The organism is Pseudomonas orientalis (assembly GCF_001439815.1).
Taxonomy (GTDB): Bacteria; Pseudomonadota; Gammaproteobacteria; order Pseudomonadales; family Pseudomonadaceae; genus Aquipseudomonas; species Aquipseudomonas orientalis.
Genome location: NZ_JYLM01000003.1, coordinates 622648 through 669640, shown reverse-complemented (window position 1 = coordinate 669640; position 46993 = coordinate 622648). Strand labels below are relative to the sequence as shown.

The 46993-nt window shown below is 61.1% G+C and carries 49 protein-coding genes (1 of these 49 cut by a window edge); 33 read left to right on the top strand and 16 right to left on the bottom strand.

All coding sequences use genetic code 11. The features are described from left to right. Window positions 1-189: 189 nt before the first annotated feature. Both TU82_RS11245 and TU82_RS11240 read right to left on the bottom strand, forming a co-directional pair. Window positions 190-1302 (bottom strand): LOG family protein, encoded by a 1113-nt coding sequence (locus TU82_RS11245; protein ID WP_057723266.1) that lies wholly within the window; start codon window positions 1300-1302, stop codon window positions 190-192. Window positions 1303-1596: 294 nt separating this feature from the next. Beyond that, window positions 1597-2031 carry a PA3611 family quorum-sensing-regulated virulence factor gene (locus tag TU82_RS11240; protein ID WP_057723265.1) on the bottom strand — a complete coding sequence of 145 codons (435 nt, stop codon included), beginning with the start codon at window positions 2029-2031 and terminating at the stop codon, window positions 1597-1599. A gap of 178 nt (window positions 2032-2209) precedes the next feature. On the opposite strand from TU82_RS11240, the gene TU82_RS11235 reads away from it, so the two are divergent. The 3 genes from TU82_RS11235 to TU82_RS11225 all read left to right on the top strand — a co-directional run bounded on the left by TU82_RS11235 (window position 2210) and on the right by TU82_RS11225 (window position 4269). Next, window positions 2210-2929 (top strand): tRNA-uridine aminocarboxypropyltransferase, encoded by a 720-nt coding sequence (locus tag TU82_RS11235; RefSeq protein WP_057723264.1) that lies wholly within the window; start codon window positions 2210-2212, stop codon window positions 2927-2929. Between the two features lie 251 nt (window positions 2930-3180). After that, the gene (gene erdR, locus TU82_RS11230) at window positions 3181-3831 is read left to right on the top strand and encodes a response regulator transcription factor ErdR (protein WP_057723263.1); all 651 of its coding nucleotides are present in this window, start codon (window positions 3181-3183) and stop codon (window positions 3829-3831) included. A 75-nt stretch (window positions 3832-3906) separates the two neighbouring features. Beyond that, the gene (locus tag TU82_RS11225; protein ID WP_003189051.1) at window positions 3907-4269 is read left to right on the top strand and encodes a diacylglycerol kinase; all 363 of its coding nucleotides are present in this window, start codon (window positions 3907-3909) and stop codon (window positions 4267-4269) included. 3 nt (window positions 4270-4272) lie between these two features. Here the strand turns inward: TU82_RS11225 and TU82_RS11220 are convergent, their stop codons facing one another. Next, entirely contained in the window at window positions 4273-5199 is a 927-nt protein-coding gene (locus tag TU82_RS11220; protein ID WP_010212678.1) for a LysR family transcriptional regulator, read from the bottom strand. A 124-nt stretch (window positions 5200-5323) separates the two neighbouring features. On the opposite strand from TU82_RS11220, the gene fpr reads away from it, so the two are divergent. Further along, a complete protein-coding gene (gene fpr / locus TU82_RS11215; RefSeq protein ID WP_003172178.1) occupies window positions 5324-6103 on the top strand; it encodes a ferredoxin-NADP reductase in 780 nt (259 codons plus the stop codon). A 118-nt stretch (window positions 6104-6221) separates the two neighbouring features. On the opposite strand, the gene tsaA is transcribed toward fpr, so the two are convergent. From tsaA to TU82_RS11180, 7 genes are all read right to left on the bottom strand, one after another. Next, the gene (gene tsaA / locus TU82_RS11210) at window positions 6222-6917 is read right to left on the bottom strand and encodes a tRNA (N6-threonylcarbamoyladenosine(37)-N6)-methyltransferase TrmO (RefSeq protein ID WP_057723262.1); all 696 of its coding nucleotides are present in this window, start codon (window positions 6915-6917) and stop codon (window positions 6222-6224) included. A 3-nt stretch (window positions 6918-6920) separates the two neighbouring features. Beyond that, complete coding sequence (locus TU82_RS11205) at window positions 6921-7382, bottom strand: YehS family protein (RefSeq protein ID WP_057723261.1); 462 nt, start codon at window positions 7380-7382, stop codon at window positions 6921-6923. A gap of 71 nt (window positions 7383-7453) precedes the next feature. Continuing rightward, window positions 7454-8164 (bottom strand): rRNA pseudouridine synthase, encoded by a 711-nt coding sequence (locus TU82_RS11200; RefSeq protein WP_057723260.1) that lies wholly within the window; start codon window positions 8162-8164, stop codon window positions 7454-7456. A gap of 71 nt (window positions 8165-8235) precedes the next feature. Further along, window positions 8236-8709, bottom strand: a complete 474-nt coding sequence (locus TU82_RS11195) for a GNAT family N-acetyltransferase (RefSeq protein WP_057723259.1) — start codon at window positions 8707-8709, stop codon at window positions 8236-8238. 103 nt (window positions 8710-8812) lie between these two features. Further along, window positions 8813-10153, bottom strand: coding sequence for a 30S ribosomal protein S12 methylthiotransferase RimO (gene rimO, locus TU82_RS11190; protein WP_057723258.1), 1341 nt, complete (start codon window positions 10151-10153; stop codon window positions 8813-8815). Window positions 10154-10320: 167 nt separating this feature from the next. Beyond that, window positions 10321-10635, bottom strand: coding sequence for a type II toxin-antitoxin system YafQ family toxin (locus TU82_RS11185; RefSeq protein ID WP_057723257.1), 315 nt, complete (start codon window positions 10633-10635; stop codon window positions 10321-10323). Further along, the gene (locus TU82_RS11180; protein ID WP_057723256.1) at window positions 10601-10891 is read right to left on the bottom strand and encodes a type II toxin-antitoxin system RelB/DinJ family antitoxin; all 291 of its coding nucleotides are present in this window, start codon (window positions 10889-10891) and stop codon (window positions 10601-10603) included. Before TU82_RS11180 ends, TU82_RS11185 begins: the two co-directional genes overlap by 35 nt. A 365-nt stretch (window positions 10892-11256) precedes the next feature. Between TU82_RS11180 and TU82_RS11175 the strand changes: the two genes are divergently transcribed. The 3 genes from TU82_RS11175 (at window position 11257) to TU82_RS11165 (ending at window position 14907) form a co-directional block, all read left to right on the top strand. Then, on the top strand, window positions 11257-13158 hold the full coding sequence (locus tag TU82_RS11175) for a potassium transporter Kup (protein WP_057723255.1): 1902 nt from the start codon (window positions 11257-11259) through the stop codon (window positions 13156-13158). A gap of 151 nt (window positions 13159-13309) precedes the next feature. Beyond that, the gene (locus TU82_RS11170; RefSeq protein WP_057723254.1) at window positions 13310-14416 is read left to right on the top strand and encodes an NADH:flavin oxidoreductase/NADH oxidase; all 1107 of its coding nucleotides are present in this window, start codon (window positions 13310-13312) and stop codon (window positions 14414-14416) included. Window positions 14417-14721: 305 nt separating this feature from the next. Beyond that, complete coding sequence (locus TU82_RS11165) at window positions 14722-14907, top strand: hypothetical protein (protein WP_057723253.1); 186 nt, start codon at window positions 14722-14724, stop codon at window positions 14905-14907. Between the two features lie 56 nt (window positions 14908-14963). Here the strand turns inward: TU82_RS11165 and TU82_RS11160 are convergent, their stop codons facing one another. After that, entirely contained in the window at window positions 14964-16589 is a 1626-nt protein-coding gene (locus TU82_RS11160) for a glucan biosynthesis protein D (protein WP_057723252.1), read from the bottom strand. Window positions 16590-16891: 302 nt separating this feature from the next. Here TU82_RS11160 and TU82_RS11155 point away from each other — a divergent pair, with 302 nt between their 5' ends. The 16 genes from TU82_RS11155 to TU82_RS11075 all read left to right on the top strand — a co-directional run bounded on the left by TU82_RS11155 (window position 16892) and on the right by TU82_RS11075 (window position 33461). Beyond that, the gene (locus TU82_RS11155; RefSeq protein ID WP_057723251.1) at window positions 16892-17602 is read left to right on the top strand and encodes a tellurite resistance TerB family protein; all 711 of its coding nucleotides are present in this window, start codon (window positions 16892-16894) and stop codon (window positions 17600-17602) included. Window positions 17603-17787: 185 nt separating this feature from the next. After that, the gene (locus tag TU82_RS11150; RefSeq protein WP_057723250.1) at window positions 17788-19410 is read left to right on the top strand and encodes a methyl-accepting chemotaxis protein; all 1623 of its coding nucleotides are present in this window, start codon (window positions 17788-17790) and stop codon (window positions 19408-19410) included. Beyond that, a complete protein-coding gene (locus TU82_RS11145; RefSeq protein ID WP_057723249.1) occupies window positions 19410-19922 on the top strand; it encodes a chemotaxis protein CheW in 513 nt (170 codons plus the stop codon). Before TU82_RS11150 ends, TU82_RS11145 begins: the two co-directional genes overlap by 1 nt. Continuing rightward, the gene (locus TU82_RS11140; protein ID WP_057723248.1) at window positions 19919-21178 is read left to right on the top strand and encodes a CheR family methyltransferase; all 1260 of its coding nucleotides are present in this window, start codon (window positions 19919-19921) and stop codon (window positions 21176-21178) included. Before TU82_RS11145 ends, TU82_RS11140 begins: the two co-directional genes overlap by 4 nt. After that, window positions 21175-21876, top strand: coding sequence for a chemotaxis protein CheW (locus TU82_RS11135; RefSeq protein ID WP_057723247.1), 702 nt, complete (start codon window positions 21175-21177; stop codon window positions 21874-21876). The genes TU82_RS11140 and TU82_RS11135 overlap by 4 nt, the downstream gene beginning before the upstream one ends. Next, on the top strand, window positions 21873-24146 hold the full coding sequence (locus tag TU82_RS11130; RefSeq protein ID WP_057723246.1) for a hybrid sensor histidine kinase/response regulator: 2274 nt from the start codon (window positions 21873-21875) through the stop codon (window positions 24144-24146). Before TU82_RS11135 ends, TU82_RS11130 begins: the two co-directional genes overlap by 4 nt. Continuing rightward, window positions 24143-25150, top strand: coding sequence for a chemotaxis response regulator protein-glutamate methylesterase (cheB, locus tag TU82_RS11125; RefSeq protein WP_057723245.1), 1008 nt, complete (start codon window positions 24143-24145; stop codon window positions 25148-25150). The genes TU82_RS11130 and cheB overlap by 4 nt, the downstream gene beginning before the upstream one ends. A 52-nt stretch (window positions 25151-25202) precedes the next feature. After that, the gene (locus tag TU82_RS11120) at window positions 25203-26204 is read left to right on the top strand and encodes a response regulator (RefSeq protein ID WP_057723244.1); all 1002 of its coding nucleotides are present in this window, start codon (window positions 25203-25205) and stop codon (window positions 26202-26204) included. 227 nt (window positions 26205-26431) lie between these two features. Continuing rightward, window positions 26432-27527 (top strand): peptide chain release factor 2 gene (gene prfB / locus TU82_RS11110; RefSeq protein ID WP_124422622.1). Its coding sequence is split into 2 segments (ribosomal slippage): window positions 26432-26503 and window positions 26505-27527, totalling 1095 coding nucleotides; the frame shifts between segments, so codons are not numbered across the junction. Window positions 27528-27588: 61 nt separating this feature from the next. Continuing rightward, complete coding sequence (lysS, locus tag TU82_RS11105) at window positions 27589-29091, top strand: lysine--tRNA ligase (RefSeq protein WP_057723243.1); 1503 nt, start codon at window positions 27589-27591, stop codon at window positions 29089-29091. Between the two features lie 165 nt (window positions 29092-29256). Continuing rightward, window positions 29257-29973 carry a TetR/AcrR family transcriptional regulator gene (locus TU82_RS11100; RefSeq protein WP_082632002.1) on the top strand — a complete coding sequence of 239 codons (717 nt, stop codon included), beginning with the start codon at window positions 29257-29259 and terminating at the stop codon, window positions 29971-29973. Between the two features lie 35 nt (window positions 29974-30008). After that, window positions 30009-31286 (top strand): flavohemoglobin expression-modulating QEGLA motif protein, encoded by a 1278-nt coding sequence (locus TU82_RS11095; protein WP_057723241.1) that lies wholly within the window; start codon window positions 30009-30011, stop codon window positions 31284-31286. A 67-nt stretch (window positions 31287-31353) separates the two neighbouring features. Further along, window positions 31354-32259, top strand: coding sequence for an alpha/beta hydrolase (locus TU82_RS11090; protein WP_057723240.1), 906 nt, complete (start codon window positions 31354-31356; stop codon window positions 32257-32259). After that, window positions 32256-32582, top strand: a complete 327-nt coding sequence (locus TU82_RS11085) for a PA3694 family proteiin (RefSeq protein ID WP_057723239.1) — start codon at window positions 32256-32258, stop codon at window positions 32580-32582. Before TU82_RS11090 ends, TU82_RS11085 begins: the two co-directional genes overlap by 4 nt. Window positions 32583-32748: 166 nt before the next feature. Continuing rightward, a complete protein-coding gene (locus tag TU82_RS11080) occupies window positions 32749-33129 on the top strand; it encodes a hypothetical protein (RefSeq protein WP_057723238.1) in 381 nt (126 codons plus the stop codon). A gap of 137 nt (window positions 33130-33266) precedes the next feature. Next, window positions 33267-33461 (top strand): hypothetical protein, encoded by a 195-nt coding sequence (locus TU82_RS11075; RefSeq protein ID WP_057723237.1) that lies wholly within the window; start codon window positions 33267-33269, stop codon window positions 33459-33461. Window positions 33462-33490: 29 nt separating this feature from the next. Here TU82_RS11075 and lptF read toward each other — a convergent pair whose 3' ends face one another. From lptF to TU82_RS11060, 3 genes are all read right to left on the bottom strand, one after another. Then, window positions 33491-34276 (bottom strand): lipotoxin F family OmpA-related lipoprotein LptF, encoded by a 786-nt coding sequence (gene lptF / locus TU82_RS11070; protein WP_057723236.1) that lies wholly within the window; start codon window positions 34274-34276, stop codon window positions 33491-33493. 56 nt (window positions 34277-34332) lie between these two features. Beyond that, the gene (locus TU82_RS11065) at window positions 34333-34758 is read right to left on the bottom strand and encodes a DUF4398 domain-containing protein (RefSeq protein WP_057723235.1); all 426 of its coding nucleotides are present in this window, start codon (window positions 34756-34758) and stop codon (window positions 34333-34335) included. A gap of 308 nt (window positions 34759-35066) precedes the next feature. Further along, window positions 35067-35384: a hypothetical protein gene (locus TU82_RS11060; RefSeq protein ID WP_057723234.1), complete on the bottom strand. Its 318-nt coding sequence runs from the start codon at window positions 35382-35384 to the stop codon at window positions 35067-35069. Between the two features lie 163 nt (window positions 35385-35547). Between TU82_RS11060 and ppc the strand changes: the two genes are divergently transcribed. The 7 genes from ppc (at window position 35548) to TU82_RS11025 (ending at window position 42743) form a co-directional block, all read left to right on the top strand. Beyond that, window positions 35548-38175, top strand: coding sequence for a phosphoenolpyruvate carboxylase (gene ppc, locus TU82_RS11055; protein WP_057723233.1), 2628 nt, complete (start codon window positions 35548-35550; stop codon window positions 38173-38175). 280 nt (window positions 38176-38455) lie between these two features. Then, on the top strand, window positions 38456-39103 hold the full coding sequence (gene adk, locus TU82_RS11050) for an adenylate kinase (RefSeq protein ID WP_057723232.1): 648 nt from the start codon (window positions 38456-38458) through the stop codon (window positions 39101-39103). 90 nt (window positions 39104-39193) lie between these two features. Then, window positions 39194-39880 carry a tRNA (adenosine(37)-N6)-threonylcarbamoyltransferase complex dimerization subunit type 1 TsaB gene (gene tsaB / locus TU82_RS11045; RefSeq protein ID WP_057723231.1) on the top strand — a complete coding sequence of 229 codons (687 nt, stop codon included), beginning with the start codon at window positions 39194-39196 and terminating at the stop codon, window positions 39878-39880. Window positions 39881-40040: 160 nt separating this feature from the next. Further along, complete coding sequence (locus TU82_RS11040) at window positions 40041-40331, top strand: hypothetical protein (protein WP_057723230.1); 291 nt, start codon at window positions 40041-40043, stop codon at window positions 40329-40331. After that, window positions 40331-41191 (top strand): DUF72 domain-containing protein, encoded by an 861-nt coding sequence (locus TU82_RS11035; RefSeq protein ID WP_057723229.1) that lies wholly within the window; start codon window positions 40331-40333, stop codon window positions 41189-41191. Before TU82_RS11040 ends, TU82_RS11035 begins: the two co-directional genes overlap by 1 nt. 28 nt (window positions 41192-41219) lie before the next feature. Beyond that, complete coding sequence (locus TU82_RS11030) at window positions 41220-42047, top strand: isocitrate lyase/PEP mutase family protein (RefSeq protein ID WP_057723228.1); 828 nt, start codon at window positions 41220-41222, stop codon at window positions 42045-42047. A 3-nt stretch (window positions 42048-42050) separates the two neighbouring features. Then, window positions 42051-42743, top strand: a complete 693-nt coding sequence (locus TU82_RS11025) for an extensin-like domain-containing protein (protein WP_057723227.1) — start codon at window positions 42051-42053, stop codon at window positions 42741-42743. 3 nt (window positions 42744-42746) lie between these two features. On the opposite strand, the gene TU82_RS11020 is transcribed toward TU82_RS11025, so the two are convergent. Next, window positions 42747-43367: a hypothetical protein gene (locus tag TU82_RS11020; protein ID WP_057723226.1), complete on the bottom strand. Its 621-nt coding sequence runs from the start codon at window positions 43365-43367 to the stop codon at window positions 42747-42749. 96 nt (window positions 43368-43463) lie between these two features. On the opposite strand from TU82_RS11020, the gene TU82_RS11015 reads away from it, so the two are divergent. Beyond that, window positions 43464-44246 (top strand): class I SAM-dependent methyltransferase, encoded by a 783-nt coding sequence (locus TU82_RS11015; protein WP_057723225.1) that lies wholly within the window; start codon window positions 43464-43466, stop codon window positions 44244-44246. 562 nt (window positions 44247-44808) lie between these two features. On the opposite strand, the gene TU82_RS11010 is transcribed toward TU82_RS11015, so the two are convergent. Next, window positions 44809-45444, bottom strand: a complete 636-nt coding sequence (locus tag TU82_RS11010; protein WP_057723224.1) for a TetR/AcrR family transcriptional regulator — start codon at window positions 45442-45444, stop codon at window positions 44809-44811. Window positions 45445-45537: 93 nt separating this feature from the next. On the opposite strand from TU82_RS11010, the gene TU82_RS11005 reads away from it, so the two are divergent. Together TU82_RS11005 and TU82_RS11000 are read left to right on the top strand one after the other, a co-directional pair. Continuing rightward, window positions 45538-46638, top strand: coding sequence for an efflux RND transporter periplasmic adaptor subunit (locus TU82_RS11005; protein WP_057723223.1), 1101 nt, complete (start codon window positions 45538-45540; stop codon window positions 46636-46638). A gap of 6 nt (window positions 46639-46644) precedes the next feature. Next, on the top strand, window positions 46645-46993 hold the beginning of the coding sequence (locus tag TU82_RS11000; RefSeq protein WP_057723222.1) for an efflux RND transporter permease subunit. The gene runs 2711 nt beyond the window's last position; only the first 349 of its 3060 coding nucleotides appear in the window; it begins with the start codon at window positions 46645-46647; its stop codon lies beyond the right edge, outside the window.

Sequence of the window (46993 nt, the reverse complement as noted above, 5' to 3'; positions counted from 1 at the left end):
ACGGTGTGCAACATCCCTCAAGCCAGCACTGCCTGCGCAATAGTCCTGCACCGCCGCGAGTTTTGCCTGTTCTGTATACTTAACCATGACACCCCCAAGTTGTGTCCAACCTTTGGGGGTCAGTTCAGAGCGTGGGAACGATCAAGGCCCACTATGAAAATAGTGGGCCTTTTTTTCGCCTGTAAAAAATTACGCGGGCTGTGGCACCCCTCGCTGTTGCACCTCGCCCTGGGGCTGCGCCCAATTTTCCGGCAAGTTGATATAGTCCACCAACTCGCGCAATCGCCCCTGGTCTCGGCCATTGAAGTTGAAGACCAACCGCGTCAAATGGCTGAACCTTGGTTCGTCATGCTCTTCGCCTGTGTAGGCAAGCTGCTGGAATTCTCCGCTTAATCGCAGGCTGGCAAACTCATCCTGCAAATGGGTCAGAGCCTGGTCACTGAGCGCATGGTTCATACGCACTACAAATTCACGCTTCAGCCAGCGCGTTGAATGGAAGTTGGCATAAAACCGGTTGATCTCATCCACGGCTTCTTCTGCGCTGTAAACCAGGCGGATGAGCTTGAGGTCCGTCGGCAGGATGTAGCGGTTAGCTTCCAACTGGCTGCGGATAAAGTCCAGGGCCCCCTGCCAGAACCCGCCGCCTGGGGCGTCCAGCAGCACCACGGGTACCAGCGGGCTTTTGCCGGTCTGGATCAGGGTCAGCACTTCCAGGGCTTCGTCCAGGGTGCCAAAACCACCCGGGCACAGAATCAGTGCATCGGCTTCCTTGACGAAGAACAGTTTGCGGGTAAAGAAAAAGTGGAACGACAGCAGGTTATCGGTGCCATCAATGGTCGGATTGGCATGCTGTTCAAACGGCAGGGTGATGTTGAACCCCAGGCTGTGCTCCAGGCCCGCGCCTTCATGCGCCGCCGCCATGATGCCGCCGCCACCGCCGGTGATGACCATCAAGTCGGAACGCGCCAATGCCGCGCCAACCTCTCGAGCCAATGCATACAGGGGGCTTTCGATTGGCGTGCGCGCAGAGCCGAACACCGTAACCTTGCGCCGCCCCTTGAATTGTTCGAGCACACGGAAGGCATGGTCCAGTTCACGGATCGCGCGCAGGGTGATCTTGGCATTCCAGCGGTCGCGGTCGTCCCGAGCCATGCGCAGGACCGTAAGGATCATGTCGCGATAAAGGGGGATGTTCGGGCTGTTTGGAGCGACCAACTGGAGTTGCGCGTCAACCTGCTGCGTGAGGTCGGTACCGTTTTGTTCAAAAAGATCGAGCAGGGAGTTGTTCGATTCATCAGGCATTCAACTTTCTCCTTCTTCACAGGGCCTGGCTAGCCGACGAGCGTCGTCAGGGGCCACGACACTGCATGTGTCGTTGCTTGCCGCAGGAGGGCAGGCTTTTTTTTGCCCTGAAAGCATTACAGAACAGCTGGGAAGACTGCTCTGGCGGGCGCATGGAATGACTTGATCATGGGCTGAAAAACCCTTGGCTGGCAACCGCTTATTGGCAATTGATAAAGGCGTTCAGTTGCTGGCGGGCGTTGAAGCGGGGGAGTGCGCGTCGCCGGGCGGCAACGCGCGAGGTGCAGGCCGGGGTTACTTTTTCTTCTTGGCTGGAGCCGGGCAGTCGGCTTCGGCGAATTTTACCGATGCGACAGGACGGTTGGTCTTGTTCTCGGTGATTTCGTAACGCATGATCGCGCCCTTCGCCATCAGCTCGCGGTAGCCTGGGTTGGTGCAGACACTGCGGCCCAGCTGGAAATACACCGCCTTTGGGTTGGCACGCATCTGTTCGGCGCGGTCAGGCAGCACGCTGAGATGATCGATCAGTTGCATGCCTTCGACGGTGTAGGCCACTTCTAGGGTCTTTTCATCGATTTCCCGGGGCAGGTCCTTGTTGCTTTCGGTCGCGACGCTTTGCAGCTTGCGGTTCATTTGAGCCTCCAGCAGCGAGGCCGCGTGGGCGCCCATGGGCAAGGCCAGCGCAATAGCGACGGATGGGGCAACGAGGCGCAGCATGGAACGCAGCATCAAACTCTCCTGATTCGGTTACTGGTGCATAGACCAGCCACTGCGCTGTGCGTTCAGTGGCGCGCAATTATAGGTGAGCGCTGGCCACTACAGCCAGGCGTATCGCTGGTAAACTGCGCCCACTTCAATTGCTTTCGAGTTACCCCGTGTCGATTTACCCGTCTCTGCGGCGCATCCCATGAGCCACGCTGTCTCCCGCTTGCGCACCCAGCGCCTGGCCCGGGCCGTCAGGCCTTTCCTTAATCGGGGATCGCGCGCCGAGCGGTGTGCCGGTTGCCGAGTGATTCCCGAGTACTGCCTGTGCGCGTGGCGACCAACGGTTGAAGCCAAATCGGCGATGTGCCTGTTGATGCACGACGTCGAACCGATGAAGCCCAGCAACACCGGCTGGCTGATCGCCGACGTTATTGACGACACCAGCGCGTTCGCCTGGTCGCGGACCGAGGTCGACCCGGATCTGCTCACCTTGCTCGCCGATCCGCAGTGGCAGCCGTACATCGTTTTTCCCGGCGAATTCGTGGCGCCTGAGCGTGTGGTCAGCGCGGTAGTTGCGGGGGAGGGCAAGCGCCCGCTGTTCATCCTGCTGGACGGCACGTGGAGCGAAGCGCGCAAGATGTTTCGCAAGAGCCCGTACCTGGAGCATTTGCCGGTGCTGAGCCTGGCGCCGGAGCAGTTGTCACGTTACAAGTTGCGCCGTTCCAAGCGCGATGATCATTTCTGCACCGCCGAGGTCGCCGCGCTATGCCTGGAGTTGGCCGAGGATCAGGTCGCCAGCGAAGTCCTGGACGCCTACCTCGATGTATTCAGCACGCATTATCTGGCCGCCAAGTTTCAGTTGCCCCTGGATGAGGCAGACGGTGTCCACACGCGCTTGGCGCCTTATATCGCAGCGGTATGACCAGACGACGTTTGCATGATGGCACCTTAACCGCGCACCCCGCTAAAATCCCCATGGGCGTAGTGCTTGACCCCCCAGGCTGCGCTGGGCATGCTGGGCGCCGATTGGGGTGCTACCTTGTTTTTCGACGTTGTTTCACGTGTTTTTGACGTTGAGCGCGCCCCGTGGCGATGGCCGCCTGGCCGTTGCCTTGTGTACTGGCGAACCCTGAACCCATCAGGGCTTCCCTAAAAAACAGGATCATTTAATCAATGGCCACATACGAAATCCTGATAGCCGATGACCACCCGCTGTTTCGCAGTGCGCTGCATCAGGCCGTGACCCTGGGCCTTGGCCCGGATGTGCGACTGGTCGAAGTTGCCAGCATTGCCGAGCTGGAAGCGCGCCTGACCGAAAAATCCGACTGGGACCTGGTGCTGCTCGACCTGAACATGCCGGGGGCCTACGGTTTTTCGGGGCTGGTGCTGCTGCGCGGGCAATATCCGCAGATCCCCGTGGTAATGGTCTCGGCTCAGGAAGAGGCCGACGTGGTGGTGCGTTCCAAGGAGTTCGGCGCCAGCGGCTTCATCCCCAAGTCCAGCGCGATGGAAGACATCCAGAAGGCGGTGCGTAGGGTATTGGACGGCGATGTGTCCTGGCCACCGCAAGCGTTCGAAGAAATCAACGTTTCCGATGAAGCCAAGGCGGCCCGTGATGGCCTGGCCAGCTTGACGCCTCAGCAGTTCCGGGTGTTGACCATGGTCTGCGAAGGCTTGTTGAACAAGCAGATTGCCTACGAGCTGAGCGTGTCGGAAGCGACGATCAAGGCGCATGTCACCGCGATTTTCCGCAAGTTGGGGGTCCGTACACGCACCCAGGCGGCGTTACTCCTGCAACAACTTGAGTCAATTTCGCAGCATTAAGCCGTCACCGATTCACGCTTTTTTGACTTTGCGTGCTCTAGTTTCCCCACTCCTTTGGTTCAGTTGCCTACATCTATGTCGCCTTTCAAGGGTCAAACCGGTATCAAACGTATCTTCAACGCAGGGGGCTATTCCCTGGATGGCCTGCGCGCGGCTTTCACCGGCGAGGCGGCGTTCCGTCAGTTGGTGCTGCTGAACGTCATCCTGATTCCGTTGAGTTTTTTCCTGCAGGTCAGCCGCGTCGAACGCGCATTGCTGATTGCCGTGTGCCTGCTGGCGCTGATCGTCGAATTGCTCAATTCCGCGGTGGAGGCGGCCATCGACCGCATTTCCCTGGACCGCCACCCGTTGTCGAAAAACGCCAAGGACATGGGGAGTGCCGCGCAATTCGTGGCCTTGACCATGATCACGCTGGTGTGGGCGGTGATCCTGATCTAAGGATCAGGCGATGCTCGGCAGCACGATTTCGTCGCTGCGTTGAACCCCGGCGGTAAACGCGCGGCACAGTTCCAGAAACTCGCGCATCGCCGAGGTCTGGTACTTCTGCTTATGCCAGATAAAGTAGAACTGCCGGGCCAGGTCCAGGTCCGGGGTCTCTACCGGCACCAGACTGCCACGACGGAACGCGTCGCGCAGTGCCAGCCGCGAAATGCAACCAATCCCCAAACCTGATTCCACTGCGCGTTTGATCGCCTCGGTGTGTTCCAGCTCCAGGCGGATATTCAATGCGCTGCGATGATGGCGCATGGCTTGGTCAAACGTCAGGCGCGTGCCCGAGCCTTGTTCGCGCAGGATCCACGCTTCATGGGTCAACTCATCCATGCTGGCCACGCCACGCTTGGCCAAGTGATGCTGGGGTGCGCAAAACACCACCAGCTCATCCTCCACCCAGGTTTGCACCTCGATGTCCGGGTGGCTGCAGTCACCTTCGATTAGACCCAGATCAATTTCGTAATGCGCCACCTGATGCACGATATGCGCAGTGTTTTGCACATGCAGTTTCACCTGGCTCTCGGGGTGCTGCTGCATGAAGCTGCCGATCAGCAGGGTCGCCAGGTAATTGCCGATGGTCAGGGTGGCGCCCACCGCCAATGAGCCGAAGCCGGACTTGCCATTGAGCAGGTCCTCGATCTCCTTGGCCTGATCCAGCAGCGCCACCGCCTGGGGCAGCAATTGATGACCGAGGGCGTTGAGGCTCAGGCGTTTGCCGGCGCGGTCGAATAATTGGCAGCTGGATTGACGCTCCAGCTCGGTAATCGACGTGCTGGCGGCGGATTGAGACAGGGCCAGGAGCCCGGCAGCGCGGGAGACGCTTTCCTGCTGGGCGACGGCGACGAAGACTTGCAGTTGACGGAGAGTAAATCGCATATCGATATAACCGATAACCCTTATCTTAATAATCCAGTTAACAGATATTGTCGCCGCCATTAGAATACTGTGCAATTGCGCACTTCACATTTGGCGCAGACCCATTTCCAGGAGTTCCCCGTACATGAGCAACATGAACCACGAGCGTGTCCTCAGTGTTCATCACTGGAACGACACTCTGTTCAGCTTCAAGTGCACCCGCGATCCGGGTCTGCGCTTCGAGAACGGTCAGTTCGTGATGATCGGCCTGCAACAGCCCAACGGCCGCCCGCTCATGCGCGCCTACTCCATTGCCAGCCCGAACTGGGAAGAGCATCTGGAGTTCTTCAGCATCAAGGTGCCGGATGGCCCGCTGACTTCCCAGTTGCAGCACTTGAAGGAAGGCGACGAGATCATCATCAGCAAAAAACCGACAGGCACCCTGGTGCTTGACGATTTGAAGCCGGGCAAGCATTTGTATCTGCTCAGCACCGGTACGGGCCTCGCGCCATTCATGAGCGTGATCCAGGACCCGGAGACCTACGAGCGCTTCGAAAAAGTGATCCTGTGCCACGGCGTGCGTTACGTCAATGAAGTCGCCTACCGCGAGTTCATCACCGAGCACCTGCCGCAGAACGAGTTTTTCGGTGAAGCCTTGCGTGAAAAGTTGATCTACTACCCGACCGTGACCCGCGAGCCGTTCGAAAACGAAGGCCGCCTGACCGACCTGATGCGCAGCGGCAAGCTGTTCAGCGACATCGGCCTGCCACCGATCAACCCCGAGGACGACCGTGCCATGCTGTGCGGCAGCCCGAGCATGTTGGACGAGACCAGCGAAGTGTTGAACAGCTTCGGCCTGAAAGTTTCGCCACGCATGCGTGAGCCGGGGGATTACCTGATCGAGCGCGCATTCGTCGAGAAATAAACGCAGATCAAAAAAATGTGGCAGGGGGCTTGCCCCCGATTGCGGTGGATCAGTCACAGATGAGTTGACTGACACACTGCTATCGGGGGCAAGCCCCTTCCCACATTTGGGTTCCGGTTTATCCAGCAGGCACCACTTCCAATACGCAAATCATCCCAGCCTCGGGATAGTGCCAACGTACATCCACATCCCAGAACTGCACACCGTATTCGCGCTCCGGCCCAGGTGTCTGGTAGGCCGGCCGTGGATCTTGCGCCAGGCACTGATCAATCAACTCCACCAAGGGTTCATCCAGGCGCCGGGCATGGCCCTGCGCCTGTTGCAGCGCGGTCTTGAGCCACTGCACGCCAATCAGGGGCGGCGCACCGCTGGCGATGCTGTTGGTCGCCGTATCGACGATATCGGCATAGGGCACATATGGCTTGATATCCAGCACAGGCGTGCCATCGAGCAGGTCAATCCCGGAAATCCACAACCGGCCCGCTTCCACCTTATCCAGCTTGACCACTGACTGGCCAATCCCGTTAGGCCGATGGGTCGCGCGGGTAGCAAACACGCCCATGGACGTATTGCCGCCCAGGCGTGGCGGGCGCACTTTCAGGCGTGGCGTGTCTTCCAGCGCCTGGTGAAACAGAAACAGCAGCCACACGTGGCTGACCTGTTCCAGGCCCTGCACCGCCTCGCCGCCATCGAACGGCGCCACCAGCTCCAGCACGCCGCGGGCGGCCGGCGCCAGTTGCGGCTGGCGCGGGATGGCGAACTTCTCCTTGAAGCAGGAGCGTACGAAGCCGATGGGCGAGACCTGATAACTCATGGCTTACGCACGAACCCGCAACGTCAGACCCTTGAGGAAGTTGCGCAACAACTGATCGCCACAGGTGCGGTAGTTGGTGTGACCGAACTTGCGGAACAGCGCGCTCAGCTCGGGCTTGGACACCGGGAACTCGGCGGCCTTGAGGATGGCGTGCATGTCGTCTTCCTTCAATTCGAAGGCTACGCGCAGTTTTTTCAGGATAATGTTGTTGGTCACCGGGGTTTCGATCGGCTGCGGCGGACGGCTTTCATCCTTGCCGCGCTTGAAAATCACCAGACCGTCGAGGAAATGCGCCATCACCTCATCCGGGCAGAACACATAGCCTTCTTCCTCATCCTTCTTGAGGTAGGTGAGCAGGTCTTCCTTGGTCACGTCCATGCCGCCGAGCTTGATGATCTCGACCATCTTGTTGTCGCTGATGTCGAGCATGTAGCGCACGCTGCGCAGTACGTCGTTGTGAATCATGGTGGGCAAATCCTGGTTTTCAACGGGGTAGACACCGCCCAATCAGGCAATGTCGGGAAAAGGGCAACGGCTTAGAACTTTTCTTTGCCGGACAGGTAACGCCATTGGCCCACCGGCACTTTGCCAATGGATACGCCGCCAATGCGGATGCGGCGGATGGCGACGACTTTCAAGCCAACGGCTTCGCAGAACAGCGCGATCACCCCCGGCTGCGGGTTCTTCAGCGCGAAACGCAGGCGGTTTTCGTTCTGCCAGCTGGCTTTCACGGCCGGCAGCTCCTTGCCTTTGTAGGTCAGGCCGTGGTTCAGGCGGTTGAGGCCGTGGGCCACCATATCGCCTTCGACTTCCACCACGTATTCCTGCTCGATCTTGGCGGCATCGGCGGTCAACTTGCGCAGGATTTTCCAGTCCTGGGTGAACACCAGCAGGCCGCTGGCCTTGGCTTGCAGGTCGGCACTGGCGGTCAGGCGCAGGAAGTGGCCTTTCAGCGGGCGTTTGCTGAAGCGGTGTTCTTCCGACAGGGTTTCGGCGCTGAGGGTGGCCATGGCGGTTTCAGCATCCATGCCTGCCGGCGCGTGCAGCAGAATGGTCACCGGCTCGGGCGCGGTGGCTTTGGCCTCTGGGTCCAGTTCGACTTTTTCGGTCGTGACCTTGAACTGCGGCTCGTCGATCACTTCACCGTCCACCGAGACCCAGCCGCCTTCGATAAACAGCTCAGCCTCCCGACGGGAGCAACCGACCAGTTCGATAAGGCGTTTGGAGAGGCGTATGGGGTCAGTCATGACAAGGGCCGTAACAAAAGGGGGCGGCTATTGTACCTGCCTGGCGCCGGTTAATCCCGGTCCCATTTCATTTAGCCCTTGCGCGCGTGTTGTTGCGCTTGGCGCAAGCGCATATGCAGCAACGGGTAAGGTTGCCCAAGGCCATCATGCTCCGTGCGTCCGATCACTTCGAACCCCTGCTTGAGATAAAAACCCAAGGCCTGGGGGTTCTGCTCGTTGACGTCCAGTTCATCGGCATTCATGTGCTCGATTGCATAGCGCAGCAATTGCCGGCCCAGGCCCTGGCCACGGTGCAGCGGGTCGATAAACAGCATCTCCACCTTGCCCGCCGCCACTCCGGCAAACCCGGTAATGTGCTGGCGTGCGTCCTTGGTGCAGATCAGCATCACTGAATCCAGATAACGCGTCAGCACCAGCTTTTTGAGCAACACAATGTAACTGTCCGGCAAAAAGTCATGAGTGGCCCGCACCGAGGCCTCCCAGATCTTCGCCAGCTCGAGGTAATCGCTATTGTTGGGGGTATGGATAACCGAATGCTCACGCATGCCCGCAGTCTCTTGTCGAAATAGGTGTAGATGGACAAAACGATAGACCTAAAAAAGCCCCGCATCTTGTCCAGAAGCAGGGCTTTTTTAATTTCTAACAGCTTTAGTCGCGCTTTTGCGCCCACAGGTCGTATTCGTCTGCGTCGGTCACGGTGCACCAGACCTTGTCGCCCGGCTTCAGACCGCTGGCATCGTCGATAAATACGTTACCGTCGATTTCAGGCGCATCGAAGAAGCAACGACCGACCGCGCCTTGCTCGTCGACTTCGTCGATCAGCACTTCGATTTCCTTGCCGATGCGCAGTTGCAGGCGCGCCGAGCTGATCGCCTGCTGATGCGCCATGAAGCGCTCCCAACGATCCTGCTTGACGTCGTCGGGCACCACGGCCAGGTCCAGCAGGTTGGCCGGAGCGCCTTCGACCGGCGAGTACTGGAAGCAGCCGACGCGGTCCAGCTGGGCTTCGGTCAGCCAGTCCAGCAGGTACTGGAAGTCTTCTTCGGTTTCGCCAGGGAAGCCCACAATGAAAGTGGAGCGAATGATCAGGTCGGGGCAGATCTCGCGCCAATTCTTGATGCGCGCCAGGGTCTTGTCTTCGAAGGCCGGGCGTTTCATCGCCTTGAGCACTTTGGGGCTGGCGTGCTGGAACGGGATATCCAGGTAGGGCAGGATCTTGCCGGCGGCCATCAACGGAATCAGCTCGTCCACGTGCGGGTACGGGTAAACGTAGTGCAGGCGCACCCACACGCCCAGGCTGCTGAGGGCTTCGCAGAGTTCGGTCATGCGGGTTTTCACCGGCGCGCCATTCCAGAAACCGGTGCGGTATTTCACGTCGACGCCGTAGGCACTGGTGTCCTGGGAAATCACCAGCAGCTCTTTTACGCCGGATTTGACCAGGCGCTGGGCCTCGTCCAGCACATCACCGACCGGGCGGCTGACCAGCTTGCCGCGCATCGACGGGATGATACAGAAGCTGCAGCTGTGGTTGCAGCCTTCGGAAATTTTCAGATAGGCATAGTGGCGCGGGGTCAGCTTGATGCCTTGCGGCGGCACCAGGTCGATCAGCGGGTTGTGGTCCTGGCGTGGCGGCACCACCTGGTGCACGGCGTTGACCACCTGCTCGTACTGTTGCGGGCCGGTCACGGCGAGCACGCTGGGGTGTACGTTGCGGATATTACCTTCTTCCACGCCCATGCAGCCGGTCACGATGACCTTGCCGTTTTCCTTGATCGCTTCGCCGATCACTTCCAGGGACTCTGCCTTGGCCGAGTCGATGAAACCACAGGTGTTGACCACCACCACGTCCGCGTCCTGGTAAGTGGACACGACGTCATACCCTTCCATGCGCAGTTGCGTGAGAATGCGCTCGGAGTCGACCAGAGCCTTCGGGCAACCCAGGGAAACAAAGCCAACCTTGGGGTTGGCTTTTGCGATGGTGGTGGACATGTCTAACCTCGGTATTGAATGACGCCGCCACCGTGAAGGGCAGGCAGCGGACGGGCGCTTGGTGCGCCTCTGATCAAAAAGTGCGCAATTCTAGCGGCGGGCAGCGCACTTGACCAGCTTTATGCGGGGAAATGCGACGAGCGCTGCGCTATTCAATACCCCAACGCTTACGCAAACAATTCAGCATGGCTCCCCAAGTCCACGAAGGTGATCAGGTCAGCCCGCGAGTGCTCGTAAATCAGCAGGCAATCACCACCAATATGGCATTCTCTGAACCCGTCCCAGTTCCCGGTAAGCGCATGGTCTCGATACTCGGCGGGTAGTTGTTCGCCTAAAAAAAGCATCACCATCACTGCCCGGACTTCATTCATGTCTCGACGCCCGGCGCGTTTATAACGCTCCCAGGACTTTTTAAACTCAGGCGTCTGTGCGCATTGCTTGGGTATGTCAGCGCGTTTTTGCTTCTTCTCCTGCTTCGCCATCGGCGTCCCTTAGCATGTCATCGATCGAGTCGAACTGGCGACGGATAGCATGCGCTTGCTTCATGGCGCGAGCGGTTTTCTCCGAAGGGATGCGTACCTCGAAAGGCAGCCCTTGCGTCGTCACGACCTGGCGGAGGAAAAGACGCATGGCGTCACTGAGGCTAAGCCCACAGGCATTGAGCACAGCAGTGGCACGCTCCTTCAAATCCTCGTCTATGCGACAACGCACATCAGTGGTTTTCAGTAATGCGGACATATCGTGACTCCCGATCAAAAATGTAGCTACGTTGTGGCTACGTCTGGAGTATGGATCAACCCATCAAAACCGAGCAAACGCTTTTTGCTTCAGGCATGACGTCAGGCAACCCATACGTCGGAATCACGCTGCTGTAACACGCGAAAACGTAGCGTTGGTACTCAGTGACGTCAATGCAGGCAAAAAGACGCCTGTTTTAATGCAGGGAAATGCGACGACCGCTGCGCTATGCTTCGCGCCGTTGCGTGTAGGTGAAATCCTAAGGTCAACAAAACGTCTGTTACGAGAAGTAAAACAGCGCATGCTAGGGTCAGTTTGAGCACGTTGTTCATAAAAGACTTCAGGTCAAAGGGCAGGAGTGGTTGATGGGTCAGGCAAGTAGTCAGGCAGCGGGTGCCGAGCATTCGAACGCCAAGCCGATTGGCATGCTGGTAGCAGCGGTCGGGGTGGTTTACGGGGATATCGGGACCAGCCCGCTCTACACCCTTAAAGAGGTGTTCAACGGCGGTTACGGGGTACAGGTCAACCATGACGGGGTACTGGGGATCCTGGCGCTGATCTTCTGGTCGCTGATCTGGGTCGTGTCGATCAAATACATGCTGTTCGTGCTGCGCGCCGATAACCAAGGGGAGGGCGGCATCATGGCGCTGACCGCCCTGGCACGGCGTGCGGCGGGGGAGCGCAGGAAATTGCGCAGTTTCCTGGTGGTGTGCGGCTTGTGCGGCGCGGCGCTGTTCTACGGCGACAGCATGATCACCCCGGCGATTTCGGTGTTGTCGGCGGTGGAAGGCCTGGAGCTGGCGTTCGACGGCCTGGATAGATGGGTAGTGCCTATCGCACTGGTGGTGCTGGTGGCGCTGTTCCTGATCCAGAAACACGGCACCGACCGCATCGGCAAGCTGTTCGGGCCAGTGATGGTGACTTGGTTCCTTGTGCTGGGCGGCCTCGGTGTGTACGGCATCACCTTGCACCCTGAGGTGCTCAGCGCCATGAATCCGATGTGGGCCGTGCGCTTCTTCGAGGCTCACCCCGGCATCGGCGTGGCCATCCTCGGTGCGGTGGTGCTGGCGCTGACCGGCGCCGAAGCGTTGTACGCCGACATGGGCCACTTCGGCCGCAAACCCATCGCCCGTGCCTGGTTCATCCTGGTGTTGCCGGCGTTGGTGCTCAACTATTTCGGCCAGGGCGCCATGCTGCTGGGCGATCCGGAAGCGGCCCGCAACCCCTTCTACCTGCTGGCGCCGAGCTGGGCGCTGATTCCGCTGGTGGTGCTGTCGACCCTGGCCACCGTGATTGCCTCCCAGGCGGTGATTTCCGGTGCGTTCTCGTTGACGCGCCAGGCCATCCAGTTGGGTTATATCCCGCGCATGCACATTCAACATACCTCCAGCGCCGAACAGGGCCAGATCTATATTGGCGCGGTGAACTGGTCGCTGATGGTGGGCGTGATCCTGCTGGTGCTGGGCTTCGAATCCTCCGGTGCGCTGGCGTCCGCCTATGGCGTGGCGGTGACCGGCACCATGCTGATGACCACGATCCTGGTCTCTGCGGTGATGCTGCTGCTGTGGAAATGGCCACCGATACTGGCGGTGCCGGTGTTGCTCTGCTGCCTGTTGGTGGACGGGCTGTACTTTGCCGCCAACGTGCCGAAGATCATCCAGGGCGGCGCCTTCCCGGTATTGGCCGGGATCGTGCTGTTCGTACTGATGACCACCTGGAAGCGCGGCAAGCAATTGCTCGTCGAGCGCCTCGACGAGGGTGGCCTGCCGTTGCCCATCTTCATCAGCAGCATCCGCGTGCAGCCGCCCCATCGCGTGCAGGGCACGGCGGTGTTCCTCACGGCGCGGCCCGATGCCGTACCCCATGCGCTGTTGCACAACCTGCTGCATAACCAGGTGCTGCACGAGCAGGTGGTGCTGCTGACCGTGGTCTACGAAGACATCCCGCGTGTGCCGGCGGCGCGACGTTTCGAAGTGGATGCCTATGGCGAAGGGTTCTTCCGGGTGATCCTGCACTTCGGTTTTACCGATGAGCCGGACGTGCCCGAGGCGCTGAAACTGTGCCATCTGGACGAGCTGGACTTCAGCCCCATGCGCACCACCTACTTCCTCAGCCGTGAAACCGTGATCGCTTCGCGCATCAAAGGCATGGCGCGCTGGCGCGAAGCGTTGTTCGCGTTCATGTTGAAGAATGCCAACGGCAACCTGCGTTTCTTCAAACTTCCGGTCAACCGGGTGATCGAGCTGGGCACCCAGGTCGAAATGTAAGGCGCTGCAACACGGGGGCCGGCAATCGGCTCCCGGTTTACGTCTGAACCGTCTACCTATGAACCCTGTGCGATCGGTCGTTGTCGACTAGGCTCCAAGCACCATGAAAGAGAGCCTTGGAGCTTGCCCACAGAACCCGAAGAGGTGCGCCATGAGTCAGCTGCTCGAACCTTATACCCTGCGTCAACTCACCTTGCTGAACCGCATCGCGGTATCCCCGATGTGCCAATACTCCAGCGATGATGGCCTGGCCAACGACTGGCACCTGGTGCATCTGGGCAGCCGTGCCGTCGGTGGCGCCGGGCTGATCTTTACCGAAGCCACCGCCGTGACCGCCGATGGCCGCATTACCGCCCAGGACCTGGGCTTGTGGAAGGACGAACAGATCGAACCGTTGCAACGCATTACACGCTTTATTGCGGCGCAAGGTGCGGTGGCCGGTATCCAGTTGGCGCACGCCGGGCGCAAGGCCAGCACCTATCGGCCCTGGATCGGCAAGCATGGCAGCGTCAAGCCGGAAGAGGGGGGCTGGGTGCCGGTAGGTCCATCGCCCATCGCGTTCGACCCTCAGCACACACAACCCAAACCGCTGGATGAAGAGCAGATCCGCCAGGTCATCGCTGATTTTGTCACCGCCGCCAAGCGTGCCTTGGCCGCCGGCTTCGAAGTGGTGGAAATCCATGCCGCCCACGGTTACCTGCTGCATCAGTTCCTGTCGCCCATCAGTAACCAGCGCCAGGACCAGTACGGCGGCTCCTTCGAAAACCGTATCCGCCTGGTTCTGGAAGTGACCCGCGCGGTGCGCGAAGTGTGGCCGCAGAACCTGCCGCTGTTTGTGCGTGTGTCCGCCACCGACTGGGTGGAAGACGGCTGGAATCCCGATGAAACCGTGGAACTGGCGCGCCGCCTGAAAGACCTGGGCGTGGACCTGATCGACGTATCCTCCGGCGGCACCGCCGCCAACGCCGAGATCCCCACCGGTCCCGGTTACCAGACGCGCTTTGCCGAGCGGGTGCGCAAAGAGTCGGGCATCGCCACCGGTACGGTCGGCATGATCACCGAACCGGCCCAGGCCGAACACATCCTGCGCACCTGCCAGGCCGACATCATCTTCCTGGCCCGTGAACTGTTGCGCGATCCGTACTGGCCGCTGCATGCCGACGATGACCTGGGTGGACGCAAGGCAACCTGGCCGGCGCAATACCAACGGGCGACGCACCGCGACCAGCCGATTCATGAATCGGACCTCAGGGATTGATCCTTGGCGCATGCCCACAGAACCCACCTTCACACGGTGGGTTTTTTTTGCTCGTGGTCATGACAGAGGCTGATCTGATTGATCGGTGAAGGCGTAAGAATCGGTTGTAGGTATTTATTACCGAAGCAATTATTTAAGTGAATACTCTAAAAAAATCCCACACGTAATCAGATTGTTTCTACGCTTAAGGTAAGCCTGATTTTCGGCCCAGGAAGTCAGTCGGTTCGCCCATGAAGGCAAGATGCTTCACGGCACGCAATGAATGGGCGGCAGGAGTGTTGGATCGATATCAGGAGAAGCAGTCCATGGCCAAGTCGTATGGTGTAGCGGGTGTGGTGGCGTCTTTTCTGACCCGCAGGATGTTCTTGCGTGGCCACAGGTTGAGTTCGGATGAAGCCGAACTGCTGGCGCATTATCGCGCGCTGACCGAGAGCGACCAGGTTGCGATGCGGTATCTGATCGGAGCGATGAAAACCGTCTCGCGGTTCTGAAGGGCCGCTGAATAACAGCGTGGGAGCACGCGGCTCCCACACTGTCGGTCATGGTGTCAGGTGTACTTGCGTTTGCCCGGCTCGGGCGGGAAGTACTGATACAGCCAGGTTTCACTCAAGGTGCGGTCCTGGGTACGGATAAACAAGCGCAGCTCCACCGGCTCCACGCTGTCACTGGTGGGGTACCAGTCGAACAGAATGCGATAGCCCTTGATGTTGTCGAGCACCAGTACGCTGAAGTCTTTCACCTCGCCGTGGGAACAGGTGACCACCGGCTCGATGCCCGTGCCGGCTGGCAAACGATCCAGGCCGCCGCCCTTGAAGTCCACCGCAAAACGGCGTGCCCATACCTCAGGGTAATGCTCGCCAGGGGCCCATCCTTCGGTAAATCCGCCCATGCCCGAACGGGTCGCGTCGACCTGAGCCAGCGGTGTGCTCACCGGCGGCAGGGCGCTCCAGTAGAGCTTGTAGCCGTAGTTGAGCGAATCACCGGCCATCACCGGTTTTTTCGGGGTCCAGAAGGCCACGATATTATCCAGGGTCTCGCCGGTGGTCGGGATTTCCAGCAGGTCGATCGAGCCTTCACCCCAGGCGGTGGTGGGCTCTACCCACAGGCTCGGGCGCTTGCTGTACCAGTCCACCGTGTCCTGATAGCTGGCGAACTCGTGGTCGGTCTGCACCAGGCCGAAGCCTTTGGGGTTGGTGTCGGCAAAGGCGTTGAACTGCAGCTTGGCCGGGTTGTTCAGCGGGCGGCAAATCCACTCGCCGTTGCCGCGCCACATGGCCAGGCGGTCCGAGTCGTGGATTTGCGGGTGGAGGGTGTCGCACATCCGGCGTTCGTGGGTACCGCAACTGAACATGCTGGTCATAGGCGCAATGCCCAGTTGTTCGATGGCGGTGCGCGCGTTGATATGGGCATCGATGGCCATCACCACCTGATTGGCCTGGCAGTCGATATCGAAGCGATAGGCACCGGTCGCGCTGGGCGAATCGAGCAGGGCGTAGACCACGAAGCGGGTGGCGTCCTTGTCCGGGGTCTCGAACCAGAACTGGGTGAAGTCGGGGAACTCCTCGCGTTTTTTCGCGTAGGTGTCGATCGCCAGGCCGCGCGCCGACAGGCCGTACTGGCCGGTGGAGTCCACGGCGCGGAAGTAACTGGCACCGAGAAACGACAGCACGTCATGGCGGTCAAGCTCCGGCGCCTTGAACAGTTTGAACCCGGAGAAGCCCAGATCGCCGGTCAACTGTTTAGTGTCGACCGTGGTTTTTTCATAGTTGAACAGCGAAGGGCGGAAATGCACTTCGCGGGCCTCGCGGGTCTTGGGGTCGACACTGTGCATGCGCACCGGCGTCTTGAAGCCCATGCCGACGTGGAAAAACTGCACGTCCAGTTGCCCCTTCAGTTCCTTCCACAACGAATGGTTGCCGTCGTAGCCAATGGCATTGAAATTCTGTGGGGTCATGGTTGCCAGCGTGGGCGGCAGCACCTGCCGGGTGTCTTTGTAGGCGCCGCCGGCGAGCTGTTTGGCCTGGGCCTTGAGCGTTTCGAAATCAAATGCCACGGCCTTGCCATCGGCGGCACGGTTTCCGGCCCAGGCCTGCGCGGCCAGCAGGCCACTGGCCGACAAACCGGTGTAGGCCGCAATGGCCATGGACGCTTTGAGCAAATTCCTGCGGTGCATAGAGACAACCTGTCGTGAGCAAATCCCGCGCCGTTCCTGGCACGTAACGGATCAGAAATAACGGTTCGGACATGCCTTCGGCCAAACGCAACGGACATTAAACAGACGCCGGATAGCTTAAGCGGTTCGATGCTGAAGGAAAAATCATGATGGCAGCTTGATGGCGCCGCTGTGCAACAAGACATTTCCGACAGCAGGGCAGGGCGTTACATCTGGAAGCACTCTAGATAAAGCCTTTTTGGCACTTAGTTTTACGCTGGGGGCCTATTGGTCCTACGAACCCAAGTGTCAGGAGGCTACGAATGAATACCCGTGGATTGCTCGATCAGTTGCTCAAGTCTGGCCAGGACATGTTGCAGAACAAGGCTGGCGGCCAGCGTCAATCAACCGACAAAGGCGCCCTCGGCGGGCTGTTGGGCAGCGGCGGGCTCGGCAGTTTGCTCGGTGGCGCAGGCGGCGGCGCATTGGCGGCCGGCGCCATGGGCTTGCTGCTGGGCAATAAAAAGGCGCGCAAATTCGGCGGCAAGGCCCTGACCTACGGAGGCCTGGCCGCCCTGGGGGTCATCGCCTACAAAGCCTTCGGCAACTGGCAGGCGCAGCAGGCCGGCGCACCCCAGGGCGAGCCGCAAACCATTGATCGCCTGCCGCCGGCCCAGGTCGAACAACACAGTCAGGGCATTCTCAAGGCGCTGGTCGCTGCCGCCAAGGCCGACGGGCATGTGGATGAGCGTGAGCGCGCGTTGATAGAAGGCGAGTTCACCAAACTCGACAATGACCGTGAACTGCAAACCTGGTTGCACGCCGAGCTGAACAAACCTCTCGACCCGGCCGACGTCGCCCGCGCCGCCGGCACCCCGGAAATGGCCGCCGAGATGTATATCGCCAGTGTGATGCTGGTGGACGAGGAAAACTTCATGGAAAAGGCCTACCTGGATGAACTGGCGCGCCAACTGAAGCTGGAGCCTGGCCTGAAGGCGGAGCTGGAGAAACAGGTGCGCCTTAACGTCGAATAAAACCGCTTACCTATCCATATGTGGGAGTGGGCCTGCTCCCACATTAAACCTGGCTCGCTCAAGCGCCAGGGCGCCTGCCGCAATGGCGGCGCCGACTCCGGCAGTGTCCCCGCAAACCATTGGTTAATACACGCCATCGCTCAGCTATACTCCCCTCCATTTGAATGGCCCTGCGAGGAATTACTGTGAAGAACTGGACCCTGCGCCAACGGATTTTGGCGAGCTTCGCGGTCATTATCGCGATCATGCTGCTGATGGTCGTGCTCGCGTATTCGCGCCTGTTGAAAATCGAAACCAGCGAGAGCTCCGTCCGGGATGACGCGGTGCCTGGCGTGTTTTTGAGCTCGATGATTCGCAGCGCCTGGGTCGACAGCTACCTGCACACCCAGGAGTTGGTGGGCATCCGCAAGAACCAGGGCATTTCCGAGGACGACAAGCAGGACTACAAGTCCTTCGAGGCACGCCTTGAGAAATACATGGCCGATTACGCCAAAACCATCAATTTCACCCAGGACCGCAGCGAGTTCGATGCCTTCGAAAAAATGCACCAGGGTTACAACCAGGCGCTCGCCCAAGTGCTCGAGGCGCAGCGGAGCAACAATGCCGCCGAGGCACTCAGGCTGTTCAACGAGCAACTGACGCCCGTCTGGGTCGCAGGCCGCGCGAAGCTCAATGACATCATCCAACAGAACAAACAGGTCGCCGACGACGCCACCGCCGCCATCGATGATGCGGTCGAGGCCGCGAAGATCAGCATGGGCGTCTCGCTGCTGCTGGCGGTGCTGGCCGCCGCGCTGTGTGGACTGCTGTTGATGCGCGCAATCATGGCGCCGATGAAACGCATCGTCGATATCCTCGAAACCATGCGCACCGGCGACTTGAGTAAGCGCCTGAACCTGGAGCGCAAGGACGAATTCAATATGGTCGAAACCGGCTTCAACGACATGATGACCGAGCTGACCGCGCTGGTTTCCCAGGCGCAGCGCTCCTCGGTGCAGGTCACCACGTCGGTGACCGAGATTGCCGCCACCTCCAAGCAGCAACAGGCCACGGCCACCGAAACCGCAGCCACCACCACTGAAATCGGCGCCACGTCCCGTGAAATCGCCGCGACCTCCAAGGACCTGGTGCGCACCATGACCGAAGTGTCCACCGCCGCCGACCAGGCTTCGGTCGCCGCCGGTTCCGGCCAACAGGGCCTGGCGCGCATGGAAGAAACCATGCACTCGGTGATGGGCGCTGCCGACCTGGTCAACGCCAAGCTGGCGATCCTCAATGAAAAGGCCGGCAACATCAATCAGGTGGTGGTGACCATCGTCAAAGTGGCTGACCAGACCAACCTGCTGTCCCTCAACGCCGCCATCGAGGCCGAGAAAGCCGGTGAGTACGGGCGCGGTTTTGCCGTGGTCGCCACCGAGGTGCGCCGCCTGGCCGACCAGACCGCTGTGGCGACGTACGACATCGAACAGATGGTGCGCGAGATCCAGTCGGCAGTGTCGGCGGGCGTGATGGGCATGGACAAGTTCTCCGAGGAAGTGCGCCGGGGCATGTTCGAAGTGCAGCAAGTGGGCGAGCAACTGTCGCAAATCATCCATCAGGTGCAGGCCCTCGCGCCGCGGGTGTTGATGGTCAACGAAGGCATGCAGGCCCAGGCCACCGGTGCCGAGCAGATCAACCATGCGCTGGTGCAACTGGGGGATGCCAGCAGCCAGACCGTCGAGTCCCTGCGCCAGGCCAGTTTTGCCATCGATGAACTGAGCCAGGTTGCGGTGGGTCTGCGCAGCGGCGTGTCGCGTTTCAAAGTCTGATGAGCGACTTCGCGGCGAAACGCGGCGCCATCCCGGCCGCGAAAAAGGCATTGTTTCTGGTGTTCCACATCGCCAGTGAGCGCTTTGCCCTCAAGGCCACGGAAGTGGTCGAGGTGCTGCCGCGCCTGCCGCTTAAACCCATCGCACAGGCACCTGTGTGGGTGGCGGGCATCTTTGCCCATCGCGGCGCGCTGGTGCCGGTGATCGACCTGAGCGCACTGACCTTTGGTACCGCAGCCCAGGCCCGCACCAGCACGCGGCTGGTGCTGGTCAATTATCAGCCACAACCCTGGAGCCAGGCGCGGTGGCTGGGGCTGATTCTGGAACAGGCCACCGACACCCTGCGTTGCGACCCCGCCGAGTTCCAGCCCTATGGCCTGGATAACCGCCAGGCGCCCTACCTGGGGCCGGTGCGCGAAGATGCGCTGGGCTTGATGCAATGGATCGGCGTGGCCGAGCTGTTGACCGATGACGTGCGCGCGCTGCTGTTTTCCAGTGAGTTGAGCCTATGAGCAGTGATCCGCGCTTCTCGGCCTTTCTGAAGGAACGCATCGGCCTGGACGTCGCTTCTGTGGGCGAGGCGATCATCGAGCGCGCGGTGCGCCAGCGCTGCCAGCTGTCCCAGGCGCAGAGCGCGGACGCGTACTGGCAGCTCCTGCACAGCTCCCATGATGAGCAGCAGGCACTGATCGAAGCGGTGATCGTTCCCGAAACCTGGTTTTTCCGCTATCCCGAGTCCTTTGCGACCCTGGCCCGCCTGGCCCATGCACGCCTGGCCGAGATCAAGCAGATGCGCGCTTTACGCATTCTCAGCCTGCCCTGTTCCACCGGCGAAGAACCCTATTCGATTGCCATGTCGTTGCTTGACGCGGGCCTGGCGCCGCACCAGTTCAAAGTGCAGGGGATGGACGTCAGCCCGCTGTCCGTGGAGCGTGCCCGCCGCGGGGTGTACGGCAAGAACTCCTTTCGCGGCGCCGATCTTGAATTTCGTGACCGGCATTTCACTGAAGACGGCGGTGCCTACCGCATCGCCGACCGGGTGCGCGAGCAGGTGCGCCTGCAAGTGGGCAACTTGCTCGACCCGGCGCTGCTGGCCAACGAGCCCAGCTACGATTTTGTGTTCTGTCGCAACCTGCTGATCTACTTCGATCAATCCACCCAGCAGCAAGTCTTCGATGTGCTCAAGGAACTGACCCACGTCGACGGCGTGCTGTTTATCGGCCCGGCCGAAGGCAGCCTGCTGGGACGCCATGGCATGCGTTCGATTGGCGTGCCGCAATCCTTTGCGTTCAGTCGGCATGTGGAATCGGCCGCACCAGCCCCGGTGTTTGTCCCGATGTCGGCGCCCACGCCCCAGCGCAGTGCGGCACCTGTTGCGCTCAGGCCGCGCCCGTTCAGTACGGTCAGCGCCCAGGCGGCGCCGGTCAAGGCGCCGCACACGGAGGCTGGCGCGCTGCTCAACCAGATCGCCACCTTGGCCAATGAGGGCAAAAGTGCCGAGGCCCGCGCTGCCTGCGAGCGCTATTTGGGCAGCCACCCGCCGGTTGCCCAGGTGTTCTACTGGCTGGGCTTGCTCAGCGATGTGGCCGGCAGTGCCCTGCAGGCCCAAGGGTATTACCGTAAAGCCTTATACCTGGAGCCGCAGCATCCGCAGGCCTTGATGCACCTGGCCGCGTTGCTCGAGTCCCAGGGCGACAGTGCAGGGGCGCGTCGTTTGCAGGCGCGCGCCGCGCGTAGCGAGCGAGCAGACAGAGAGTCCGAACGATGAGTAGCCCTGACGCGCTGGATACCGCAGGCCTGGACCTGACCCTGGCCGATACCCAAGCCATCGACGACTGCTGGAACCGCATCGGCATTCATGGTGACAAATCCTGCCCCTTGCTGGCGGACCATATCCATTGCCGTAACTGCTCGGTGTATTCCGCTGCGGCCACGCGCCTGCTCGACCGCTATGCGCTGGCGCAGGATGAGCGTCCCGCGCAAGCCGCCCGCGAGCTCGATAACCAGGTGGCCACCCGCTCCTTGCTGATGTTCCGCCTCGGCGAAGAATGGCTTGGCATCGCCACCCGTTGCCTGGTGGAAGTCGCGCCCTTGCAACCGATCCACTCCTTGCCGCACCAGCGCTCCCGGGCATTGCTGGGCGTGGCCAACGTACGCGGCGCGTTGGTGGCCTGCCTGTCGCTGGTTGAACTGCTCGGCCTGGACAGCACCCCTGCCGGCGCTACCGGCGGGCGCATCATGCCGCGCATGCTGATCATTGCCGCGCAGGATGGCCCGGTAGTCGTGCCGGTGGACGAAGTGGATGGCATCCATGCCATCGATGAGCGCACCTTGAGCGCCGCGTCGGCCTCCGGTACCCAGGCCAGCGCGCGCTTCACCCAAGGTGTGTTGCAGTGGAAAGGCCGCAGCCTGCGCTGGCTGGATGAGGCTCAATTGCTGTCCGCCGTGACCCGGAGCCTCGCATGACCCCCGACCAGATGCGCGATGCCTCGCTGTTGGAATTGTTCAGCCTGGAAGCCGATGCGCAGACCCAGGTGCTCAGTGCAGGCCTGCTGGCCCTGGAGCGCAACCCGACCCAGGCCGACCAGCTCGAGGCCTGCATGCGTGCCGCGCACTCGCTCAAGGGCGCGGCGCGGATTGTCGGCGTGGACGCTGGCGTCAGCGTGGCCCATGTCATGGAAGACTGCCTGGTCAGCGCCCAGGAAGCACGCTTGTACCTGCAGCCCGAACATATCGACGCGTTGCTGCAGGGTACGGATTTGCTGATGCGCATCGCCACCCCGGGCAATGACGTGGGGACGGCGGATATCCAGGCCTATGTGGCGCTGATGGAGCGCCTGCTGGACCCGTCGCAACCCACCGCCATGGTTGCGCCGAAACCCGAACCGGTGCCCATGCCGGTGATCGAAGCGCTGCCGTCCGAACCTGAGCCTGCGCCCGCCGTCACCAGCGAGCCGCCGCGCCAGGGCAAGCGCATGACCGAAGGCGGTGAGCGCGTGCTGCGGGTCACGGCCGAGCGCTTGAACAGTCTGTTGGACCTGTCCAGCAAGTCGCTGGTGGAAACCCAGCGACTCAAGCCTTACCTGGCCAGCCTGCAGCGCCTCAAGCGCCTGCAAAGCAACAGCCTGCGTGCCTTGGACACCCTGGAGGGCCACCTCAAGGTTGTCGACCTGAACCTCGAGGCCCAGGAAGCCCTGGCTGATACCCGGCGGTTGTTGAGCGAGGCCCAGGCACTGCTGGCGGAAAAGAATGCCGAGCTGGATGAGTACGGCTGGCAGGCCGGCCAACGCGCCCAGGTGCTGTACGACACCGCGTTGGCCTGCCGCATGCGTCCGTTCGCCGATGTGCTGGCCGGGCAGGTGCGCATGGTGCGAGACCTCGGCCGCAGCCTGGGCAAGCAAGTGCGCCTGGAAATCGAGGGCGAAAAGACCCAGGTCGACCGCGATGTACTGGAAAAGCTCGAGGCGCCCCTCACGCATTTATTACGCAATGCCGTCGACCACGGCATCGAAATGCCCGAGCAGCGGCTGCTGGCGGGCAAGCCGGCGGAAGGCTTGATTCGTCTGCGCGCCTCGCATCAAGCCGGGCTGCTGGTGCTGGAGTTGAGCGATGACGGTAACGGTGTCGACCTTGAGCGCCTGCGCGGCACCATTGTCGATCGGCACCTGTCCCCCGTGGAAACCGCGTTGCGCCTGAGCGAGGAAGAACTGCTGACGTTCCTGTTCCTGCCGGGGTTCAGCCTGCGCGACAAAGTGACCGAAGTGTCCGGTCGCGGGGTGGGCCTGGATGCGGTGCAACATATGGTGCGTCAATTGCGCGGCGCGGTGGTGCTGGAGCAGACGGCGGGGCAGGGCAGTCGCTTTCATCTGGAAGTGCCATTGACCTTGTCGGTGGTGCGCAGCCTGGTGGTGGAGGTCGGTGAAGAGGCCTACGCCTTCCCGCTGGCGCACATCGAACGCATGTGCGACCTGGCGCCCGAGGACATTGTGCAACTGGAAGGTCGCCAGCATTTCTGGCATGAGGGCCGGCATGTCGGCCTGGTCGCCGCCAGTCAGCTGTTGCAGCGTCCACCCGGGCTAACCCCTTCGGACACGTTGAAAGTGGTGGTGATCCGCGAGCGCGATGCCGTGTACGGGATCGCCGTGGAGCGCTTTATCGGCGAGCGCACCCTGGTGGTGTTGCCGCTGGATGATCGCCTGGGCAAGGTCCAGGATATTTCCGCCGGCGCCTTGCTCGACGATGGCTCGGTCGCCCTGATCGTCGACGTGGAAGACATGCTGCGGTCGGTGGACAAGTTGCTCAACACCGGCCGCCTGGAACGTATCGCCCGGCGCACCCAGCAAGCCACCGAAGCACCGCGTAAGCGGGTGCTGGTGGTGGACGACTCGCTGACTGTACGTGAGCTGCAACGCAAGTTATTACTCAATCGCGGTTATGAAGTGGCCGTCGCGGTCGATGGCATGGATGGCTGGAACGCCTTGCGTTCCGAGGATTTCGACCTGCTTATCACTGACATTGATATGCCCCGCATGGACGGTATTGAATTGGTCACACTCTTGCGCCGCGACAGTCGCCTGCAATCGTTGCCGGTGATGGTGGTTTCCTACAAGGATCGTGAAGAAGACCGACGCCGAGGCCTCGACGCCGGCGCCGACTATTATCTGGCCAAAGCCAGCTTCCACGACGACGCCTTGCTCGACGCCGTGGTTGAACTGATTGGAGGCGCTCGGACATGAGGATTGCGATCGTCAATGACATGCCCCTGGCCGTCGAGGCGTTGCGGCGCGCGTTGAGCTTCGAGCCGGCCCATGAACTGGTGTGGGTGGCCAATAACGGTCTGGAAGCGGTGCAGCGCTGTGCCGAGCGAGTCCCGGACCTGATCCTGATGGACCTGATCATGCCGGTAATGGACGGCGTGGAGGCTACGCGGCAGATCATGGCCGAGACGCCCTGCGCGATTCTGCTGGTGACCGTCGACCGCCAGGCCAATATGAGCCGGGTGTTCGAAGCCATGGGCCACGGCGCCCTGGATGTGGTGGACACCCCGGCGCTCGGTGTGGGCAACCCCAGGGATGCGGCTGCGCCGTTGTTGCGCAAGATCCTCAACATCGGCTGGCTGATCGGCCAGCGCGGTAGCCGTGTGCGCGCCGAAACCGCGCCTGAGCGCAGCACCGGCAAACGCCAGAGCCTGGTGGCTATCGGTTCTTCGGCGGGCGGCCCGGCGGCCCTGGAAGTGCTGCTCAAGGCTTTGCCGCGTAGCTTTCCCGCCGCCATCGTGCTGGTCCAGCATGTGGACCAGGTGTTCGCCGCCGGCATGGCCGAGTGGTTGAGCAGTGCGTCCGGCCTGCCGGTGCGCCTGGCCCGAGAGGGTGAGCCGCCGCAAAGCGGCGTGGTCTTGCTGGCCGGTACCAACCACCATATTCGCTTGTTGAAAAATGGCACGCTAGCCTATACCGCAGAGCCGGTGAACGAGATTTACCGGCCCTCCATCGACGTATTTTTCGAAAGTGTCGCCAGTCATTGGAACGGTGACGCCGTTGGCGTATTGCTGACCGGCATGGGGCGCGATGGCGCCCAGGGCCTCAAGCTGATGCGCGAACAAGGATATTTGACCATCGCCCAGGATCAGCAGAGTTCGGCGGTGTATGGAATGCCAAAAGCGGCGGCGGCGATTGACGCCGCTGTTGAAATTCGCCCACTGGACAGAATTGCGCCGCGATTGCTGGAGGTCTTTGCATGATCGAAAATCTCCCGCCGTGCTGGTTTGCAGGCAGTAATTCAGGTGACCGCACATGAATGATTTACAGCTCGACGACTTCAAGACCGACGAAAACGCCGCCATGGTGCTGCTGGTCGATGACCAGGCCATGATCGGCGAAGCCGTGCGGCGCGGCCTGGCCCATGAAGAAAATATCGACTTCCACTTTTGCGCCGATCCACACCAGGCGATCGCCCAGGCGATTCGCATCAAGCCGACGGTGATCCTGCAAGACCTGGTCATGCCCGGCCTCGACGGCCTGACCCTGGTGCGCGAATACCGCAATCACCCGGCCACGGCGAATATCCCGATCATTGTGCTTTCCACCAAGGAAGACCCGCTGATCAAGAGCGCAGCCTTTGCCGCCGGGGCCAACGATTACCTGGTCAAGCTGCCGGACAATATCGAGCTGGTGGCGCGGATTCGCTACCACTCGCGCTCCTACATGACGCTGTTGCAGCGCGACGCGGCCTACCGTGCGCTGCGGGTCAGCCAGCAACAGTTGCTGGACACCAATCTGGTGTTGCAACGGCTGATGAACTCCGATGGCCTGACCGGGCTGTCCAATCGCCGTCACTTCGACGAATATCTGGAACTGGAATGGCGCCGTGCCATGCGCGACCAGACCCAGCTCTCGTTGCTGATGATCGATGTGGACTTCTTCAAGACCTACAACGACAGCTTTGGCCACGTCGAGGGTGACGAAGCCTTGCGCAAAGTCGCCAACACCATCCGCGAAGCCAGCAGCCGTCCTTCCGACCTGCCGGCACGCTATGGCGGCGAAGAGTTCGCGCTGGTGCTGCCCAACACCTCGCCGGGCGGTGCGCGGCTGGTGGCTGAAAAACTGCGCATGGCGGTGGCCGCCTTGAAAATCCCGCATATCGCGCCGACTGAAGGTTCAAGCCTGACCATCAGCATTGGCTTGTCGACCTTGACGCCGGTGCAAGGTACCGATTGCCGGCAGTTGATCATGGCGGCGGACAAAGGCCTGTATATGGCCAAGCACAATGGGCGTAATCAGGTGGGCATCGAATAACTCAAGGCCTGCGCAAAGCCAACTGTGGGAGGGGGCTTGCCCTAATGCCAGTCAGTTAAGCGAACGAAATGCTTAAAGCAGCGAAGATCCCCTGTGGGAGGGGGCTCTTCATCGGTCTTGGGATTGTGTACAAACCTCTGCCTTTTCGACCGGGTGGACTGCCGTTTCCAGGCGTTTGCCGTTATACTCGCCGGCTTTCAAAAGTTCGCCAACGAGTGCTGCCCGCCATGGAAATCAACCCGATCCTTAACACCATCAAGGACCTGTCCGAGCGCTCCGAAACTATTCGGGGGTATCTTTGACTACGATCAAAAGCATGAGCGTCTGACCGAAGTCAATCGCGAGCTTGAAGATCCTGCTGTCTGGAACAAACCTGAATACGCCCAGGAACTGGGGCGCGAGCGCGCTGCGCTGGCGCAGATCGTCGACACGCTTGACGAACTGAACACCGGCCTGGCCGACTGCCGCGACCTGCTGGACATGGCCGTCGAAGAAGATGACGAAGGCGCAGTGGGCGATGTCGTCGCCGAGCTGGCCCGTCTCGAGGAAAACCTCGCCAAGCTTGAATTTCGCCGCATGTTCAGCCACGAAATGGACCCGAACAACGCCTACCTGGACATCCAGGCCGGTTCCGGCGGCACCGAGGCCCAGGACTGGGCCAACATCCTGCTGCGCATGTATCTGCGCTGGGCCGACAAGCGCGGTTTCGAGGCGACCATCATGGAACTGTCCGCCGGTGAAGTCGCCGGTATCAAGGGCGCGACCGTGCACATCAAGGGTGAATACGCCTTTGGCTGGCTGCGCACCGAGATCGGCGTGCACCGCCTGGTGCGCAAAAGTCCGTTCGACTCCGGCAACCGTCGCCACACGTCCTTCTCGGCGGTATTCGTCTCGCCAGAGATCGACGACAAGGTGGAAATCGAGATCAACCCGGCCGACCTGCGCATCGACACCTACCGCTCCTCCGGCGCCGGTGGCCAGCACGTAAACACCACCGACTCGGCGGTACGTATCACCCACGTACCGACCAACACCGTGGTCAGCTGCCAGAACGAACGTTCCCAGCACGCGAACAAGGACACCGCCATGAAAATGCTGCGGGCCAAGTTGTACGAGCAGGAGATGCAGAAGCGCAACGCCGCTTCCCAGGCGCTGGAAGACACCAAGTCGGACATCGGCTGGGGACACCAGATCCGTTCTTATGTACTCGATGCGTCGCGGATCAAGGATTTGCGCACTAACATCGAACGCAGCGACTGCGACAAGGTGCTCGACGGTGATATCGACGAATACCTGGAAGCCAGCCTGAAATCGGGGCTGTAAAGATTGTAGGCGATCCCAGACCACAGGCCTGGGACAACGAACCTGATGGAAAATTTAAGACATGAGCGACCAACAACTCGACCCGCAAGCCCAGCAACAGGAAGAAAACTCCCTGATCGCCCTGCGCAAGGAAAAGCTGGCTGCCGAGCGCGCCAAGGGTAACGCCTTCCCCAACGACTTCCGCCGCGACAACTACTGCGATGCCCTGCAGAAGCAGTACGCGGACAAGACCAAGGAAGAGCTGGCAGAAGCGGCGATCCCGGTCAAGGTGGCGGGTCGCATCATGCTCAACCGTGGCTCGTTCATGGTGATCCAGGACATGACCGGGCGCATCCAGGTCTACGTCAACCGCAAGACCCTCTCCGAAGAAACCCTGGCCTCGGTGAAAACCTGGGACATGGGCGACATCATCGCAGCCGAAGGCACCCTGGCCCGTTCCGGCAAGGGCGACCTGTATGTCGAGATGACCAGCGTGCGCCTGCTGACCAAATCCCTGCGCCCACTGCCGGACAAGCACCACGGCCTGACCGACACCGAGCAGCGCTACCGCCAGCGCTACGTTGACCTGATCGTCAACGAAGACGTGCGCCAGACCTTCCGCGTGCGTTCGCAGGTCATCGCCCACATCCGCAGCTTCCTGGCCCAGCGTGACTTCCTCGAAGTCGAAACGCCGATGTTGCAGACCATCCCCGGTGGCGCCGCGGCCAAGCCGTTCGAAACTCACCACAACGCGCTGGACCTGCCAATGTTCCTGCGGATCGCGCCGGAGCTGTACCTCAAGCGCCTCGTGGTCGGCGGCTTTGAGAAAGTGTTCGAGATCAACCGCAACTTCCGTAACGAAGGCGTCTCGACCCGTCACAACCCTGAATTCACCATGTTGGAGTTCTACCAGGCCTACGCCGACTACGAAGACAACATGGACCTGACCGAAGAACTGTTCCGCGAACTGGCGCAGCTGGTGCTGGGCAGCACCGACGTGCCCTACGGCGACAAGGTGTTCCACTTCGGCGAACCGTTCGTGCGCCTGTCGGTGTTCGACTCGATCCTCAAGTACAACCCTGAGCTGAGCGCCGACGACCTGAATGACATCGACAAGGCCCGCGCCATTGCCAGGAAGGCCGGGGCCAAGGTGCTGGGCTTCGAAGGCCTGGGCAAATTGCAGGTGATGATTTTCGAAGAGCTGGTGGAGCACAAGCTGGAACAACCGCACTTCATTACCCAGTACCCGTTCGAAGTGTCGCCGCTGGCCCGTCGCAACGATGACAACCCGAACGTCACCGACCGTTTCGAACTGTTCATTGGCGGCCGTGAAATCGCCAACGCCTACTCCGAGCTCAACGACGCGGAAGACCAGGCCGAGCGCTTCATGGCCCAGGTAGCCGACAAGGACGCCGGGGATGACGAAGCCATGCACTACGACGCTGACTTCGTACGTGCCCTGGAATACGGCATGCCGCCCACCGCCGGTGAAGGTATCGGCATTGACCGCCTGGTGATGCTGCTGACCAACTCGCCGTCGATCCGCGATGTGATCTTGTTCCCGCACATGCGGCCACAAGCGTAACCGTAGCGAAATCCGAAGCCGCCTTTTATAAGGCGGCTTTTTTATGTGGCGTTTACTCGCGTCAAACAAACAGCGCCAGGTTTTGTTGATCGGTTGATCGTTCCCACGCTCTGCGTGGGAATGCATCCTGTGACGCTCCGTGTCACACTCAAAGAGGAAAAAGTGGTGAACCGCGTAATGGCTCAAGAAGGCGCCGCCGGCATTGCCGCTGCCGTGGCCGATAGCGTCCAGTACCAGGGTCGCAAGGCCAGCCGCCGGGGCAGTGAACAACGCCGGCAAGACATTCTCGATGCGGCCATGCGCATCGTGGTCCGCGACGGGGTACGTGCGGTACGTCACCGGGCCGTGGCGGCGGAAGCCGGCGTGCCGTTGTCGGCCACCACCTACTACTTCAAGGACATCGATGACCTGCTCACCGACACCTTCGCCCAATATGTCGAACGCAGCGCCGCTTTCATGGGCAAGCTGTGGGTGCGCAACGAAGGCCTGTTGCGCGAAATGGTCGCCTACGGTGACGGCAGCCCGGCGGCGCGCTCGCAGCTGGCCGATGACATTGCGCGGCTGACCGCCGACTATGTGCAGCGCCAACTGATCAACCGTCGCGACTACCTGATGGCCGAGCAGGCCTTTCGCCAGGAAGCCTTGTTGAATCCGCGCCTGGCCGAACTGGTACGCTCCCACCAACAGATTCTGTTGCAAGGCACCGGGCAGTTTTTCCAGGTATTGGGCTCCCGCGAGCCGCAGCAGGATGCCAAGGTGTTGACGGCGATTATCAGTCGGATGGAATATCAGGGCCTGTTAGGCAGCGCAGAGCCGCTGACCGGGGACGAAATGCTGGAGATACTCAAGCGTTACATGCATCTGGTGTTGGCTTCAGTCTGATACCGCAAAGGCCACGTTCAAAGAGGAAGCACCGGGTGGACGATTACCAGCAGACGATACGCAGCCTGTCCGATCGCATTGTGCTGGCGCAAACGCCGATCCGCGTCCTCGACGCCGTGAAGTGGGACGAGAACATTCGCCAGGGCTTTCTCAAGGCCAAGGGCAAGGCCATGCCCGCCGTGGATCGCGATTACTACCTGAACCGACCGTTGTCGTTCGATTCAAGCGCGGTCAAGCTGGAGTTCCAGAACATCGAGCGCGACATTACCCGCCGCCTCGGCCAGTTCAGCCCGGTGGGGCAGATCATGCGCCGCATGTGCCGGGAGTACCGCATGGTCGTGCGGATGCTCGAAGCCCGTGGCACCGAGGACTTCGGCCTGATCTCCCAGGAGCTCTACGGCGCCGCTTCCGATGCTTTCCACGCGGGCGACCCGACCCTGGCCGACCTGGGCCTGATGCTCTCGGACTATCTGAACAATATCGACGGCCGGGGCGATCTCAAGGACGAAGCCAAGACCTTGACCGCCAAGGACGCCGTCGCCTTGCTGCAAACGCGCTTGAACAAGGTGTTCGGCGAGGCCGAGGAGACCATCCGCGTATTCGAGTCCGATGGCATCGTCGCCGACGCGGCGGCGGGCGCCGACTACATCAAGATCCGCGCCGACGCGATGTTCAACGACCGTGACGTGCGCGCCCTGGAAGTTCACGAAGGTCTAGTGCATGTGGGCACCACCCTCAATGGCCAGAATCAGCCGATCTGCACGTTCCTGTCCAAGGGGCCGCCCTCGTCCACCGTGACCCAGGAAGGCCTGGCGATCCTGATGGAGATCATCACGTTTGCCTCCTACCCTAGCCGGCTGCGCAAGCTGACCAACCGCACCCGCGCCATTCATATGGTCGAGGAGGGCGCCGACTTTCTGCAGGTGTTCGAGTTCTTCCGCGAGCAAGGCTTTGAAATGGCTGAAAGCTACGGCAACGCCAGCCGGGTGTTCCGTGGTTCGGTGCCGACCGGTCTGCCGTTCACCAAGGATTTGTCCTACCTCAAGGGCTTTATCATGGTCTACAACTACATCCAGCTGGCCGTGCGCAAGGGCAAGCTGGAACAGGTGCCGTTGTTGTTCTGCGGCAAGACCACGCTTGAGGATATGCGCACCTTGCGCCAACTGGTCGACGAAGGCCTGGTAGTGCCGCCCAAATACCTGCCCGAACAGTTCCGCGACATGAACGCACTGGCGGCATGGATGTGCTTTTCCAACTTCCTCAATCATTTGAGCCTGGACCGGATCGAGGCGGACTACTCCAATATTCTTTGACCGGACGGGGATTCACCTTGGATCTCCCAAGTCCGCCGATTTCATCTCACTCACGAGGCTTCAACGGATGAGAATCCTCGGCATTCTGTGCCTGCTACTCACCTTGAACGGCTGCAGCTCCCTGCTGTTCTATCCCGAGCCCGGCCTGCCATTCACGCCGGAAAAAGCCCACCTGGCGTATCGCGACGTCACCCTCACCACCGCCGACGGCGTGAAACTGCACGCCTGGTGGCTGCCGGCCAAGCCTGGCGTCCCCCTCAAAGGCACGGTGCTGCACCTGCACGGCAACGGCGGCAACCTGGCCTGGCATTTGGGCGGCAGTTGGTGGTTGCCGGAGCAGGGCTACCAGGTGCTGTTGCTCGACTATCGCGGTTATGGGCTTTCGCAAGGCAAGCCGTCACTGCCGGCTATCTATCAGGACGTGGACGCGGCTTTCAGTTGGCTGGATCAGGCGCCCGAAGCCCAGGGGCAGCCGTTGGTAGTGCTTGGCCAGAGCCTGGGCGGCGCCCTGGCGGTGCATTATCTGGCGGCTCACCCCGAGCGCCAGTCCCGACTCAAGGCCCTGGTATTGGATGGTGTGCCCGCCAGTTATCGTGACGTGGGACAATTTGCCCTGAGCACATCCTGGTTAACATGGCCGTTTCAGGTCCCTTTGTCCTGGCTGGTACCTGACGCCGACAGCGCGATCAACGCCATGCCCCAGCTCAAGGGCGTTCCCAAACTGCTGTTTCACAGCCTGGATGATCCGATCGTACCCGTGTCCAACGGCATCCGCCTGTACCAAGCGGCGCCACCGCCGAGGGTGCTGCAGCTGACGCGAGGCGGGCATGTGCAGACATTTGCCGACAAGACCTGGCAAACCGTCATGCTGCGTTACCTGGATGACCCGCAGCATTTCAACGGCCTGCGGCGTCTGGGCGAAATTCCGAATTACCCCGTATCCAAAGTCGACCCATCAGAGAGTTCGCAATGAGTGAAGAGCGCAACATGATCCCGCTGATTCTCACGGGTATCGGCACCATCATCGGGACTGTCGGGTGCCTGTGGTACTACGGCTACCTGCACTTCGCCAAGCCGGAAGATGCACTGCTGCTCAGTGAGTTCACGATGCTCAAGACCGTGCCGGGTGAGGACTACAAAGTCTCACTGACCCCCGCCGCTCAAGTGGCGCAATGCGTCGAGGGTGTACTGGTAATGTTCGACACCGACCAGAAAGGCCTGAGCGGCGTACTGGTGAACAGCAAGAAACAGGCCGTGCGTTGCATCGGGCAAGAAACCCCGCAACTGCAACGGTGAATTCTGCCTCCCTGGCGTGGGAAACCATCCTTGTCTTTACAGACTATTGATTTGACGCATGCCGACCCCTGAGCAGTCCGGAACCATCCTGGCTCTCCCACCACTGATTATTCACTGATTGGCAAGGCTGATCGGTCCATTAATTCACAGGTTGGAGTTAGCATTTATGGCGGGAATCAACGGTATCTCGGGCGGCGCAAACATGGGTGGCATGGGGGGGGTGGGCGGTGCTGGCAGTGGCCAGGGAAGCTCCCAAGGCCTCGACCAGCAGATTAAAGATGTACAAAGTCAGATCCAGGACCTTAAAGCTAAAGGTTCTCAAGGCAACCAGGGAAATAGTGGTGCCGGTGGTGAAGATCCCCTCAAGGCGTTGGAAGAGTTGCTGAAGAAGCTGCTCGCGCAGAAGGCGGGCGGCGCGCAGGGCGCTCAAGGTGCCGAGGGCGGTCAGGGCGCTGAAGATGGCCAAGGCGGTGGACAAAACTTGAGCCAGGGCCAGGGCCCGATCCCGCAGCCGGACTATCAAGGTGCGGGCCCGATCGGCGGCTGATCAAAGCCCCTCAGAAAACCGTCCATAGGGGCGGTTTTTTTATGAGATGTCCAGTCGTCGCTCTCGGCACAAATGCCTGGAACCTTATTTCTTCAGATACCACACAAAGCGTGTCACTCACACGGTTTGAGGCGAGGATGGAATTCAAGATTCCAGTACTGGAAAATATGCTGATCATGGCAAGACAGCATGTGGCGATCGAACAGGAAGCCGCTCGTCAGAACAGGCGCGATAGCCAGATGGATAAGCAGGCCGGCGCGCAGATTCAAATGCCAGCTGAAGATACCGGTCGAACCGTACAGTTCGACGAGCCGAAAAAAAACCCACCATAAGGTGGGTTTTTTTATGCCGCTTCAATCAATCAGTTAGCAACGGACGAGCGCGGCTTGACTGGCTGGTTGTCGTTGGAAATGGTCACTTCGACGCGACGGTTCATGGCACGGCCGGAGACGCTGCCGTTGTCGGCAACCGGGTATTCCTTGCCGTAGCCCTGGGTCACGATGCGCGAGATATCCACGCCTTGCTGTGCCAGTGCGCGCTGTACGGAGGCTGCACGGCGCTCGGACAGGCTCTGGTTGTACGAGTCGGAACCTGTGCTGTCGGTGTAGCCTTCGACGATCACTTTACGGTCCGGGTTGTCGCGCAGGAACTGAGCCAGCTTGGTGATGTTGACCAGGCCGCTGGATTTGAGGTCGGACTTGTTGGTGGCGAACAGCACGTCGCCGAAAGTCACCAGGGTGCCGCGATCGGTTTGCTTGGCGTTCAAGCTGTCTTGCAGTTGCTTGATCTGCGCGTCACGGGCGTCCAGCAGGGCGCGGGCACGTTCGTCGCCAGCGTTTTTCAGCTTGGATTCGGATTCACGCAGGGCAATGGTGTCTTTCGCCACTTCCACGCGCTGGTTGGTCAGGTAGGCCAACTGGTCGACTTTCTTCTCGTCTTCCTTGTCGCGATAAGCCTTGTCTGCCTTGTCCAGCCATTCGCTGGCGTCTTTGGTTTCCAGGGCCGCGAGCTTGGTCGCCTGCGGGTTGGTCTGCAGGGCCGTGAAGTTGGTCCGTGCGTTTTCCAGATTCGCGTTCGGCGGGGTGGAGCACGCTGCCAAGGCAACGCTCATCGCCAACAGGGCAGGGATCATCAATTGTTTACGCATAGTCGTGTCGTCCTTTCAATTCGATATCAGGTGCGATGCAATCAAGGGGCTGCGGCTTACTTCTGCTGGATAGCAGCCGGGCGCATGCCTTCCTTACGCAACTCGTCAACTGCTTTCTGGGAATCCTTCACCGCTTGTTCAGCCTTGGCGGCCTGAGCTTTACGCTCTGCAACACGAGCGTCCCACTCGGCTTGTTCAGCCAACATACGGGCTTTGTCGTAGTTCTTGTCGTGCATGGCGATTTCAGCTTCTTTGAGCTTGTCCTGGGCTGACTTCATTTCCACGGCTGCGAACTCGGTACCGCCGGCGCTGACCGCGCTGTTGACCGCGGACTGGGTCACTGCGTACTGCTCGGTCGGCGGGTTACCGGCGCAACCTGCCAGAAGGAAGCTGGTGCCGATTGCCAGCGCGGCCAATTTAAGCCCGCGCAGGTGGTTAAACGAGGATTTGGCAGTGCTGGTCTTCATCGTCTTCAACTCCATTGGATAACTCCTGAAAAACATCAAAATCCATCTTGGTGGCCGTTTGCGGGCCCGGCGGTAAAGCACATGACGCCAGTTCAAACGAGCGTTCCAAGTGATGGCTTACTGGCTGTGACCGGAGGCTTTTTTCAAAAGTTCAGCGGAGATGGCGATTTGCCTAAAAAAATAACTGACTGATCGGTCAAGTACAGAAAATTGGAACTTTCGCCACGCGTAAAGGTATCCCGGGCCGCTGAAAGGCCCGGAATACAAGGGTTAAATTGATGTGTGTGAAGAAGTGGTCAGTGCTTCTGTTCGTCAGCACCGGCTCACAAATCATGCAGATGGCGGCGCGACAGGGTCAGAAAACGCGGCGTGGGCCCGACGTCTTCATACAGCGGATCGCCTTCCTCATCGGTGGCAATCACCTGCTGGCCCTTGACGTAGGGGAAGCTGGCTTCCAGCTCTTCAAGGGCGGCGCCGATCAGCTCGCCGAGCAGTTCTTCGGCGTGACGCTTGGGGTACATCTCGGCCAGGGCGGCCAGTCTCGCGGCGGCCTCCACATCCAGATGAATCGCATATTCGGTTTTGGTCAGTTGACCCTTGGCGGTCTCTTCCCAGTGCTGGGGCAGGTCTCGAATTTTCATGGCAACCTCAATAATGAGTGTCCAGCCACCGGTGTGGATGACGCGGCGACCTGAGGTTGAGACTAGCTGGAAGCTGCAAGGTTTAAAGTGTCTTGTCAGAAACCCGCGCCGACGGCACTCTGGAACACCTGCGCGTCCCGGATTTCTGGCTGGAGATTGGCTGATGAGTGATATCGATGCACGCTTGCGTGAGGATGTTCACCTGCTGGGTGAACTGTTGGGCAACACCATTGCAGCGCAATACGGCGATGATTTTCTCGACAAGATCGAGCAGATCCGTAAAGGCGCCAAGGCTGACCGGCGCGGCGCGGGCGATGAGCTCAGCGCGAGCCTGAACCAACTGCAGGAAGACGAACTGCTGCCCGTGGCCCGGGCCTTCAACCAGTTCCTCAACCTAGCCAATATTGCCGAGCAGTACCAGTTGATTCACCGGCGCGATGAATCGCAGCCGGCACCCTTCGAGTCCCGCGTGTTGCCGCAGTTGCTGGCCCGCCTGCAACGCGAAGGCCACAGCGATGAATCCCTGGCCCGCCAATTGGCGAGGCTGGAGATCGAGCTGGTGCTCACTGCCCACCCCACCGAAGTCGCACGTCGTACCCTGATCCAGAAGTACGATGCGATCGCCGCGCAACTGGCGCTGCAGGATCACCGTGATCTCACCCGTGCCGAACGTGAGCAAATCCGTGAACGTTTGCAACGACTGATCGCCGAGGCCTGGCACACCGAGGAAATCCGCCGCGTGCGGCCTACGCCGGTGGATGAAGCCAAATGGGGCTTTGCCGTCATCGAGCATTCATTGTGGCAGGCCATCCCGAATTATCTGCGCAAGGCTGACCAGGCCTTGCATGCCGCCACCGGCTTGCGTCTGCCGCTTGAGGCCGCGCCGATTCGATTTGCCTCGTGGATGGGCGGCGACCGTGACGGCAACCCGAACGTCACGGCACCGGTCACCCGTGAAGTGCTGCTGCTGGCGCGCTGGATGGCGGCGGATCTGTACCTGCGCGATGTCGATCAACTCGCCGCCGAGCTGTCCATGCAACAGGCCAGTGCGACGTTGCAGGCCCAGGCGGGAGACAGCGTCGAACCCTACCGCGCGGTGCTCAAGCAGTTGCGCGAACGCCTGCGCGCCACGCGCCAGTGGGCCCATTCCTCGTTAAAGGAAAATACGCCTGCACCGGCGCAGGTGTTGCAGGACAATCGCGACCTGCTCGGTCCGCTGCAGCTGTGCTATCAGTCACTGCATGAGTGCGGCATGGGCGTGATCGCCGATGGTCCGTTGCTCGATTGCCTGCGCCGCGCCGTGACCTTCGGCCTGTTCCTGGTGCGCCTGGATGTGCGTCAGGATTCCACTCGTCACGCGTCGGCCATGAGCGAAATCACCGATTACCTTGGCCTGGGGCGTTATGAGGACTGGGACGAAGAAGCGCGCATCGACTTCCTGAGCAGGGAGCTGGGCAATCGTCGACCGCTGCTGCCGGGTTATTTCAAGCCGTCGGCGGACACGGCGGAAGTCTTGAACACCTGCCGGGAAATCGCCGCGGCACCGGCCGCGTCGCTGGGCTCCTATGTGATTTCCATGGCCGGCGCCGCCTCGGATGTGCTGGCGGTGCAACTGCTGCTCAAGGAGTCGGGCGTACAGCGACCGATGCGCGTGGTGCCGCTGTTCGAGACCCTGGCCGACCTGGATAACGCCGGGCCGGTGATGGAGCGGCTGTTGCAGCTGCCGGGCTATCGCGCGCGGCTGCAAGGCCCGCAGGAAGTGATGATCGGCTATTCGGACTCGGCCAAGGACGCCGGCACCACCGCCGCCGCCTGGGCGCAGTACCGTGCGCAGGAACGCCTGGTGGAGATCTGCCGTGAGCAGCAGGTGGAATTGCTGTTGTTCCACGGCCGTGGCGGCACCGTCGGCCGTGGCGGCGGCCCGGCGCATGCGGCGATCCTGTCGCAGCCGCCGGGCTCGGTGGCGGGGCGGTTCCGCACCACCGAACAGGGCGAGATGATCCGCTTCAAGTTCGGCCTGCCGGATATTGCCGAGCAGAACCTCAACCTCTACCTGGCCGCAGTGCTCGAAGCCACGTTGTTGCCACCGCCGCCGCCGGAACCGGCCTGGCGTCACTTGATGGACGAATTGGCGGCCGACGGTGTCAGCGCCTACCGGGCGGTGGTGCGGGAAAATCCGCAATTCGTCGAGTATTTCCGCCAGTCCACGCCCGAGCAAGAGTTGGGCCGTTTGCCGCTTGGCAGCCGCCCGGCCAAGCGGCGCGCCGGCGGTATCGAAAGCCTGCGCGCGATTCCGTGGATCTTCGGCTGGACCCAGACCCGCTTGATGCTCCCCGCCTGGCTCGGCTGGGAAGCGGCGTTAAGCAAGGCGCTGGAGCGCGGCGAGGGTGAGTTGCTTGGGCAGATGCGCGAGCAGTGGCCGTTTTTCCGCACGCGCATCGATATGCTGGAAATGGTGCTGGCCAAGGCCGACGCCGATATCGCCCGCCTCTATGATGAGCGCTTGGTGCAGCCCGACTTGCTGCCGTTGGGCGCGCATCTACGCGACCTATTGTCGCAGGCCTGCGAGGTGGTGCTTGGTCTGACCGGTCAGTCGCAACTGTTGGCCCACAGCCCGGACACCCTGGAGTTCATCCGCCTGCGCAACACCTACCTGGACCCTCTGCATCTGTTGCAGGCTGAATTGCTCGCACGCTCGCGCCAGCGTGAAGCGGCGCAGGACAGCCCTCTGGAACAGGCGCTGCTGGTGTCCGTGGCCGGTATTGCCGCAGGTTTGCGCAACACCGGTTGAGGTTTTTCGCGTGTTCTCAAAGGCTTGCGAATGAACTGCGACGACCGCCCTGAAAAGGGCGGTCGTTGTTTGAGGGGTTGGGTTGCGCTCAGGCAAACCCTTTGGCCGACGCGCGCCTGGCGCGGGTTTCTCCTACTTTGGGCGGCTTGTGTGGCAAGGGCCCGCTGTGTATCTTGATCAGCCTTTGGCCGTTTGATCGGCCTGGAACCACATTTTTACGAGATTGGCCCCACGCGGCGAATCCGAGCGTCATCTCTATAAAAAATTGAGGAGCACATCGATGCGCGTCATTCTGCTGGGAGCTCCCGGGGCCGGTAAAGGTACTCAGGCAAAGTTCATCACTGAAAAATTCGGCATTCCACAAATCTCCACCGGCGACATGCTGCGCGCAGCCGTCAAGGCCGGCACCGAGCTGGGCCTGATCGCCAAGAGCGTGATGGACAGCGGTGGCCTGGTCTCCGATGATCTGATCATCAACCTGGTCAAGGAACGCATCAGCCAGGACGACTGCAAGAACGGTTTCCTGTTCGACGGCTTCCCGCGCACCATTCCCCAGGCCGAAGCCCTGGTGAAAGCCGGTGTCGAGTTGGACGCCGTGGTTGAAATCGCCGTCGAGGACGAAGAAATCGTCCAGCGTATTGCCGGTCGCCGCGTTCACGAAGGCTCGGGCCGCGTGTACCACGTGGTCTACAACCCGCCGAAGGTTGAAGGCAAGGACGATGTCACCGGTGAAGACCTGGTGCAGCGCAAGGACGATACCGAAGAAACCGTGCGTCATCGCCTGTCGGTCTACCATTCCCAGACCAAGCCGCTGGTGGACTTCTACCAGAAGCTGTCCGCTGCGCACGGCAAGCCGAAATACAGCCATATCCCTGGCGTCGGCTCCGTGGAGGCGATTACTGCCAAGGTGCTGCAAGCACTGAGCTGATGCGTTGATCGGCTGCACTGACAACGGCCCGCTTGCGGGCCGTTGTTGTTTATACTGGCGCACTTTATTTCGACTTGGACACCCACACCCATGAGCACCCTGCTGGCCCTGGACACCGCGACTGAAGCTTGCTCCGTTGCCTTGCTGCACGATGGCAAAGTAACGAGCCACTACGAGGTGATCCCGCGCCTGCACGCGCAGAAGCTGTTGCCGATGATCAAGCAACTGCTGGAAGACGCCGGCACCAGCCTGGCGGCCGTGGATGCCATCGCGTTCGGCCGTGGCCCCGGCGCGTTTACCGGCGTGCGCATAGCGATTGGCGTGGTGCAGGGTCTGGCGTTTGCGCTGGAGCGTCCGGTATTGCCGGTCTCCAACCTCGCGGTGCTGGCCCAACGTGCGCTGCGTGAACATGGCGCCTCGCAAGTGGCGGCGGCGATTGATGCGCGCATGGACGAAGTCTATTGGGGCTGCTACCGCGAGACGGCGGGCGAGATGCGCCTGGTGGGCGTGGAAGCGGTGCAGGCGCCGGAATCATCTGCACTGCCCGAGGACGCCAGCGGTGATTGGTTCGGCGCCGGCACCGGCTGGGGCTATGGCGAGCGGATCGGCGTCCAGCTGGCCGGCCAGGACGCCACGATGCTGCCCCATGCAGAGGATTTGCTGACCTTGGCGCGCTTTGCATTCGAGCGTGGCGAGGCGATTCCCGCTGATCAGGCGGCGCCGGTTTACTTGCGCGATAAGGTTGCGCAAACCAAGGCGGAACGCGGAATTATTTGAGGCCAAAAATGATGGCATTTTGAGGCAAATGTCGCCAATCGTCAGAATTTGCACCGGTTTTTAAACCTTTTACCAATTATGTGTTCTAGTTATCACCAGAGCATTTGCGCGTTACGGATAGCGCCACTAAAATGCCATTACTGATAGCGAGTTCGCGCCCATGCGTATTGATGGCTTTTCCTCACAGTCGTACCCGATCAAGCGTAAGCCGCGCAAGGCGAGCGCCACGGTGGACGATTCGGTCGAGGATTCGCCGGATTTCATTGAAGTCCAATCCGAAGCGCAGGCCGGCACTCAAGCCCGCATCAGTGGCCTTCCTGCCCGTCAGCAAGACATGGTCTTCCCCCGCTCCATGAGCAAAAGCGTTGCCAACGCCCTGGCCAGCTACCTGACCACCGCCGGCTTTGTCGAATGGGATATGGAAGTGCTGGGTCTCGATATCCACATCTGATGCGCCTGCCTTACTACATCGGCTGCCCGTCCTGGAGTGAAAACGCCTGGCGCGAGTACCTGTACCCCGCCGATGCACGCTCCAACGATTACCTCGGCCTCTATTCCCAGGTCTTCAACGCCGTTGAAGGCAACACCACTTTCTATGCTCGACCCTCGGCCGCGTCCGTGCAGCGCTGGGCCGACATCATGCCCGATGACTTTCGCTTCACCGCCAAATTCCCGGGTGATATCAGCCATGCCGGCGACTTGCGCGAGCAACTACCGGCGGCGGAAAGTTTTATCGGCTTGATGAGCCCTCTGGGCGAGCGTGTGTCGCCCCTGTGGCTGCAACTGTCGAAGGGTTTTACCCCGCAACGCCTCGGTGAGCTGGCCGGCTTCCTGGATGGCATTGACCGTCCACTGGCCGTTGAAGTGCGTCACGATGAGTTCTTCGCCAAAGGCGAGGCCGAGCGCATGCTCAACCGCCTGTTGCGTGACCGCGGCGTCGAGCGCGTATGCCTTGATCCGCGCGCGCTGTTCAGTTGCACCTCCACCTCGGCGGCGGTGCTGCATGCCCAATCGAAAAAGCCCAGGGTGCCTCCGCGCCCGGCGGCGTTGACCCTGTTTCCCCAGGTGCGCTTTATCGGGCATCCCGAGCTTGAAGCCAACGACCCGTTCCTGCTGCCCTGGGTCGAAAAGATCGCCGGTTGGATCGAAGAGGGGCGCACCCCCTACATGTTCCTGCACACCTCGGACAACCGCCTCGCCGCACAACTGGCCTTGCGTTTCCATGGCCAGTTGATGGCACGTTTGCCAGGCCTCGCGCCGCTGCCGACCTTGCATCGAGAACCCGTCGCGCAGCAACTGGGGTTACTCTAAGGCTCCTTTTCCCCGCCAGGAGCCCGTCATGGATGCCCAAACCCTTCGCGCCGAAGCCTTCAAAGCCTTGCATGAGCGCGATCGTGCCTTTGTCATGCCCAATCCGTGGGATGCCGGTTCCGCCATTATGCTTGCCAGCCTTGGCTTCGAAGCGTTGGCCACCACCAGCGCGGGCTTTGCGTTCAGCCTGGGGCGGCCGGATGCCGAAGGCGCGCTGTCGCTGGAAGACACCCTGGGCAATGCCGGCAGCATCGTCCGGGCGACTGCGCTGCCGGTGGCCGCTGATTTGGAAAATGGCTTCAGCGATACCCCTGAAGGCTGTGCCCAAACCATCCTGCGAGCCGCCGCCAGCGGTATCGTCGGTGGCTCCATCGAAGACGCCACGGGCGTTGCCGCCGACCCTATCTACCCCTTCGACCTGGCTGTCGAGCGCGTTGAGGCTGCCGTTGCCGCTGCCCGCAGCCTGGCATTTCCCTTTACGCTGACGGCGCGCGCAGAAAACCTCCTGCATGGCCGCCTGGATTTGCCCGACACCATTCGTCGCCTGCAAGCCTATGCCGAAGCGGGCGCCGATGTGCTGTATGCGCCGGGTCTGCGCAGTGCCGAAGAGGTGCTGGCGGTGGTCAAGGCCGTCGCGCCCAAGCCGGTGAATGTGTTGATGTCCGGTGGCTTGAACCTCAGTGTCGCGCAGTTGAACGAACTGGGCGTGCGTCGCATCAGCCTGGGCTCGGCCCTGGCCCTGGCGGCCTATGGCGAGTTCTATCGGGCGGCGCAGGAGGTCTACGGGTTGGGCACCTTCACCTTTACCGAGCGCAAGATGCCGTTCGAGCAGGCCAATCGATTCTTCAAGGGCTGAGCCATGCGGTCGATCAGGTGGATGGGCGCGTTGCTGGTGCTCGGCGGCGCTGTCTCCGTGGGCGTATGGCGGGGCTGGATGCCGGATGAGTGGAACCCATGGGCGCCGCTGGATGTGCGCGCCAGTCCGAACCTGTTGACGCGCTACAAGTTGGCGCGGCTGCAGGATGACCCCGTGCTGTGCGATCAAGTACTGAAAACCTCGGGTTTGCGGGTGACCCGTCAGGCGGACTCACGCCCCGACGCCGCGTGCCCGTTACGCAACACGTTGCGGGTGCAGGGCGCAGAGGTGGGCTTGAGCAGCAGCTTTCTGGCCAGTTGCCCGTTGGCGGTCGCCTTTGCGTTGTTCGAGCGCCACAGTGTGCAGCCGGCCGCTCAGGCGATCTATGGCCAGGCGGTAACGCGAGTCGATCATCTTGGCAGTTTTGCCTGTCGCACTATCTACAACCGCGCCGAAGGCCAGCTCAGTCAGCACGCGTCGGCCAATGCCCTGGATATCGCCGGGTTTCGCCTGGCGGATGGTCGCCCTATCAGTGTGCTCAAGGGGTGGCCAGGGGACGGTGCTGACGCACGGTTTTTGCGTCAGGTGCGTGACAGTGCGTGTAACGCTTTCAACGGGGTGTTGAGCCCTGACTACAACGCCGCACACCGTAACCATTTTCACCTGGATATGGGGCGCTGGTGGGTGTGTCGCTAGGCGTCAGGCGGCCAGGCGCAGGTTGTTGACGATCAACGGGCGTGCCCAGTGGTAGTCAAAATCCAGCGCTTTCTGTTGTTCGATCAGGTCCTGTGCGGTGAACGGGGTCGCGGCCGGCGGCAGCAAGTCCAGCTCGAACTCGGCAATCGGCAGATGCAACGGGCGCGGTTGCGGCGCCGGGCCGGATTCGGCGACGGGTTGGCCCGCATTCAGGACAATTGGTCGTACCCAGCCGCTTTCGAAATGCTGCTGGCGTTGCTGGGCGATGATCTCTTCGTCAGGGAACGGCGCGGGCGCGGGCGGCAGCAGATCGGTCTCGAATTCGGCAATCGGCAGGAACAGCGGTTCAGGCGGGGCGATCTCGGTGTCTTTCACGTCGCATTCACGCTGGGTGAGGATCTGCGCCAGCAGGTCGGCACCTTCACTGGGTTCCACCGCCGGATCCTGTGGTGCAGGCGCCGTGGCGGCAAGCGCACCCGGCGCGCCGCCGAGCTGTTCGGCCAGGGCACGGGCGAAGAAGTCCTGCCACACATGGCTCACCCCGGCCAGCGCTTGAGTATTGCGCAGGCCGTAGTGGTTGTGGGTCGGCAGTACACCGATAGTTAGGGGAAGAATGTCTGACATTTTTCTCGGTCGACGCTCAGCTCTGGCAAAATACCTGACTGTTGTTTTTATCGGCCGGTATTGGCCGATCCTTAATATTTTCGAGCGTAGCGATTGATGAGCGAACAACCAGCGGCCAGCCGCATTCGGGTCGAGGCCTTGGCCGAGCAATTCCAGGCCCGCGCCGAGCAGTGGGCTGCGCTGCTGGGCTTGCCTGTGCAACTCGAAGCTGCGGACTTTTCCCTCCAGTTCGGGGAACAAGGCCTGCAGCTGCAACAGCTCGGGCCCGACGCGCCGGGCCCGGTGCGGGTCGACTTTGTCGAGGGCGGCGCGGCGCACCGGCGCTTATATGGCGGTGGCAGCGGACAGATGATCGCCAAGGCCGTGGGCGTTGCCCAAGGCGTGCGTCCGCGTGTGCTGGACGCCACGGCGGGCTTGGGCAAGGATGCGTTCGTGCTCGCGAGCCTGGGCTGTGAGATGAGCCTGATCGAGCGCCAGCCGTTGATCGGTGCCCTGCTTGAAGACGGCCTGGCGCGCGCTGCGCAGGATTTTGACGTGGCGCCGATCGTGGCGCGCATGAAGCTGCTCAAGGGCAACTCCATCGACGTGATGCTCAATTGGCAGGGCGAGCCGCCGCAGGTGATCTACCTGGACCCAATGTTCCCGCATCGCGAGAAAACCGCCCTGGTGAAAAAGGAAATGCGTCTGTTCCGGCCACTGGTCGGTGATGACCTGGATGCACCGGCGTTGCTCGCCGCGGCCCTGGCCCTGGCCAGCCATCGCGTAGTGGTCAAGCGCCCGCGCAAGGCGCCGTGTATTGACGGGCCTAAACCGAGCCATGCGCTGGAGGGCAAATCCAGCCGTTATGACATTTATCCCAAGAAAGCGCTCAAGGTTTAAATTTCAAGCTAAGGTGCCTTTTACTTGCACCTTGCAGGTATCACAACTCAGCAGCGCCCAACCGTAACCACGATGCGAAGCGAGCCGCTCTTGATCTTGATCTTGATCTGCTTTTGATCTCAGGCGCCCCGTTAAACCACGCTGGCCGAACGCAGGCTTGAATCCGTGGGCCGCCGCAATGGGCCATCCATGGCCCAGTGCGGCTAACCCGGCGTCCTGCCGGGTTACCCACGGATTCAAGCCTGCGTTCGGGCACACCGAGCCCAAGCGAGGTGCCGAGTGGTGGGGCAAGAGCGTTTTGCTTACTTTTGACTGGGCCGGCATTCCGGCTTTTCAAAAGTGAGCCGCTGTAAAAGCGGAACCCTAAGTGGCCGTTACCGAAGAAACGGATATGTACTCGGTCCAATCCAGCATCCTGGTCGGCCCGGAGGCCGCCATCGGGGGCAAGCCCCCTCCCACATTTGGACCGGGATCGGCACCAAAATCCCGGTCGGCTCTGAGGCAGCGATGGGAGCTAGCTCCCTCGCCACATGTCGGTGTCATATCAAAGCTGTGTAGATACCTATGCCCCATACGCCCGCATAAACAACCCCACTACCTCCCGAACATGCTCTTCGGCAGCTTCTTCGCTCAGTTGCCCGCCGCAGCCATACAGCAAACGGAAGTTCGCCGTGCCCTTGAGCAGGCAAAAGAAGTGCTCTGCGGCCTTGAAGGGTTTGTCGATGCTCAGCGCGCCGCTCTGGTCAATCTTGCCAAGCAGGCGCTCCATGCCTTGCAGCATGCGCATGGGGCCGGCTTCAAAGAAGATCTGTGAGAGTTTCACGTCCTGATTGCCGGTGGTCATCATCAAGCGATGCAGGTTCACCGACTCCTCGCTGTTGATCAGCCGATGGAAGCCCCGTGCGATGTTCAGCAACACGGTCTCTACAGGCATGCCCGCAGGCAGCTCGAAGTACATCACCGGCAATTGCTCTTCACACTTGGCCACCACCGCTGCGGTGAACAGGGTCTCCTTGTCGGTGAAGTGGCTATAGACGGTGAGTTTCGATACGCCGGCTGCCAGGGCGACGGCGTCCATGCTGGTGTTCGCGTAACCCTTGTCCAAGAACAGCGATTTCGCCGCATCAAGGATGGACTGGCGTTTTGCCATGTCCTTGGGGCGCCCGGGACTGTTGGTGTTTACAGGATTGTCGGACATTTTCACCTTTAATACTGGACTGGCGAGTTTGGTATTAATAACATACCGGCCAGTATAATTATTCCAAGCTTCATTTGCGAAAGGTCCCACAGCATGCGCAGCACTTTCCTGCCCTTTGCCTTGCCTGTCAGCCTGCTCTTCCTCTTAGCCGCCTGCGGCCATGAAGAAGCGGCACCAACCGCCCCCCGTCCGGCCATGGTAGTGCAACCCCAGCCCTCGGCGCAGGCGTTGGACAGCTATCCCGGTGAAGTGCGCGCCCGCTATGAACCGGACCTGGCTTTCCGCATCGGTGGCAAAGTCAGCAAGCGCCTGGTGGAGGAGGGCGAGCGGGTCAAGGCCAACCAGCCACTGGCGGAGCTCGACCCTCAGGATGTACGCCTGCAACTGGAAGCCACCCGTGCTCAGGTGGCCGCCGCCGAGGCCAACCTGAGTCTGGTGCGCGCCGAGCGTGATCGCTATAAGACCCTGATGGACCGTCAGATGGTCAGCCGATCCCAGTACGACAATTCCGAAAATCTTTATCGAGCCGGTGTTGCACGCCTCAAGCAGATCAAGGCTGAGTTCGACGTGTCCAGCAACCAGGCCGGGTATGCCGTGCTGCGTGCGCCCCAGGACGGTGTCGTCGCCAGGCGTGCCGTTGAAGTGGGCCAGGTCGTCTCCGCCGGCCAGACCCTGTTCACCCTGGCCACCGATGGCGAGCGTGAAGTACTGATCAGCCTGCCTGAGCAAGGCTTCGGCCGTTTCAAAGTCGGCCAGCCGGTGTCGGTTGAGCTGTGGAGCCAGCCGGATCAACGCTTTTCCGGACGCATTCGCGAGCTGTCGCCCGCCGCCGATCCGAAGTCGCGCACCTTCGCTGCGCGGGTTGCGTTCACGGGCGGCAAGGTTGCGGCCGAACTCGGTCAGAGTGCCCGGGTATTCATACAGGCCGACGGTGTGATTCCCCTGTCGGTGCCGCTGTCCGCCCTCAGCGCGGAGAACGGCGCGTCCTACGTCTGGCGTGTGGCGCCGGACAACACCCTCAAGCGCACACCTGTGCGCATCGGCGCGTTTGGCGAGAAGAGCGTGCCGATACTCGAAGGCCTGGCGCCCACCGACTGGGTGATTGCGGCGGGTGTGCATGTGCTCCATGAGGGCCAGCAGGTGCGTCCGGTGGATCGCGACAACCGTGTGGTGAATCTGGCGGCCAAGGAGTAGTCCCCGATGGGTTTCAATCTTTCCGAGTGGGCGTTGCGTAATCGCCAGATCGTACTGTTCCTGATGATCCTGCTGGCGGTCGTCGGCACCTTGTCCTACACCAAGCTGGGGCAAAGCGAAGACCCTCCCTTCACCTTCAAGGCCATGGTGATCAAGACCAACTGGCCGGGGGCAACCGCCCAGGAAGTCTCGCGCCAGGTCACCGAGCGCATCGAGAAAAAACTGATGGAGACCGGCGAATACGAGCGCATCGTCTCGTTCTCGCGGCCCGGAGAGTCCCAGGTTACCTTCATCGCGCGCGACGCCATGCACTCGGCGCAGATCCCCGAGCTGTGGTACCAGGTACGCAAGAAAA

Bases quoted from the DNA above. Each gene is read 5' to 3' on its own strand.
- TU82_RS11245 (WP_057723266.1), bottom strand. From the start codon at position 1,302: ATGCCTGATGAATCGAACAACTCCCTGCTCGATCTTTTTGAACAAAAC.
- TU82_RS11240 (WP_057723265.1), bottom strand. From the start codon at position 2,031: ATGCTGCGTTCCATGCTGCGCCTCGTTGCCCCATCCGTCGCTATTGCG.
- TU82_RS11235 (WP_057723264.1), top strand. From the start codon at position 2,210: ATGAGCCACGCTGTCTCCCGCTTGCGCACCCAGCGCCTGGCCCGGGCC.
- erdR (WP_057723263.1), top strand. From the start codon at position 3,181: ATGGCCACATACGAAATCCTGATAGCCGATGACCACCCGCTGTTTCGC.
- TU82_RS11225 (WP_003189051.1), top strand. From the start codon at position 3,907: ATGTCGCCTTTCAAGGGTCAAACCGGTATCAAACGTATCTTCAACGCA.
- TU82_RS11220 (WP_010212678.1), bottom strand. From the start codon at position 5,199: ATGCGATTTACTCTCCGTCAACTGCAAGTCTTCGTCGCCGTCGCCCAG.
- fpr (WP_003172178.1), top strand. From the start codon at position 5,324: ATGAGCAACATGAACCACGAGCGTGTCCTCAGTGTTCATCACTGGAAC.
- tsaA (WP_057723262.1), bottom strand. From the start codon at position 6,917: ATGAGTTATCAGGTCTCGCCCATCGGCTTCGTACGCTCCTGCTTCAAG.
- TU82_RS11205 (WP_057723261.1), bottom strand. From the start codon at position 7,382: ATGATTCACAACGACGTACTGCGCAGCGTGCGCTACATGCTCGACATC.
- TU82_RS11200 (WP_057723260.1), bottom strand. From the start codon at position 8,164: ATGACTGACCCCATACGCCTCTCCAAACGCCTTATCGAACTGGTCGGT.
- TU82_RS11195 (WP_057723259.1), bottom strand. From the start codon at position 8,709: ATGCGTGAGCATTCGGTTATCCATACCCCCAACAATAGCGATTACCTC.
- rimO (WP_057723258.1), bottom strand. From the start codon at position 10,153: ATGTCCACCACCATCGCAAAAGCCAACCCCAAGGTTGGCTTTGTTTCC.
- TU82_RS11185 (WP_057723257.1), bottom strand. From the start codon at position 10,635: ATGGCGAAGCAGGAGAAGAAGCAAAAACGCGCTGACATACCCAAGCAA.
- TU82_RS11180 (WP_057723256.1), bottom strand. From the start codon at position 10,891: ATGTCCGCATTACTGAAAACCACTGATGTGCGTTGTCGCATAGACGAG.
- TU82_RS11175 (WP_057723255.1), top strand. From the start codon at position 11,257: ATGGGTCAGGCAAGTAGTCAGGCAGCGGGTGCCGAGCATTCGAACGCC.
- TU82_RS11170 (WP_057723254.1), top strand. From the start codon at position 13,310: ATGAGTCAGCTGCTCGAACCTTATACCCTGCGTCAACTCACCTTGCTG.
- TU82_RS11165 (WP_057723253.1), top strand. From the start codon at position 14,722: ATGGCCAAGTCGTATGGTGTAGCGGGTGTGGTGGCGTCTTTTCTGACC.
- TU82_RS11160 (WP_057723252.1), bottom strand. From the start codon at position 16,589: ATGCACCGCAGGAATTTGCTCAAAGCGTCCATGGCCATTGCGGCCTAC.
- TU82_RS11155 (WP_057723251.1), top strand. From the start codon at position 16,892: ATGAATACCCGTGGATTGCTCGATCAGTTGCTCAAGTCTGGCCAGGAC.
- TU82_RS11145 (WP_057723249.1), top strand. From the start codon at position 19,410: ATGAGCGACTTCGCGGCGAAACGCGGCGCCATCCCGGCCGCGAAAAAG.
- TU82_RS11140 (WP_057723248.1), top strand. From the start codon at position 19,919: ATGAGCAGTGATCCGCGCTTCTCGGCCTTTCTGAAGGAACGCATCGGC.
- TU82_RS11135 (WP_057723247.1), top strand. From the start codon at position 21,175: ATGAGTAGCCCTGACGCGCTGGATACCGCAGGCCTGGACCTGACCCTG.
- TU82_RS11130 (WP_057723246.1), top strand. From the start codon at position 21,873: ATGACCCCCGACCAGATGCGCGATGCCTCGCTGTTGGAATTGTTCAGC.
- cheB (WP_057723245.1), top strand. From the start codon at position 24,143: ATGAGGATTGCGATCGTCAATGACATGCCCCTGGCCGTCGAGGCGTTG.
- TU82_RS11120 (WP_057723244.1), top strand. From the start codon at position 25,203: ATGAATGATTTACAGCTCGACGACTTCAAGACCGACGAAAACGCCGCC.
- lysS (WP_057723243.1), top strand. From the start codon at position 27,589: ATGAGCGACCAACAACTCGACCCGCAAGCCCAGCAACAGGAAGAAAAC.
- TU82_RS11090 (WP_057723240.1), top strand. From the start codon at position 31,354: ATGAGAATCCTCGGCATTCTGTGCCTGCTACTCACCTTGAACGGCTGC.
- TU82_RS11085 (WP_057723239.1), top strand. From the start codon at position 32,256: ATGAGTGAAGAGCGCAACATGATCCCGCTGATTCTCACGGGTATCGGC.
- TU82_RS11080 (WP_057723238.1), top strand. From the start codon at position 32,749: ATGGCGGGAATCAACGGTATCTCGGGCGGCGCAAACATGGGTGGCATG.
- TU82_RS11075 (WP_057723237.1), top strand. From the start codon at position 33,267: ATGGAATTCAAGATTCCAGTACTGGAAAATATGCTGATCATGGCAAGA.
- lptF (WP_057723236.1), bottom strand. From the start codon at position 34,276: ATGCGTAAACAATTGATGATCCCTGCCCTGTTGGCGATGAGCGTTGCC.
- TU82_RS11065 (WP_057723235.1), bottom strand. From the start codon at position 34,758: ATGGAGTTGAAGACGATGAAGACCAGCACTGCCAAATCCTCGTTTAAC.
- TU82_RS11060 (WP_057723234.1), bottom strand. From the start codon at position 35,384: ATGAAAATTCGAGACCTGCCCCAGCACTGGGAAGAGACCGCCAAGGGT.
- ppc (WP_057723233.1), top strand. From the start codon at position 35,548: ATGAGTGATATCGATGCACGCTTGCGTGAGGATGTTCACCTGCTGGGT.
- adk (WP_057723232.1), top strand. From the start codon at position 38,456: ATGCGCGTCATTCTGCTGGGAGCTCCCGGGGCCGGTAAAGGTACTCAG.
- tsaB (WP_057723231.1), top strand. From the start codon at position 39,194: ATGAGCACCCTGCTGGCCCTGGACACCGCGACTGAAGCTTGCTCCGTT.
- TU82_RS11040 (WP_057723230.1), top strand. From the start codon at position 40,041: ATGCGTATTGATGGCTTTTCCTCACAGTCGTACCCGATCAAGCGTAAG.
- TU82_RS11035 (WP_057723229.1), top strand. From the start codon at position 40,331: ATGCGCCTGCCTTACTACATCGGCTGCCCGTCCTGGAGTGAAAACGCC.
- TU82_RS11030 (WP_057723228.1), top strand. From the start codon at position 41,220: ATGGATGCCCAAACCCTTCGCGCCGAAGCCTTCAAAGCCTTGCATGAG.
- TU82_RS11025 (WP_057723227.1), top strand. From the start codon at position 42,051: ATGCGGTCGATCAGGTGGATGGGCGCGTTGCTGGTGCTCGGCGGCGCT.
- TU82_RS11020 (WP_057723226.1), bottom strand. From the start codon at position 43,367: ATGTCAGACATTCTTCCCCTAACTATCGGTGTACTGCCGACCCACAAC.
- TU82_RS11015 (WP_057723225.1), top strand. From the start codon at position 43,464: ATGAGCGAACAACCAGCGGCCAGCCGCATTCGGGTCGAGGCCTTGGCC.
- TU82_RS11010 (WP_057723224.1), bottom strand. From the start codon at position 45,444: ATGTCCGACAATCCTGTAAACACCAACAGTCCCGGGCGCCCCAAGGAC.
- TU82_RS11005 (WP_057723223.1), top strand. From the start codon at position 45,538: ATGCGCAGCACTTTCCTGCCCTTTGCCTTGCCTGTCAGCCTGCTCTTC.